36 protein-coding genes and 4 pseudogenes (2 of these 40 running past the window's edge) are annotated in these 57,671 nt (G+C 74.2%); 16 read left to right on the top strand and 24 right to left on the bottom strand.

Going from position 1 to position 57,671, the window contains the following annotated elements:
• From ACEXOX_RS03765 to ACEXOX_RS03730, 8 genes and pseudogenes are all read left to right on the top strand, one after another.
• Positions 1–1,816, top strand: a pseudogene (locus ACEXOX_RS03765) (phosphopantetheine-binding protein) (it extends 3,416 nt beyond the left edge of the window).
• A gap of 116 nt (positions 1,817–1,932) precedes the next feature.
• Positions 1,933–2,826 carry a beta-ketoacyl synthase N-terminal-like domain-containing protein gene (locus tag ACEXOX_RS03760; protein ID WP_406526218.1) on the top strand — a complete coding sequence of 298 codons (894 nt, stop codon included), beginning with the start codon at positions 1,933–1,935 and terminating at the stop codon, positions 2,824–2,826.
• Complete coding sequence (locus ACEXOX_RS03755; RefSeq protein WP_406526217.1) at positions 2,778–6,767, top strand: beta-ketoacyl synthase N-terminal-like domain-containing protein; 3,990 nt, start codon at positions 2,778–2,780, stop codon at positions 6,765–6,767. The genes ACEXOX_RS03760 and ACEXOX_RS03755 overlap by 49 nt, the downstream gene beginning before the upstream one ends.
• Complete coding sequence (locus ACEXOX_RS03750) at positions 6,668–9,448, top strand: SDR family NAD(P)-dependent oxidoreductase (RefSeq protein ID WP_406519081.1); 2,781 nt, start codon at positions 6,668–6,670, stop codon at positions 9,446–9,448. The genes ACEXOX_RS03755 and ACEXOX_RS03750 overlap by 100 nt, the downstream gene beginning before the upstream one ends.
• Before the next feature lie 23 nt (positions 9,449–9,471).
• Positions 9,472–10,863 (top strand): phosphopantetheine-binding protein, encoded by a 1,392-nt coding sequence (locus ACEXOX_RS03745; RefSeq protein WP_406519080.1) that lies wholly within the window; start codon positions 9,472–9,474, stop codon positions 10,861–10,863.
• A gap of 95 nt (positions 10,864–10,958) precedes the next feature.
• Complete coding sequence (locus ACEXOX_RS03740; RefSeq protein ID WP_406519079.1) at positions 10,959–11,645, top strand: non-oxidative hydroxyarylic acid decarboxylases subunit B; 687 nt, start codon at positions 10,959–10,961, stop codon at positions 11,643–11,645.
• Positions 11,646–11,742: 97 nt separating this feature from the next.
• A pseudogene (locus ACEXOX_RS03735) lies at positions 11,743–12,558 on the top strand (UbiD family decarboxylase domain-containing protein); the annotation flags it as partial.
• Positions 12,559–12,652: 94 nt separating this feature from the next.
• Complete coding sequence (locus tag ACEXOX_RS03730; protein WP_406519078.1) at positions 12,653–13,210, top strand: hypothetical protein; 558 nt, start codon at positions 12,653–12,655, stop codon at positions 13,208–13,210.
• A gap of 129 nt (positions 13,211–13,339) precedes the next feature.
• On the opposite strand, the gene ACEXOX_RS03725 is transcribed toward ACEXOX_RS03730, so the two are convergent.
• The 3 genes from ACEXOX_RS03725 to ACEXOX_RS03715 form a co-directional block, all read right to left on the bottom strand.
• Complete coding sequence (locus ACEXOX_RS03725; protein ID WP_406526216.1) at positions 13,340–14,431, bottom strand: thioester reductase domain-containing protein; 1,092 nt, start codon at positions 14,429–14,431, stop codon at positions 13,340–13,342.
• Between the two features lie 11 nt (positions 14,432–14,442).
• Positions 14,443–16,557, bottom strand: a complete 2,115-nt coding sequence (locus ACEXOX_RS03720) for a non-ribosomal peptide synthetase (RefSeq protein ID WP_406519077.1) — start codon at positions 16,555–16,557, stop codon at positions 14,443–14,445.
• Between the two features lie 513 nt (positions 16,558–17,070).
• Positions 17,071–17,694 (bottom strand): RraA family protein, encoded by a 624-nt coding sequence (locus ACEXOX_RS03715; RefSeq protein ID WP_406519076.1) that lies wholly within the window; start codon positions 17,692–17,694, stop codon positions 17,071–17,073.
• A 242-nt stretch (positions 17,695–17,936) separates the two neighbouring features.
• Between ACEXOX_RS03715 and ACEXOX_RS03710 the strand changes: the two genes are divergently transcribed.
• Complete coding sequence (locus ACEXOX_RS03710; protein WP_406519075.1) at positions 17,937–18,896, top strand: D-2-hydroxyacid dehydrogenase family protein; 960 nt, start codon at positions 17,937–17,939, stop codon at positions 18,894–18,896.
• Positions 18,897–19,077: 181 nt separating this feature from the next.
• On the opposite strand, the gene ACEXOX_RS03705 is transcribed toward ACEXOX_RS03710, so the two are convergent.
• The 4 genes from ACEXOX_RS03705 to ACEXOX_RS03690 all read right to left on the bottom strand — a co-directional run bounded on the left by ACEXOX_RS03705 (position 19,078) and on the right by ACEXOX_RS03690 (position 23,465).
• Positions 19,078–19,530: a peptidoglycan-binding protein gene (locus tag ACEXOX_RS03705; protein ID WP_406519074.1), complete on the bottom strand. Its 453-nt coding sequence runs from the start codon at positions 19,528–19,530 to the stop codon at positions 19,078–19,080.
• Between the two features lie 308 nt (positions 19,531–19,838).
• Positions 19,839–21,059, bottom strand: a complete 1,221-nt coding sequence (locus ACEXOX_RS03700) for a thiopeptide maturation pyridine synthase (RefSeq protein ID WP_406519073.1) — start codon at positions 21,057–21,059, stop codon at positions 19,839–19,841.
• A complete protein-coding gene (locus ACEXOX_RS03695) occupies positions 21,056–22,096 on the bottom strand; it encodes a thiopeptide-type bacteriocin biosynthesis protein (protein ID WP_406519072.1) in 1,041 nt (346 codons plus the stop codon). Before ACEXOX_RS03695 ends, ACEXOX_RS03700 begins: the two co-directional genes overlap by 4 nt.
• A gap of 292 nt (positions 22,097–22,388) precedes the next feature.
• Positions 22,389–23,465 (bottom strand): glutamate--cysteine ligase, encoded by a 1,077-nt coding sequence (locus ACEXOX_RS03690; protein ID WP_406519071.1) that lies wholly within the window; start codon positions 23,463–23,465, stop codon positions 22,389–22,391.
• 240 nt (positions 23,466–23,705) lie between these two features.
• Here ACEXOX_RS03690 and ACEXOX_RS03685 point away from each other — a divergent pair, with 240 nt between their 5' ends.
• Entirely contained in the window at positions 23,706–24,518 is an 813-nt protein-coding gene (locus tag ACEXOX_RS03685; protein WP_406519070.1) for an alpha/beta fold hydrolase, read from the top strand.
• An 88-nt stretch (positions 24,519–24,606) separates the two neighbouring features.
• Here ACEXOX_RS03685 and ACEXOX_RS03680 read toward each other — a convergent pair.
• The 8 genes and pseudogenes from ACEXOX_RS03680 to ACEXOX_RS03645 form a co-directional block, all read right to left on the bottom strand.
• Positions 24,607–26,165, bottom strand: a pseudogene (locus ACEXOX_RS03680) (AMP-binding protein).
• A gap of 250 nt (positions 26,166–26,415) precedes the next feature.
• On the bottom strand, positions 26,416–27,111 hold the full coding sequence (locus ACEXOX_RS03675; protein WP_406519069.1) for a DUF305 domain-containing protein: 696 nt from the start codon (positions 27,109–27,111) through the stop codon (positions 26,416–26,418).
• Between the two features lie 232 nt (positions 27,112–27,343).
• Positions 27,344–28,017: pseudogene (locus tag ACEXOX_RS03670) on the bottom strand (CBS domain-containing protein).
• A gap of 178 nt (positions 28,018–28,195) precedes the next feature.
• Positions 28,196–28,642 carry a cyclic nucleotide-binding domain-containing protein gene (locus ACEXOX_RS03665; protein ID WP_406519068.1) on the bottom strand — a complete coding sequence of 149 codons (447 nt, stop codon included), beginning with the start codon at positions 28,640–28,642 and terminating at the stop codon, positions 28,196–28,198.
• Positions 28,643–28,816: 174 nt separating this feature from the next.
• Positions 28,817–30,367 carry an ABC transporter ATP-binding protein gene (locus tag ACEXOX_RS03660; protein ID WP_406519067.1) on the bottom strand — a complete coding sequence of 517 codons (1,551 nt, stop codon included), beginning with the start codon at positions 30,365–30,367 and terminating at the stop codon, positions 28,817–28,819.
• Positions 30,368–30,413: 46 nt separating this feature from the next.
• Positions 30,414–31,271, bottom strand: coding sequence for an ABC transporter permease (locus ACEXOX_RS03655; protein WP_406519066.1), 858 nt, complete (start codon positions 31,269–31,271; stop codon positions 30,414–30,416).
• The gene (locus ACEXOX_RS03650) at positions 31,268–32,158 is read right to left on the bottom strand and encodes an ABC transporter permease (RefSeq protein ID WP_406526215.1); all 891 of its coding nucleotides are present in this window, start codon (positions 32,156–32,158) and stop codon (positions 31,268–31,270) included. The genes ACEXOX_RS03655 and ACEXOX_RS03650 overlap by 4 nt, the downstream gene beginning before the upstream one ends.
• A gap of 116 nt (positions 32,159–32,274) precedes the next feature.
• Complete coding sequence (locus ACEXOX_RS03645; protein WP_406526214.1) at positions 32,275–33,813, bottom strand: ABC transporter substrate-binding protein; 1,539 nt, start codon at positions 33,811–33,813, stop codon at positions 32,275–32,277.
• Between the two features lie 332 nt (positions 33,814–34,145).
• On the opposite strand from ACEXOX_RS03645, the gene ACEXOX_RS03640 reads away from it, so the two are divergent.
• The 5 genes from ACEXOX_RS03640 (at position 34,146) to ACEXOX_RS03620 (ending at position 41,047) form a co-directional block, all read left to right on the top strand.
• Complete coding sequence (locus ACEXOX_RS03640; RefSeq protein ID WP_406519065.1) at positions 34,146–36,356, top strand: hypothetical protein; 2,211 nt, start codon at positions 34,146–34,148, stop codon at positions 36,354–36,356.
• Entirely contained in the window at positions 36,353–37,729 is a 1,377-nt protein-coding gene (locus ACEXOX_RS03635; protein ID WP_406519064.1) for a Y4yA family PLP-dependent enzyme, read from the top strand. The genes ACEXOX_RS03640 and ACEXOX_RS03635 overlap by 4 nt, the downstream gene beginning before the upstream one ends.
• 69 nt (positions 37,730–37,798) lie before the next feature.
• Complete coding sequence (locus tag ACEXOX_RS03630) at positions 37,799–38,827, top strand: cysteine synthase family protein (protein WP_406519062.1); 1,029 nt, start codon at positions 37,799–37,801, stop codon at positions 38,825–38,827.
• 8 nt (positions 38,828–38,835) lie between these two features.
• Positions 38,836–40,248 carry an MATE family efflux transporter gene (locus tag ACEXOX_RS03625; protein WP_406526213.1) on the top strand — a complete coding sequence of 471 codons (1,413 nt, stop codon included), beginning with the start codon at positions 38,836–38,838 and terminating at the stop codon, positions 40,246–40,248.
• Between the two features lie 73 nt (positions 40,249–40,321).
• Positions 40,322–41,047 (top strand): dienelactone hydrolase family protein, encoded by a 726-nt coding sequence (locus ACEXOX_RS03620; protein ID WP_406519061.1) that lies wholly within the window; start codon positions 40,322–40,324, stop codon positions 41,045–41,047.
• A gap of 243 nt (positions 41,048–41,290) precedes the next feature.
• Here ACEXOX_RS03620 and ACEXOX_RS03615 read toward each other — a convergent pair whose 3' ends face one another.
• The 8 genes from ACEXOX_RS03615 to ACEXOX_RS03580 form a co-directional block, all read right to left on the bottom strand.
• Positions 41,291–42,802 (bottom strand): ABC transporter substrate-binding protein, encoded by a 1,512-nt coding sequence (locus tag ACEXOX_RS03615; protein WP_406519059.1) that lies wholly within the window; start codon positions 42,800–42,802, stop codon positions 41,291–41,293.
• Positions 42,803–42,809: 7 nt separating this feature from the next.
• Complete coding sequence (locus ACEXOX_RS03610) at positions 42,810–44,846, bottom strand: ATP-binding protein (RefSeq protein ID WP_406519058.1); 2,037 nt, start codon at positions 44,844–44,846, stop codon at positions 42,810–42,812.
• A 175-nt stretch (positions 44,847–45,021) separates the two neighbouring features.
• On the bottom strand, positions 45,022–46,194 hold the full coding sequence (locus tag ACEXOX_RS03605) for an FAD-dependent monooxygenase (protein ID WP_406519056.1): 1,173 nt from the start codon (positions 46,192–46,194) through the stop codon (positions 45,022–45,024).
• A gap of 9 nt (positions 46,195–46,203) precedes the next feature.
• Entirely contained in the window at positions 46,204–47,553 is a 1,350-nt protein-coding gene (locus tag ACEXOX_RS03600; RefSeq protein WP_406519054.1) for a class I adenylate-forming enzyme family protein, read from the bottom strand.
• A gap of 52 nt (positions 47,554–47,605) precedes the next feature.
• Positions 47,606–49,126, bottom strand: coding sequence for a 3-deoxy-7-phosphoheptulonate synthase (locus ACEXOX_RS03595; RefSeq protein ID WP_406519052.1), 1,521 nt, complete (start codon positions 49,124–49,126; stop codon positions 47,606–47,608).
• Positions 49,014–50,312, bottom strand: a complete 1,299-nt coding sequence (locus ACEXOX_RS03590) for a 3-deoxy-7-phosphoheptulonate synthase (protein WP_406519050.1) — start codon at positions 50,310–50,312, stop codon at positions 49,014–49,016. Before ACEXOX_RS03590 ends, ACEXOX_RS03595 begins: the two co-directional genes overlap by 113 nt.
• A 59-nt stretch (positions 50,313–50,371) precedes the next feature.
• Positions 50,372–52,408, bottom strand: a complete 2,037-nt coding sequence (locus ACEXOX_RS03585; protein ID WP_406519048.1) for a multicopper oxidase domain-containing protein — start codon at positions 52,406–52,408, stop codon at positions 50,372–50,374.
• Between the two features lie 265 nt (positions 52,409–52,673).
• Positions 52,674–55,631 (bottom strand): ATP-binding protein, encoded by a 2,958-nt coding sequence (locus ACEXOX_RS03580; RefSeq protein ID WP_406519046.1) that lies wholly within the window; start codon positions 55,629–55,631, stop codon positions 52,674–52,676.
• 156 nt (positions 55,632–55,787) lie between these two features.
• On the opposite strand from ACEXOX_RS03580, the gene ACEXOX_RS03575 reads away from it, so the two are divergent.
• On the top strand, positions 55,788–56,900 hold the full coding sequence (locus ACEXOX_RS03575; protein WP_406519044.1) for an alpha/beta hydrolase: 1,113 nt from the start codon (positions 55,788–55,790) through the stop codon (positions 56,898–56,900).
• A gap of 29 nt (positions 56,901–56,929) precedes the next feature.
• Here ACEXOX_RS03575 and ACEXOX_RS03570 read toward each other — a convergent pair whose 3' ends face one another.
• Positions 56,930–57,671, bottom strand: partial view of a GMC family oxidoreductase gene (locus ACEXOX_RS03570; protein WP_406519042.1) — the 3' portion only. Its footprint extends 485 nt past the window's final position; 742 of the gene's 1,227 nt are visible here — the last part of the coding sequence; its start codon lies beyond the right edge, outside the window; it ends in the stop codon at positions 56,930–56,932.

The raw sequence follows: 57,671 nt of genomic DNA, 5'->3' as shown, positions 1-57,671 counted from the left end.
ACGGACGGCGAACGGCCGGGCGACGAGACGGCACGCAGTCAGGTACTGGCGCGCTGGATCGGGGGTGCGGCCGTCGACTGGCGCGCGCTGTACGGGCCGCGCGTACCGAAGCGGGCCCATCTGCCCACGTACCCGTTCGCCCGCGGACGTTACTGGATCCCTGGCACGCGCGCCGAGGACGCATCCGAAAGCGCAGCCAACGGCAGCCCCGCGATCGGTACGACACTCCTGACACCGCGGTGGACTCCGCGTCCCGTGCCGCCGAGCGCCATCCCCGGCAGCACCGCCGACCACCGCGTCGTGATCCTGTGCGGCGCGCTCACCTCCGCGCGCGGAGCGGTCGAGCGGAGCGTGCCCGGTGTGCGCTGCCTGACCGTCGAGTCGGCCAAGCAGCGCTTGGACAGCCGCTTCAGGGACGTCTCTCAGCAGGTCTTCGAGAGGGTCCGGGACATCGCCGCCGGCGCGCCCGGCGGCAGTACCACCCTCGTCCAGGTCGTGACACCGGCGGACGGTGACGAGGCGGTCAACCTGGCTCTCGCCGGGTTGCTCCGCACCGCGTCACTCGAATGTGCCTCTTTGGCAGCCCAGTTGATCACCTTCCGGGGTGCCCGTACGGATGACGCCGTGGCGGCCGCCGTCGCGGAGGACGCCCGGGACACGGACGCCGACCTGGTCCGCCACGAGGGCGCCGAGCGCTCCGTACGGACCTGGCACGCGGCGACGCCCCCGGCGGGCGCCGCGGACCTGCCGTGGCGCGCGGGCGGCGGATACCTGATCACGGGCGGCGCGGGCGGTATCGGCGCGGCCGTGGCCCGCCGTATCGCGCGGGACGTCGAACGCCCGGTGCTCGTCCTCGTCGGCAGGTCGCCGCAGGACGCCCGTATCGAGGCGCTCCTGGGCGAACTGCGCGCCGCCGGTGCCGTCGCCCGCTACGAGTGCGCGGACGTCTCGCGCTGGGAAGAGGTACGCCACCTCCTCACCCGGGTCCGGGAACACGCCGGTGAGATCTCCGGCGTCGTGCACGCCGCCGGCGTCCTGCGCGATGCCTCGCTCACCGGCAAGACGGCCGAGGACTGGGAGGAGGTGCTCGCGCCGAAGACCGACGGCCTGGTCCACCTCGACCGGGCCACCCGGCACGACCCGCTCGACTTCTTCCTCACCTTCTCCTCGGGCGCCGCGGTCACCGGCAATCCGGGCCAGGCGGACTACGCCACGGCCAACGCCTTCCTCGACGCCTTCGCCGCGCTCCGCAACGCGCGGGTCGCGGTGGGGGAGCGGGCCGGCCGTACCCTGTCGGTCGCCTGGCCGCTGTGGAAGGACGGCGGGATGTCCGTCGACGCGGGCACGCTCGCCCAGCTGTGGCGCAGCCGCGGCCTGGCGCCCATGGAGACGGCCGACGGGCTCGCGGCGCTCACCGGCGCCTGGCGCCTGGGCGCGGAGCAGGTGTGGGTGTACCACGGTGACGCGGCACGGGTGCCGGAGGCGTCGGGCCGTACCGCCGCACCGGCGCCGGTACGGGCCGGAGCGCCGACGGCCCCGGTGGACGGGCGCCTCGCCCGCGAAACCCTGCGCCTGCTGGTCGCGCTCTTCGCCCGCGTCACCAAACTCCCCGCGCGGGCCGTGGACGCCGACGGGGAACTGGGCGCGATGGGCCTCGACTCGATCCTGATCGTCCAGTTGAACAAGGAGCTGGCCGCCGTGTTCGCGGACATACCGACGACGCTCTTCTACGAGTTCCCGACCCTGCGCGCGATCGCCGGGCACCTGGCGGCCGAGCACCCGGAGACGGCCCGCGCCTGGGCCGGTGAACCGGTGACGGCCGCCCCGGCGCCGTCCGCCGGTACGGTGGCGGGCCGTGGATCCGTGCCGTACGCCGCCCCCGCGCCCGGTTCCCCCGCCCCCGCCGACCGCGAACCCATCGCGATCATCGGTATGAGCGGCCGCTACCCGCAGGCCGCCGACCCCGCCGCGTTCTGGGAGAACCTGAAGGCCGGACGGGACTGCGTCGGCGGGATACCGGCCGACCGCTGGCCGCTGGACGGCTTCTTCGAACCGGACCGCGAGAAGGCCGTCGCCACCGGACGCAGCTACAGCAAGTGGGGCGGCTTCCTGGACGACTTCGCCGCGTTCGACCCGCTGCACTTCCGGATCGCGCCGCGGGACGCCTACGCCATGGACCCGCAGGAGCGGCTGTTCCTCCAGGCGGCGTGGCAGGTGTTCGAGGACGCCGGGTACTCCCGCGAGGAGATCGCCCGCCGGCACGGCAAGCGCGTCGGCGTGTTCGCCGGAGTCACCAAGACCGGCCACGGGCGGCACGGCGCGGGGCGCCTCCCCTCGGGCGAGACCGTCGTCCCCGCGCTGTCCTTCGCCTCGCTCAGCGCCCGTACGTCGTACGTCCTGGACCTGTGCGGGCCGAGCCTGACCATCGACACCATGTGCTCGGCGTCGCTCACCGCGGTCCACGAGGCGTGCGAGCACCTTTACCGGGGCGCCTGCGAGATGGCCGTCGCCGGTGGGGTGAACCTGTACCTCCACCCGCTGGACTACGTCGAACTCTGCCGCTCCACGATGCTGTCCACGGACGCCCGCTGCCGCAGCTTCGGCAGCGGCGGCGACGGATTCGTCCCGGGCGAGGGCGTCGGCTGCGTCCTGCTCAAGCCGCTCTCGCGCGCCCTCGCCGACGGCGACCACATCCGCGCGGTCGTCCGGGGTACCAGCATCAACCACGGCGGACGGTCCAACGGCTACACGGTGCCCAACCCCGGGCCCAGGCGGAGCTGCTGCGCGACGCCCTGGCGCGCGCCGGCGTCGCGGCGCGTGACGTGAGCTACGTCGAGGCGCACGGCACCGGTACGGAACTGGGCGACCCGATCGAGATCAAGGGCCTGACCAGCGCTTTCGAACAGGACACGGCGGACCGGCAGTTCTGCGCGATCGGCTCGGTGAAATCGGCGATCGGTCACCTGGAGGCCGCGGCGGGCATCGCCGGGCTGACCAAGGCCGTGCTCCAGCTCCAGCACCGGCAGCTCGTCCCGAGCCTGCACGCCGAGGAACCCAACCCGAACATCGCCTTCGGGAAGACGCCGTTCTTCGTACAGCGCGAGCTGACACCGTGGGAGACGTCCGGGGGCCCGCGGATCGCGGCGGTCTCCTCGTTCGGCGCGGGCGGCTCGAACGCCCACGTCATCCTGGAGGAGTTCGACGCCGGTCCCGCGCCGAGCACGGCGGCCGGCCGTGACCAGCTCTTCGTGCTGTCGGCCCGTACCCCCGAGCACCTGCGCCGCTCCGCCGAACGCCTGGCGGCCCACCTCGGCAGCGACAGCGGTAAGGACACCGACCCGGCCGCCCTCGCCTTCACCCTCCAGACGGGACGCGAGGCCATGACCGAACGCCTCGCGGTGGTCGCGGCCTCGGCACAGGACCTGCGCAGCGCCCTGCTCGCCCACCTCGACGGCGCGGACGCGGTGCCGGGCGTCCACCGGGGCACCGCCGGGAGCGCACAAGGCGCCTTCGCGGAGCTGGCCACCGACGACGACCTCCAGGAACTGCTGGTCGAACGCTGGGTACGGGCCGGGAAGCTGGACCGGCTGGCCGCGCTCTGGACGGGCGGGGTACCGCTCGACTGGCGCGTACTGCACGGGACGGACACACCCCGGCGGGTCGCGCTGCCGACGTATCCGTTCACGCGGGACCGTTACTGGATCGGGGATCTCGACCCGGTGCGCGAGGAGGCCGCGTGGAACGGCGCGCCGGTCGCGCCGCCGCAGGCCGTCGAGCCGGTGATCGCGGAGGACTCGGAGCCCCTGGAGCCCTTGGACGAGCGGGTCGTCCGCGTGGTGCGGGAGAAGCTGGCGCGAGCCCTCGCCATGGGCGAGGACGAGATCGACGGCGCGCTCGCCTTCGCCGACTACGGGGTCGACTCCATCCTCGGTGTCCGCCTCGTCCACGAACTCAACGAAGCGCTCTCCCTGGACCTGTCGACGAGCGTCATCTACGACCACAGCTCGGCCGACCGCCTCACCGCCCACCTGTTGACCGACCACCGCGACACCATCACGTTCACCGGCACGCCGGAGCAGGCCGCCACCACCCCCGCACCCGCCACCACCCCCGCACCCGCCACCGTCCCCGCACCCGCCACCGGGACGCGCCCCCGGCCCGGCCACGCCACGCCAGCCGACCCCCGGCCCCCCATCGCCGTCGTCGGCATGAGCGGACGCTTCGCGGGCTCCGACACGCTGGACGACCTCTGGGACCACCTGGTCGACGGCGACGAACTCGTCACCGAGGCCACCCGCTGGGACCTGTCCGGCCCCGACCCCGCCGACGCGGCGCGCCGCTGCACCCGGGGCGGCTTCCTCGACCGTATCGACGCCTTCGACCCGCTGTTCTTCAACATCTCGGGCGTCGAGGCCGCCACCATGGACCCGCAGCAGCGGCTCCTGCTGGAGGAGTCGTGGAAGGCCCTGGAGGACGCCGGGTACGCGGGCCGGCAGCTGAGCGAGCGCCGCTGTGGTGTCTACGTCGGCTGCTGGAACGGCGACTACGCCGAACTGATCGGCGCCGACGCCCCCGCCCAGGCGTTCTGGGGCAACACCGCCTCCTTCATCCCCAGCCGGGTCTCGTACTTCCTCAACCTCAAGGGCCCGGCCGTCGCCGTCGACACGTCGTGCTCCAGCTCGCTCGTCGCCCTCGACCTCGCCTGCAAGGACCTCTGGTCCGGTGAGACGGAAATGGCGCTGGCGGGCGGCGTCTTCGTCCAGTCCACACCGCGTCTGTACGAGCTGGCCGGGCGCGCCAACATGCTCTCGCCGACCGGGCGCTGCCACACCTTCGACCACCGCGCGGACGGCTTCGTGCCGGGCGAGGGCGTCGGGGTGCTGGTCCTCAAGCGGCTCGACGACGCGCTCGCCGACGGTGACCACGTGCACGGCGTGATCCGCGGCTGCGGCACCAACCACGACGGCGCGACCAACGGCATCACCGCCCCCAGCTCCGTCTCGCAGGAGAGCCTGCTGCGCGAGGTGTACGACGGTTTCGGCGTCGACGCCGGGCACATCCAGCTCGTCGAGGCGCACGGTACCGGCACCAAGCTCGGCGATCCCATCGAGTTCGGCGCGCTGACCCGGGCGTTCCGGGCGAGCACCGACAAGACCGGTTACTGCGCGCTCGGTTCGCTCAAGACCAATCTCGGGCACACCCAGTTCGCGGCGGGCGTGGCCGGCGTACTGAAGATCCTGCTCGCGCTGCGGCACCGGCAGATCCCCGCCTCGCTGCACTTCGAGAAGGCTAACGAGGCCGTCCCGCTCGACGGCAGCCCCTTCTACCTCAGCACCCGTACCCACACGTGGCAGGCGCTGCCCGGCGTCCCGCGCCTCGGCGCCGTCAGCTCCTTCGGGGCCAGCGGTACCAACGCCCACGTCCTCGTCGAGGAAGCACCGCCGGTACCGCGCTCCCGGCCCCGCCCGCGGACCCCGGGCCACCTCGTCGTGCTGTCCGCGCACTCCCGCGACCAGCTGGCCGAACAGCTGACGCGCCTGGCGGCGCACTGCCGCCGCGAGCCGTCGACGGACTGCGGCGACCTCGCCCACACGCTGGTCGTCGGCCGGGAGCACTTCGCGCACCGCTTCGCCTGCGTCGTACAGGACCGTGACGAACTGCTGCGGGTCCTGGACGAAGGACTCGACGGGCCGCACGCGTTCACGGGAGGACCGGGCGCTTCCGGTGGCGGCGCGGCGAGCCTCAGCAGCACCGAGGGCGCATCGGGCCGTACGGACGCGGAGACCCTGGCCGGGATGAAATCTCTCGCCGAGCGTTACGTACGGGGCCACGACCTCGACCCCAGCGCGCTGTTCGCGCCCGGCGCCTACCTGCGCGTGCCGCTGCCGACGTATCCGTTCGCCAAGGAGAGCCACTGGGCGACGGACACCCCGCCCGCCCGGGCGGAAGCGTTCCGGCCCGCGCCGGCGCGGCCTGCCGCCGCACGGCCCGCCGAGCCCGCACCGGGTTCCCCGACGGCCGGCGCGCCGTCGCCCGTGCCCGGCACCGCCGGTGCGGTGCGCACCGTAACGGTCCTGACCGGCGAGGAAACGATCCTCCGCGACCATCAGGTCGGCGGCCGCCGGGTCCTGCCGGGCGTCGCCCACCTGGAGATGGCCCGCGAGACGGCCCGGCACGTGCTCGGCGCCGACGCCACGACACCGCTGCGCATCCGGGACATCACCTGGGTCCAGCCGCTCGTCGCCGACGGCACGCCCACCGAGGCCGCGGTCCTCGTCACCCCGGTGGACGAGCACACCGTCTCCTTCCGCGTCACCTCCGGGACCACCGACCCCGCCGTCTGCTCCGAAGGACGCGTCAGCCGCTCCGACACACCGCGCCCGCCCCGTACCGACCTCGCGGCGCTCCGCGCGCAGTGCCCGACGCCGGTGACGCCCGAGCGCATCAGCACGGCGCTGGTGGCGATGGGCATCACCCACGGCCCGTCCCTGCGCGCGGTCCGCGCGGCGTACGCGGGTGACGGCGTGGTCCTCGCCGAGCTGCACGTGCCCGACGCCGCCGGCCGGCCCGCCACGCCGTACGTCCTGCACCCGGCGCTGATGGACTCGGCCGTACAGGCGTCGATCGCCCTGCAACTGGCCGGGGAGAGGCGTCCCGCGAAACGGTGGTGCCGTTCGCGCTGGAGCGGCTGGAACTCTTCGCGCCCTGCGCGGACTCCATGTGGGCCGTCGTCCGTGTCGCCGACGACGGCGCGGCGAGTGCCCTGAGCAAGCTCGACATCGATCTGCTCGACACCGACGGGGCGGTGTGCGTCCGGATGACCGGCTACACCTCGCGCCGGGTGAAGGAGCCGCTGCCGTCCCTGTTCGCGCCCGTATGGGAACCGCTGCCGGGCACGGGGACGGACGGCGGCGAAGCGGCGGCCGTCCCGTCCCGCACCGACCGGGTCCTGGTCGTCGGCGGTACGGCCGCCGAGCGCGCCGCGGTCGCCGTCCGGCACCCGCGCGCCACGGCCTGGCCCCTGGCTCCGTCCGCGCCGCTCGACGAGGTCACCTCGTTCCTCGCCGCCGCCGGGCCCGTCGACCACCTCCTGTGGCTCGCCCCCGGGGCCGCGCCCGCACTCACCGACGCGGCCGCCGTCGTGGCCGCACAGGAGGACGGCGTCGTCGCGGCCTTCCGCATGATCAAGGCCCTGATCCGTACCGACCACGACGCCCGCCCGCTCGGCATCACCCTCGTCACCCGGCGCGGCCTGGCCACCCACGCGGCCGAGGACATCCGCCCGGCCCACGCGGGCCTGCACGGCCTCTTCGGCTCGCTCGGCCGCGAGTACACCAACTGGACCGTCCGGCGCGTCGACCTCGACGAACCCGCCGGCACCCTGGAGGAGCCGGACGCCTGGCTCGCCGCCGTCACGGCGCTCCCGGCCCACTCCCAGGGCGACACCTGGGCACGGCGCGCGGGCCAGTGGCTCGTCCGCCGCTGGACCCCGTGCGACACGGGTCCCGTCCCGGCCGTCCCGTACCGCGAAGGCGGCGTGTACGTCGTGATCGGCGGCGCCGGCGGCGTGGGCACCGCGTGGACCCAGCACCTGGTCGAACGGTACGGCGCCCACGTCATCTGGATCGGCCGCAGCCCGCACGACGCGTCGGTGGACGCCAAACTGCGTACCGTCAGCGGCCGTGGCGACGTCCGCTACCTCTCCGCCGACGCCGCCGACCCGGTGGCACTGCGCCGCGCGCACGCCGAGATCAAGGCCCGCCACCCGCACATCCACGGCGTCGTACAGGCAGCCCTCGTCCTGCGCGACCAGAGCTTCGCCAAGATGGACGAGACCGCCCTGCGGACGAGCCTGGCCGCCAAGGTCGGCGTGAGCGCGGCCATGGCCGAGGTGTTCGACGGCGAACCCCTGGACTTCGCGGTGTTCTTCTCCTCGGTCCAGTCCTTCACGACCGCCGCGGGACAGGGCAACTACGCGGCCGGCTGCACCTTCGCCGACGCGTACGCCCACCAGCTGTCCCGGCACTGGACCTGCCCGGTCAAGGTGATGAACTGGGGCTGGTGGGGCAGCCTGGGCAGCGCCTCCTCCGACTACCACCGGCGGCGCATGACCGCCTGGGGCTTCGCCTCGATCGAACCGCCCGAGGCCATGGACGCGCTCGGCACCCTCCTCGGCGGCCCGCAGCCGCAGATCAGCTTCACCAAGCTGACCCGGCCCGACGCCCTGGAGGCCGTCGATCCCGGCACCCGCACCACGGTCTACGGACGGTCCCCGGCGGCCCGCGTGACCCTCGGCGCCGCGGACGACCTCACGGGTGACGCCGCGAACCTGCGCGCGGTGGCCGACTGGCGGCGCACCGCACGCGACCCGCTGCTCGCCCGGATGCTCCGCGGCCACCTCGAAGCGCTCGGCGCCGTCGGCCCGGACACCCCGGCCCCCGGCGAGATCACCCGCGACGACGCGCGCCGGATCGGCCGCCTGGCCGGCCTCCACGACCGCTACACGACCTGGCTCGAACACGCCCTGCGCGTCCTGCCCGACACCGCCCCGCCGCTCGCCACGCTCTTCCGCGAGTGGGACGACCGCCGCGCCGCCTGGTCGGCCGACCCCGACAAGAAAGCCGAACTGGAGCTGGTCGACGCCACCCTGCGGGCCCTGCCCGACATCCTGACCGGCCGGACCCGCCCCACGGACATCCTCTTCCCGCGCGGCTCCGTCGAACTGGTCGAGGGCTGCTACCGCGACAACCGGGTCGCCGACACCTACAACCGCGCACTGGCCGATGCCGCCGTGGACATCGTCGCGCAGCGGCTGCGCCAGGACCCGGGGGCACGCCTGCGCATCCTGGAGATCGGCGCGGGCACCGGCGGTACGAGCGTGGGCCTGTTCGCCGCGCTGCGCCCGTACCGGGACCACATCGAGACGTACACCTACACCGACCTGTCCAAGGCGTTCCTGAACCACGCGCGGACCGCGTACGGACCCGACGCGCCCTACCTCTCCTGCACCCGCTTCGACGCCGAACAGCCCCTGGCCGGCCAGGGCATCGAAGCCGGCAGCTACGACCTGGTCGTCGCCGCCAACGTGCTGCACGCCACCCGCGACACCCGCAACACCCTGCGCAACGCCAAGGCCGCCCTGCGCGACGGCGGCTGGCTCCTGCTGAACGAACTGGTGGCGTTCGACGTCTTCAGCCACCTCACGTTCGGCCTGCTGGAAGGCTGGTGGCTGTTCGAGGACGCACCGCTGCGCATCCCCGGATCGCCCGCGCTGTCGCCCGAGAGCTGGCGCGACGTGCTGCACGGCGAGGGCTTCCCGGAGGTCGTCTTCGTCCTGCCGCAGGCCCGGGAGCTGGGGCAGCAGATCATCGCCGCGGAGAGCGACGGGGTCGCCCGGCAGCGGGTCGTGGGGGAGAGCGCCGGTCGGTGGTGCCGGTGGCTCCGGTGACGCCAGTTGGTCCGGTGACGCCGGTGACAGAGGTGACGGAGGCGGCTCGTACGGCGGACCCGGCAGCGCCCGAGCCCGAGCTTGCCCGTACGGAGCCCGTCCGTACGGAGCCCGTCCGTGGGGAGCCCGTCCGTGGGGAGCATGTCCGTACAGAGTCCGTCCGTACGGAACCGTCCCTCCCCGCCGCACCGGACCCCGCCCCCGCCCCGGCCGACCGCGCCGCGACGCTGACCGCCTACCTCCGCGACAAGGCCGCCGAAACCCTCGGGGTGCCCGCGGAGCGCATCGACGCCACCCAGCCGCTCAGCACGTACGGCATGGACTCGATCCTCGTCCTGCAACTGACCAACGCACTCCGCGCGGACCTGGGCGAGGTCTCCTCCACGCTGCTGTTCGACGCCGAGTCCCTGGACCAGCTGTGTGCCCACTTCCTCACCGCCTCGGCTGACCGCGTGGACGCGCTGGTCGCCGGATTGCGACCGGAAGCGGCGGCGGACGACGTGGAGGACACGGCCACCGCGCCCGTGCCCGCCACGCCCGTGTCCGCCGAACCGGCGCCCGCCGCCCCGGAAGCCGCTTCCGCGGCGCACTCCGTCAGCGCCCTCTTCCAGGCCGCGTCGCGCGACGGCAGCCTCCGGCAGGGCAGTGAACTGCTGACCGCGGCGGCCCGGCTCCGGCCGCGGTTCACCTCCGCCGGGGCCGGCCACGAGCCGGAGATCCTGCGGCTGGCGGACGGCGCGGAGCGGCCCGCGCTGGTCTGCCTGCCGTCCCTCATCGCCCCCACGGGCCCCTACCAGTACGTCAAGTTCGCCGCCGCACTCCGCGGCCGGCGCGAGGTGTGGACCGCCGGGCAGCCCGGCTACGGGACCGGTGACGCGCTGCCGCAGACACCGGCGGACGCGGCGGCGGTACAGGCCGACGCCCTGCTCCGGCGGTTCGCCGGACGGCCGTTCGCCCTCGCGGCGTACTCCTCCGGTGCCTGGCCGGCCCACGAGGTCGTACGGCGCCTGGAGGCGGCGGGTGCCCCGCCGGCCGCACTGGTCCTGCTCGACTCGCCCGGCTCGACCGGCGGAGCGGACCTGACCGGCGAGTCCCTGTGCCACCGGATGGCCGGAATATCACGTCTGCTGCTCGACCGGTTCCCCCAACTGCCGGTGGACGGCGACCAACTCACCGCGATGGCCTGGTACGCGGAGCTCTTCGACGGCTGGCGCCCGGAACCGGTGACGACACCGACCCTCTTCGTGGCCGCCCGGACCCCCGTGGACCAGCTGCTCGGAGACGGCCGCAGGCCCGCCTGGCAGCCGGCGCACGCCCGCGTTGAGGTGACGGGGGACCACTTCTCGATGCTCGACGAGCACGCGGAGACAACCGCGCTCGCCGTCCACCAGTGGCTCACCGAACACCTGCGGTGACACCGCTCGCACGCCGGGACGGCCCCGCCCCTCGGGGCCGTCCCCGGCACCCGCACGACACGGCAGCACCCGTACACGGACGACATGAGGGACACATGGCAGACACCGCGGACAGGACAGACATGATCGGCGGCGGCAGCGCCGCACCGGCGCGGCTCGTGGTCGGCATCACGGGGGCGACGGGCGCCGTGCTCGGCGTACGGCTGCTGGAGCAGCTGCGCGCGCACGGCGGCGTGGAGACCCACCTGGTGATCAGCCGATGGGCGCGCAGCACCATCGAGTGGGAGACCTCGATGAGCGTGCGCGAGGTCGGCGCGCTCGCCGATGTCGTCCACAGCCCGGAGGACCAGGGCGCGGCGATCTCCTCCGGCTCGTTCCGCGTGGACGGCATGGTGATCGCCCCGTGCAGCATGAAGACGCTGGCGGCGATCCGCATGGGCTACGCCGACGGTCTGATCGCCCGCGCCGCCGACGTCACCCTCAAGGAGCGCCGCAAGCTGGTGCTGGTGCCGCGGGAGGCGCCGCTGAGCGAGATCCACCTGGACAACATGCTCACGCTGGCCCGGATGGGCGCGGTGATGCTGCCGCCGGTGCCCGCCTTCTACCAGCACCCGGCCACGGTCGACGACATCGTGGAACACACGGTGACCCGGGTGCTCGACCAGTTCGGCATCGACACGCCCAAGGCGTACCGCTGGAACGGGATGTACGCGGCCCGTCAGCAGGCCCGCGCCGCGGAGGGGCACCGCGCGGCCCCGGCGCCCGCCCCCGGCCGTCCCTGACCACCCCCGTACACCTGACCACTCCCATTCCTGACGCCCCCGCTCCGCCCTGCCCCGTCCCGCCCTGCCCCCACCCGCAAAGGATGAGCAGCCGCCCATGAAGCACCTCACCAGCCTCCGCGACTACCTGGACGCCCTGGCCGAACTCGACGACCTGCGCGTGATCGACGACGAGGTGGACCCCGTCCTGGAGATCGGCGCGATAGCCCGCTACGCCACCGAGCACCGGGCCCCGGCCCAACTCCTCTCCCGCATCCGCGGCTGCCGCCCCGGCTTCCGGGTGCTCGCCGCGCCCGCCGCCCTGAGCAGCCGGCCGGGAGCACCCTACGCGCGGCTCGCGCTGTCCCTGGGCCTGGACCCGGACACGCCGCCGCGGGAGCTGATGGACGGCCTGGTCGCCGCGCAGTCGGCACCGCCCGTACCGCCCGTCGTCCTGGACTCCGGCCCGTGCCAGGAGAACGTCCTGCTCGGCTCCGACATCGACCTGACCCAGCTGCCGTTCCCGCTGCTCCACCAGGGCGACGGAGGCCGGTACGCCAACACCGTCGGCACGTTCGTGCTGCGCAGCCCGGACCGCAAGTGGACCAACTGGGGCATCGCGCGCGCCATGCTGCACGACGCGCGCCGGATCGTCGCCTTCACCGGCTCGCCGCAGCACATCGGCGTCATCGACGACATGTGGCGGGCGCGCGGCGAGCGGACGCCCTTCGCGCTGGTCCTGGGCGCCGAGCCGGCCGTCCCGCTGGTGTCGACCATGTCGCTGCCCGAGCACGTCGACGAAGCGGCCTACCTGGGCGCCTACTTCGGCGAGCCGGTCGAGGTCGTACGGTGCAGGACCGTCGACCTCGAAGTGCCCGCCACTGCCGAGATCGTCGTCGAGGGGTACATCGACCACGACGAACTGCTGCCGGAGGGGCCGATGGGGAGTTCGCCGGCTACGTCCCCGAGGGAGCTGGTCGCTGCCCGCCTACCACGTCACCGCGGTCACCCACCGCGACGACCCCGTCATGCCGGTGGTGTGCGCGGGCAAGCCGGTGGACGAGGACCACACCCTGATCGGCCTGACCCACTCGGCCCGCTGGACCCACTACCTGCGCGAGGCCGGCATCCCGGTGGCCGCCGCCTGGATGATCCCGGAGACCGCCGTGCACGTGCTGGCCGTCACCGTCGACCCGGACTGGCGCGAGCGGACGTCGTTCACGTCGTCGCAGGAGCTGTGCCGGGCGGTCGGCGAGGCCGTCGACGCCTTCCCGCACGGCGGCTGGTGGGTCACCCGGATCATGGTCCTGGACAGCGACATCGACCCGACGGACGTCCGTGACGTGCTGTGGGGTTTCGCCACCCGCTCGCACCCCACCGACGGCATCCACGTCCTGCCCGACACCGCGATCATGCACCTGATGGTCTGCTACCACGAGAAGGAACGGGCCACCGGCACCGGGCCGACCGTCGTCTTCGACTGCGTCCGCGAGGACGAACTGAACAGCACGGCCTTCGCCGACAACTACCCGGCCGACGTGCAGCGCCGCACCTTCGAACTCCTGGCGGGCGCCCGCCCGCTGTGAGCCCCCGGCGGCCACCTGCCGGCCGCCCGCGCCACCGCGCGCCCGGGGCGCCCACGGCTCCCCGGGCGCCGAGCCTCGGCGATCCGTGACGCCGCCCTTTCCACCGTCGCCCGCGCCATCGCCGTCGGCTCACTCGCCGGCGCGGGGGAGCGGCGGGGGCAGGAAACCGCTGGAGCGGAAGAAGGCGAGGTAGCGGTCGAGGAGGGCGGCGTCGGTGGGCGGACAGCGCAGCCCGCTGTCCCGCAGGCCCCGTTCGGTGTTCGCGCGTCCGAGCCGTGGGAAGACGTCATCGAGGTACATCTCCTTCACGCTGATGTCGGACTTGTTGCTGCGGTCCACACAGAGCGAGACGAACGGGGCCGTGGGACTGCCGGGGTTGCGCGCGACATGCCGTACCAGCTCCGCCACCCAGGCGTCATACGGCAGTTCGCGGATGCCGTAACCCGCCGCCCGCATCCGGTCCACCATGTCGCCGAGGCGGGCCGGCCGGGGGTTGGTGAGGTGGTAGGTGCGGCCGTCGGCCGGTTCGCGGGTCGCCAGGTGCACCACGGCGGCGGCCACATGGTCGACCGGCACGAAGTCCAGCGGCAGTGGCACGTCCGGCGCCACGCCCGTCTCCGCGATGACGCGGAACAGTGAGCTGATGGCCGTCTCCGTGTTGCAGATGCCGGTGTGCTCCTCGCCGGTGACCTCGTACGGGCGGTGCACCGCCACCGGCAGCCCCGCCTCCGCCGCCTCCGCGAGCATCCGCTCGGCCACCCACTTGCTCTCCGCGTACCCCATCGACAGGTGGTCGGCGTGGGCCGGCCGGGTGTCCTCGTCCACCTCCCGCACCCCGGCGGTGCCGAAACCCGCCAGCACCGCGACGGTGGACAGGAAGTGCAGCGGGACGCGCCGCCCGGCGGCCAGCCGGACCAGTTCCCGGGTGCCGCCGACGTTGGCAGCGCGCAGCGCGGCGTACGGGTGCAGGAAGCTGACGTGCGCCCCGGCGTGCAGGATCAGGTCGGCGGTCTCGCCCAGCTGCCCGAACCGTGCTTCCGTCAGTCCCAGGCGCGGGACGGTCAGATCGGCCGGGAAGCAGGTCAGCCGCTGCTCGTACGGGGACAGGTCCAGACCGTACCGGGCGGCGTTGGAACACACCCGGCGTCGCGCGTGCGCCGCGTCACGGGCCCGTACGGGGCACAGCAGCTCGGCGCCGGTGACCCGCGCGAGCCGGTCCAGCAGGAACGCGCCTATGTAGCCGGTGGCGCCGGTGACCAGGACGTGCGCCGGGTCGCGTGGGCGGGGGAGGGGCCCTGCACCGGCGGCAACCGCAGCCCGAGACGCGCTTCCCGCAGGAAGTCCGCCTCCGACGCGGGCGCGGGGCCGGTCCGGCGGCCGGCCCGGCTGGCCCGCAGCGCCCGGCCCACCGCCGCCGTGTACGCACCGAGTGTCGGCGACCGCAGCAGACTGCGTACGAGGAAGGTGCCGTGCGCCGCGTCCATGTGCAGCGCGGTCATGGTCCTGGTGGTCACCTCGGCGACGAGCAGCGAGTCGCCGCCGAGGGCGAAGAAGTCGTCGTCGGGAGCGGGCCGGACGCGCAGGACGTGCTCCCAGACGCCGGCGAGCACGGCCGGCAGACCGGAGCCGTCCGCGCCGCTTTCGGCAGCCGCGGCATCCGGCCCCTCCGGGCGCGGTTGCTCGTTTGCGTTCGCGTCGCCGTTCCCGGTCGCATGCGTTTGCCCGGCGGGCACCGCCGACCATGCGAGCAGGGCACGCCGGTCGACCTTTCCGGCCCCGGTGACCGGGAAGCGGTCCAGGACGTGGATGCGCCCCGGCACGGCGGGCGCGGGCAGCCAGGACCCCAGGTAGGCGCGCACCTGATCGGCCGGGACCGCCGCGCCGGGGCGGGCCGGCGTCACGAAGGCCACCGGCTGGGCGCGCGGCCCCTCCCCGTCGATCTCCACCACGGCCTCCGCGACCGCCTCGTGCGCGCGCAGCCGCGCCTCGACCTCGTCCAGTTCCACGCGGAATCCGCGCAGTTTGACCTGCCGGTCGCGGCGCCCCCGGTACTCCAGCGTGCCGTCCGGCCGCCACCGGGCGCGGTCGCCCGTGCGGTACAGGCGCCCGCCGGGACGGGGGCCGAACGGGTCGTCGAGGAAGCGTTCGGCGGTCAGCGCCGGGTCGTTGAGGTACCCGATGGCGATGCCGTCGCCCCCGACGAGCAGTTCACCTTCCTCGCCCGGCCCGGCGGGGGTGCCGTCCTCGCGGAGCACATGGCAGGTCGAGTTGGGAAAGGGACGGCCGATGGGCACGGCGGCCGCGTCGGCGGGCAGCTCCCGTACGACGTACGCGCTGGAGACGACGCTGTTCTCGGTGGGCCCGTAGAAGTTGACCAAGGTGGTCCCGGGGCAGGCGGACAGCACCCGGCGGCACAGCCGCGGGTCGAGCGCCTCGCCGCCCGCCGAGACGAACCGCAGGCTGCGCAGCGCCTCCGGCCGGGTGCGGGCCACGTGATGCAGCACCCCCGCGGTCAGGAACGCCACCGCCACGTCCTCCTCGCGCAGCAGCCGCTCCAGCGCGTCCACGGACAGCAGGTGTTCCCGCTCGGCGACGACGAGGCAGGCACCGGACAGCAGCGCCGTCCAGATCTCGATCGTCGAGGCGTCCGAGGAGCAGCTGTACGCGTGCAGCACCCGCTCGCCGGGCGCCGGAGGTGACAGCCAGGAGCCGGAGGCGGCCAGCCGCACGACGCCGCGGTGCGGGACGGCCACCGGCTTCGGGCGGCCGGTCGAGCCGGAGGTGAACATGACGTAGGCGCAGTCCTCCGGGGCGACGGTCACGCCTGGTGGGGCGGGGGCTCCGGCCGGTGGGTCGGGGGCTCCGGCCGGGGCGTCCGCTTCCGGGTCCGGCGCGGCGAGACCGCCGTCCACACAGGCACGCAGCCTGCGCACCCGGCTCGTGCTGCCCGGCAGCGCGACGGCCACCCGTACGTCCGCCTCCTCGGCCATCGCACGCAACCGGGCGGGCGGGTACGCGTCGTCCAACGGCACGTACGCCGCGCCGCACTTGACGACGGCGAGGAACGCCACCAGTGCCTCGGGGCACCGGCCGCCGAGCACACCGACCGTACTGCCGGGACGGACACCGGCGGACAGCAGCCGCCGGGCGAGGGTGTCGGAGTGCCGGCTCAGCTCGCCGAAGGTCAGGGTGCGGTCGCCGTGCCGGACGGCGGGCGCCTCGGGGGCGGCCAGCGCCCGCTCCTCGAACAGCTCGTGCAGGCAGCGGTCGCGGGGGTACGGCGTGGCCGTGTCGTTCCAGGGTGCGTGCCGGTCCGGCCGGCCGGGCACCTGGGAGGGTCGCAGCATGGTCAATACCTCGGAACGGTCGGAGTACCACGGTCGGAGCGCCCGGACGGCCGGGGCGCGCGGTTCCGGGCGGAATCGGGTGGCCCGGGTCGGCTGAAGGCGGTGGGAGAGGAGACGGAGGCAGCGGTGCGGCACCGCGCGAGCCGCGTCCGGACGGTCCCGCCGGCGATGGACCGGCCGGCCTCGTGGCCGGACCGCGCCGGGGCCGGACGCCCGTCTCGGTGTGCCTTCCATGTCACCCGGAAAAAGCGGGTGCATTAGGCAGTTACCCAGCAATCCGCTGCCGCTGTTCACTCTTGCGGATGATGTGGAACGTTCCGGTCAGCAAAGATGAGCCGTGTCGTGAGCGGTGTACCACCGCCCGTACCGCGATGCGCCCTGCGGCGGGGGAGGTATGACCCGGACGAGGGGTTTGCGAGCGGTCCCGGATGGGAAGAAGGCGTGGCGGGGGGGGGCGACAGCAGCACAGGGTGGGGGCGCCGACACGGTGGGCCGGCGCCCGGCAAGGGTCGCTCAGCCCGTGAAGCCCTGCTCTCGCAGGATTTTGTCGATACGGTCCCGGTGGGCCGCTTCCCAGGCGTCGAGGGTCTCGGCGGCCTCCTTGGCCAGCTTCTTCCCCGCGCCGAGGAGCACCTCGTCCCGGCGGTCCGCGGGAGTGACCACGACGCCCTCCTCGTCGGCCACCACGATGTCGCCGGGCCGTACGGTCACGCCGCCGCAGCTCACCGGGCCGTTGAGCGGCGCGACGGCCGCCTTGGCGCCCGGAACGGGGATGACGCCGCGCGCGTACACGGGGAAGCCCGCCTCCCGTACCTCGGCGAGGTCACGGATCAGTCCGTCGGCCACGATCGCCGCGACACCGCGGCGCTGGGCCACCGCGCACACGTTGCCTCCCGCCAGCGCGTAGTCCATGTCGCCCGACTCGACGACGATGACCGAGCCCGGCTCAGCACGGTGGACGGCCGCGTGCAGCGTGAGGTTGTCACCCGGAGGGCACCGTACGGTGAACGCCGGTCCGGCGATCCGTGGAACCGGGTTCCACAGCGGGCGGATACCGGCGTCCATGACCTGCCCGCGCCCCAAGAGGTCGGCAAGGGTGGTCGAAGGGACGTCGCTGAAACCTGAGATGCCGTTCATGCACTCCTTCTCTCGGTTCCGGAGCCCAGCGGCGTCGGATCCGGCCGGGCCCCACCACACACGGAGGGCGGACCGCGCCGGGCCGACAGGCCACCGGAGCCGTACGGGACCGCCTCGGCTCCCGCGTCCGCCGGCCCGAACGACCGCCGTTCACATGCGCTTCCGCCCGCCGTAATGTGATCATCCTGCCGCGTGCTCCCCGGGGTGCGCCACCACGTACCGCACCTACGGAGACGACTGCCATGCCCCTGCGCTGTGCCGTGCTCGACGACTTCCAGAACATCGCCACGACGGCCGCCGACTGGACCCCCGTCCAGGACCGCGTGGAGGTCGTCTCCTTCACCCGGCACTTCGCCACCGAGGACGAACTGGTCGCGGAGCTGGCCGGTTTCGACATCGTCGTCACCCTGCGCGAACGGGTCCCCTTCCCGGCCCCCCTGTTCGCCCGCCTGCCCCGGCTCCGGCTCCTGGTCGCCTCCGGCCTGCGCAACTCCGTGATCGACTTCGCCGCGGCGGCGGAGCACGGGGTGACCGTGTGCGGCACCCAGAGCGCCTCCACCCCGCCCGTCGAGCTGACCTGGGCGCTGCTCCTGGGCCTCGCCCGCGGTGTGGCGGCCGAGAGCGCCGCGCTGCGCCAGGGCGGCCCGTGGCAGTCCACGGTCGGTACCGACCTGCACGGCCGGCGACTCGGGCTGCTCGGACTGGGCAAGATCGGCAGCCGGGTGGCCCAGGTCGGTACGGCCTTCGGCATGGACGTGGTGGCCTGGAGCCAGAACCTCACCGAGGAGCGGACCGCCGAGGTCGGCGTCGGCCGCGCGGCGAGCAAGGAGGAACTCCTCGCCACCAGCGACTTCGTCTCGGTCCACCTGGCGCTGGGCGACCGTACCCGGGGTCTGCTCGGCGCTCCCGAGCTGGCGCTGCTCAAGCCGACCGCGTACCTGGTGAACACGTCCCGAGCGGCCATCGTCGACCAGGACGCCCTGCTCGCCGCGCTGCACGCGGGCCGGTTCGCCGGCGCGGGCATCGACGTCTTCGACACCGAACCGCTGCCCGCCGACCACCCGGTACGCACCGCGCCCCGGCTGCTGGCCACGCCCCACCTCGGCTACGTGACCTGGGACAACTACCGTACGTACTACGGCCAGGCGATCGAGGACATCCAGGCGTACCTGGCGGGCTCACCGGTCCGGCTGCTCGGCTGACGGCGGACCGGCGGCTTCCTGGACCGGCGGCCCGACTGGACCGGCGGCCCCCTTGGACCGGCGGCCCGACTGGACCGGCGGCGCCCTGGACCAGAGGCCACCGGCCCCGCACGCCCGATCGGGCGGCGCACCTGGCCGGCGCGCCGCCCGACGGCGTCAGTCCACCTCCGGAGCCGGGGCTCTAGAGGGCGTTGGCGAACCGCTTGAACGCGGCCTTGGTCTTCGTCCCGGGGTCCCCGTCGATCTTGCCGGTGTAACCCCAGCTGTCCTTCAGCAGACGTTGCAGCGCCTTCACCGTATTGACGCCGGGCTTCCCGTCGATCTTGCCCTTGTACTTCCAGTGCTTCTTCAGGCAGCGCTGGAACGCCTGCCAGCTCTCGGTGCCCAGCGCCCCGTCGATCTTGCCCTTGTACTGCCAGTGCTTCTTCAGCCAGCCCTGGACCTTCTTGGCCTGCGCGGCGCTCAGTCCGAGGTTGTTCACCGCGAGCGGCGTGACGGCCTCGGCCGTCACCGCGGGCTGTGCGGCCGGCGCGGAAGCGGCGAAGCTCGCGCCCGCCCCCGCCAAGCCGCCGGCGAAGATCCCCACGGCGGCGGTGACACTGACGAGGGTCCTCGTCACAGCATTGGGTCGCATTCCTTTTTCCCCCTTCGAGTCCCGGGGGCACCGCCTGACCCGCCCGACGCGTACGTCGTCGGACGCCTCGGCGCTCCCCCTCATGGCCGTACGGCGCGGCGGCGGCCTTGGTGGTGGTGCTCCCCGTCCGCCTCGGCGCGGTACGGGAAGAAGCTATCCGCCGGAGCGGCGCCCGGCGTCAGCCCACGAGTTGAGACCGGCGCAACCAGAAGCCGACATCCGCACTCCACCGACCGCGGTAACGGCGGCGGATGTACAACCCCCGCGGTACTGCCCATCCGGAACGGGGCGTCCCCCGGAACGGGACGTCACTCCACGGTGCTCGCGCCCTCGGCCCGCCCCTCTGCCCACTCCTTGCTCAGCCGGGACCACTCGGGGGCGGCCGCGGTGGGGGAGGAGGAGACGACATGACGGCGGAAGGCGTCCTCCGCGGTGACGCCGTGCACCGTTTCTACCGTGTTCGCCGCCAGGTGGCACAGCAGACCGCGGTCCACGGGTTTCAGCCCGAGGCGGTTGAGGTGGACGTAGAGGTAGTTGACCACCAGCCGGAAGGAGGCGAACCAGTGGTCGTCGCGGAGGAAGCCGTCGTGGCCGTGGTCGGTCTGCAGGAGCCGGTGGAAGTCGCTGAGCTGCCGGGTCGGCAGCCGGGGAGCCAGGCCGGCGCCGCTGAGCGTCAGCTCGCCGGACTCCAGCAGCGGGTACGCGACACGCTGGCACCGGCGTACGGCCTCGGCCCATTCCCGTACGAACGACACGGTGGCGCCCGCGCCCGCGGCCGCGGGGGAGCCGGGCTCCGCGGACAGGACGGACTCCACCGTACGCAGCCGGGTGGTCAGCGCGTCGGCCTGCCGCCGGTACCGCTCGTCGAAAGCGGCCCGGTAGCCGGCCGGGTCGTGGGTCCGGGACAGGAACGCGTCGGCGTGCGACCGCAGGGACAGGAAGCCGCGGGCGATCGGCGCGCCGCCCTCGTCGAACGGGACGGCAGCCACCGAAGCGGTGGTCCACATCAGGTCCAGCGTCAGTACGGGCAGGGCGCCACCGTCCCGCAGGTGCTCGTACATCGCGAACGCCAGGTCGTTCGTGTCGCTCAGGAAGGCGGCCAGCACCTCGCTGCCCCGCATCGACCCCAGCACCGGCAGCCGGTGGTCGTAGGGCTGTTCGAGCACGGTGTTGTCCGGCACCCAGGGGTGCCGGGGGCCGGCCTCCATCTCCAGTTCCGCCAGCCGCTCGTGCACCGGCGCGAGCGCGGCCTCGTCCAGCCGGGCCGTGGAGGGGTGGTCGCGGACGTACGTCTCCAGTGCGGCGACGACCCGCGGCCGTACTTCCGATGCCCATGCCTCGGGCGTGGTGCGGAAGTTCAGGCGCAGGTGCGGGCCGCGCAGCCAGTGCCGGCCGAACCAGGCGCCCTCGACCGACGCCCGGACGGCTTCGAACGCCGGGCGTACGGCGTCCAGTACGAGCGCGGTCTCGGTGCTCTCGTCGTGGTGGTGGACGTGGATGCTGTGCCACTCGGCGGACGCCCCGCTCATGAGACGGTCAACGCCTCGGGCAGTTCGGCGAGGACCCGGCCGACGAGGAACCGCACCTGGCTCTCCTGCCACAGGGACAGCCCCAGCCGGTTGTTGACCAGGTGACCGCTGCGCAGCAGCACCAGGCTCGTGGCGGGATGCGCGGTCTTTGCCAGTTCGAGCGGACCGACGAGCGGTGAGTCCGTCCACTCGTTGGTGAAGCTGCCCGCGACCTCCAGCTCGTGGAGCGCGTCCCGCAGCCGGCGCAGGGACGCCATCCAGTGCGCGCGGGGGTCCGCGCCCGCGCCGGTGAGCGCCTCCTCGGGCGCGGTCGCCAGCCGCCATACGCGCCGGGCCCGCTCCTGGAGCTGCGCCTGCTGGGCGCGGTACCGCGGCTCGACGTCCTCGGCCTCGGGGCCGCTGCCGAAGGGCAGGGGCGGGCCCCCGTTGCGCGACCACCGGTCGCGGACCTCGTCGAGAAGCGCGAACACCCCGACGACCAGGTCGAACGCCAGCATCGCGCGCTGTTCGACGGTCGCGCCGGTGCCGACGACGGACAGTGCCAGCTCGCTGGACTCGTGGAAGTGCCGCTCCACGGCGGCGATGGCGGTGCGGTACCCGAAGTCGGAGTTCTCCCGCTCGTACGGCCGGAACTCCAGGGAGTTGTTGGGCCGCACCTCCTCGTGCTGATCCTGGCCGGACCGGCCCTCCAGACTGGCCAGCCCCTCGGAGACCTGGGCGAAGCGCGTACGGTCCACGACGTCAGGGGACGGGCTGGTCTCCAGGAACGCGCGGACGTGCTGCCCGGTCAGCCGCTCGATCTCGGCACGGTCGGCGGTACGGGCCGGGAGGAAGCGCAGCCGGACGTGCGGGCCGCCCTCCCAGTACCGCAGGAAGAACCACCGCTGCACGAGACCGCCGGCCGTCAGCCGTGCGACCAGCGGGCGGACGACCTCGGTCAGCAGCGCGTCCTGGCCGGTGTCGTAGAAGATGTGCGCGCCCACCCAGTCCGCGCCCTCCGAGGTACCGGGGTCCAGCCGGTCGCTACCGGTCAGCATCTCGCCTCCGTCGATCGTCGGTTGCCGGCTCCGGCGGGGCAGGAACCGGCCGTCCCGATTGTCGGGCGGCGGCCGGGCGGCGGTCTTCACGGTACGACCACGGGGTGACCGAAGAACGGACCGAAGGGCACCGCCGAGGCACCACAGACCACCGCCGAGGCACCACAGACCATCGAAGAGGCGCCACAGGCCACCGCGGTGCCTCCAAGCCCGACCGAAGCCCGACCGACCCCGAAGCCCGACCGCAGGCCGGGGCCTCGATACGCGGCCTCGATACGCGGCCACGCGGCCGTCACAGCGTCGTACGCCGCACACACTCCTCGACGACCGCCCGCAGGCTGCCCGTACGGCGCAGCCACTCCCGCTGGATGCGCGCCCCGTTGCCGCGGCCCATCAGGGTGTCCAGGCCCTCCTTGGCGAGCCCCAGGTCACCGTCGTCCTCCAGCGCCTCGCCGACGTGGTCGAGCAGGGCGCACACCACCTCCTCGGCGGGGGCCGGGGTCCAGGTGAGCGGATGGATGAGGCGGCCGGACAGCCCGGACCGGCCGGCCCGCCAGGTCGCCAGCCGCAACAGGCCGATCCCGGCCGGGTCCGGCGGCTCGCCCGCGCGCCACGCGCGGGCCGCGGTCTCCACCAGCCCGCGGGTGAGGGCGGCGATCAGCACCGTGTCGTCGGACTGGAGACAGACGTCGGCCACCCTGATCTCGACGGTGGGGTAGTGCCGCGACAGCCGGGCGTCGAAGTAGATCATGCCCTCGTCCAGCAGGGTCGCGGTCGCCAGCATCTCCTGCACCCGCCGGTGGTAGTTCTCCGCGCAGCCGAACGGCTCCACCGGCCCGGACGACGGCCAGCGGCCCCACACCCGGCTCCGGTAGCTGCTGTACCGGGTGTCCTGGCCCTGCCAGAAGGGCGAGTTGGCACTCAGGGCGAGCAGCGTCGGCAGCCACGGGCGGATGCGGTCCAGTACGGCCACGCCCTCGTCGTCCGACTCGACGGACACATGGATGTGGCAGCCGCAGGCGAGCTGTTCCTGCGCGGTGCGGCCGAACTCCTCCGCCAGCCGCTGGTAACGCTCGTCGAAGTTGAGCGACGGTATGACGGGCAGCGGCGAGGTGGCCAGGGCCGCCAGTTCCGTACCGGCCCGGCGGGCCTGGCGCGCCGCCTCGCCGCGCCAGTGGGCGACCTCCGCGGCCAGGTCCTCCATCAGCAGCCGGGGGCGGGTCGCGATCTCCAGCTGCTCGCGCTGCAGTTCCTTGTCGAGGGTGGAATCGTCCGGGGTCGAGGCCAGTACGGTCCCGGAGGCCGCTCGTGGCTTTCCTGAGTGCGGGTCCACCAGGAGAAGCTCTTCTTCCACACCCACACTCCGCATACGACAGCCTCTCTCGACCGGCGACGGTCAGCAGGACGGCTTTTTGGTGTCTGCTGACATGGGAAACGCTCGCGCGGCACGGCACAAGGGGTCGGGCGGCCACGGAGTGGCGCGATGAGGGCGGGCGCGGGCGGGCCGCGCCCACGGGCCGGTGCGCGGTCGGTCGGACATCCGTACAAGCCGGGCCGTACCTGCTCTGATGGAGGGGCACGTGATGCGGCGGACGAAGGGGGCGGGCCCATGCCGGTGGTGCGGACCAACGGGATCAGTCTCGACTACGAGGAGTACGGCGCCGGGGAGCCGGTCGTGATGGTCACCGGGACCGGCGCGCCGGGACGGGTGTGGCGTGCGCACCAGGTGCCCGCCCTGACCGCGGCCGGGTACCGGGTGATCACGTTCGACCACCGGGGCCTCGCGCGGGACGGCGCGGCCGAACAGCCCTTCACCCTCGACGACATGGCGGCCGACCTCGCCGGTCTCCTCACCCACGTCAGCCCCGGACCCTGCCGTGTGGTGGGCTTCTCGCTGGGCTCGGTCGTCGTGCAGGAACTGCTCGTGGCCCGGCCGGAGCTGGTCCGCAGGGCCGTGCTGATGGCGACCATCGGCCGGGCGGACACGCTGGTGCGGGCCATGGCGGCGGCCGAGATCGACCTGTGCGACAGCGGGGTCGCGCTCCCGCCCCGGTACGCGGCGTACGTCCAGGCGTTGCAGTACCTGTCGGGGGAGACGCTCGGCGATCCGGACCGGCTGCGCGGCTGGCTGGACGTGTTCGAGATGACGGCGACGGCGAGTTTCGCCGGAATGCGCGGGCAGCTCGCACTTCAGGTGATCGAGGACCGGCGGGCCGCTTACCGGCACATCCGGTGTCCGTGTCTGGTCGTCGGATTCGCGGACGACCGGGTCGTCAGGCCGCGGCTGGCCGAGGAAGTGGCCGCGTGCATTCCCGGCTGCCGGTACACCGAGATATCCGGGTGCGGCCATTTCGGCTATCTGGAGAAGCCCGGTCCGGTGAATTCCGCGATCATTGATTTCTTCGCGGAACAGGACCGCTGAGGGGACGTCAGCAAAATAGTGGGAACATCCGGTCCCGGCCTTCCGATCGGCGGCGGCCGGGACCGGTGCGGGCCCGTACTCGGCCCGTTCACGCGCCGAGTACGGCCCGGATGCGCTTCTTGTCGGGCTTGCCGACCGGCGTCAGCGGGATCTCGGCGACCAGGTGCAGCCCGGTGGGCGAGTACATCGCGCCCTTGTGGCGGGTGACGAAGTCCCGCAGCCGGTCCAGGTCCAGCGGGTGTTCCGGCGCGGGGACGACCGCGACGTGCACCTCCTCGCCGGCGTCCGCGCGGCGCACGCCGAACGCCGCGCAGTGGGCGACGGCCGGGTGGGTGAGCAGCAGGTCCTCCAGCTCGCTGGTGTAGACATGGCCGCCCACCACGATGATCATGTCCTTGAGCCGGTCGACGAGGTACAGATAACCCTGGTGGTCGAGGTAGCCCAGGTCTCCGGTGTGCACCCACCCGTCCCGCAGCACCTCGGCGGTGAGGCCGGGCTGCTTCCAGTAGCCGGTCATGGCCTGGCCGGAACGGACCCGGATCTCGCCCACCGACCCGACGGGGACGGGCGCGCCCCGCTCGTCGTGGATGACGACCTCGACGCCCGGGATCACCCGGCCCACCGTAGCCTGCCCCTGCGGGGACATGTTCCGGTGCTCGTCCGGGCCGATGACGGTGATGTGGCCCGCCTCGGACTGGCCGTAGCCGCCGAACAGGACCGCGCCGAAGGTCTCGTGCGCCTGCCGCAGCCGTGTCGGTGAGGCGGCGCAGCCGCCGTAGGTGATCCGCTGGATGCTGGACAGGTCGGTGCCGGCCAGGCCGGGGTGGTCGAGCAGGCGGTAGATCAGCGGGGGCAGCAGCCACAGGTGGGTGATGCGCTCACGCTCGACGGCGGCGAGCACCTCGCCGGGGTCGAAGGCGTGCTGGAGCACCACGGAGCCGCCGGCCAGGAAGGTGGCGTCGGCGATGTTGCCGGCCACGTGCGCGAGGGTGGTGCAGGCCAGGAAGCGGGGCGGTTCGCCCGCGCCGAGGGAGCCGAAGGCGAGCATGTCCCGGTAGGGACCGTGCGCCATGCGCACGCCCTTGGGGACGCCGGTGGTGCCGCCGGTGTGGCGTATGCACCAGTCGTCCTCGGGACGCGCCGCACTCCGTACGGGACGGGGTTCGTGCCGTGCGGCACGCGCGAGCAGGTCCTGGCCGTGCGGGCCGGGGCCGAAGGAGAGGACGTACGGGGGCGGGTGCGGGCCAGCAGGCTCTCGGCGGCGTCCGGCAGGTCCGGGTCGATCAGCAGCAGCTCGGTGTCGACGCTCTCCGCGATGTGGGCGAGCGTCTCGGGGGCCATGCCCTGGTACAGGAAGACGGCCCGGGCGCCGAGCAGATTGGCGGCGTACCGCGCGGTGAGGGCCTCCGGCCGGTTCCCGGAGAGCAGTGACACGGTGCTGCCGCGCCCGATGCCCCAGCCGGACAGTTCCCGCGCCATGCGGTACACGCTGTCGCGGAATTCCCCGGCGGTGACCTCCCGGCCGTCCGCCGTGGTGACGACGGGGCGGTCCGGAGTTTCCGCCAGGACGGCGAGGAGGGATTCGACGTAGGAGCGGAAGTCGTTCGTCGGGGAATTCACCTCTGCGGCAACGAATTCGGCGGTCATGAAGTATGTCTCCCTACTGATGTAGGCGATTACTACTTCTCGGTAAGCTAACAACCGGTTGCCGTATGAAGGTGTCCTGCCGATGAACAGCGTGTGATGTCTGAAAAGTGTCTGGCGTGGCGTGCTCGCTCATGCATGGAGGGTCTGGGACGCGGTGCGGCGTGACGCACGCCACACGGCCCGGGCGGTCTCCCCTCGGTGGGACGGCGGGGGAGGCCCGGGCCGTGTGCCGGTGCCGTGGCGGGGCGGGTCAGCGGGACGAGAGCCGGTCGCGGACCGCCTTGAGCTGGGCCACCTGCGCCGACTGGCTCCGTACGACGGAGTCGGCGAGCTGCTTCGCGCCCGTGTCCCGGCCCAGTTTGCGCTCGGTGCGGGCCATCTGGATCGCGCCCTCGTGGTGGCTGATCATCATCTCGGTGAACTTCCGGTCGAAGGCGGCGCCCTCGGCGTTCTTCAGGGCGGTCATGTCCTGGTCGGACACCATCCCGTCCATGTCCGACTCGTCCCGTCCGACCTGCCCGTGGTCCATGCCGTGCGGACTGTGCTCGGCGGAGGGCGACCCCGGATCGCCGGAGCCGGTCGCCGCCGCCTCCGGCTCACCCCAGGACCGCAGCCACCCTCGCATGGTGGCGATCTCCGCGGTCTGCTCCTTCGAGATCGCCGCCGCCAGGCCCTTGACCTCCTGGTCGGAGGCGCGGGCACCGGCCGGTTCCGTCATCTCCACGGCCTGCCGGTGGTGCGGGATCATCCGCTGCATGAACCGTACGTCCGCGTCGTTGTGCGCGGCGTCCGTGCGAGAACCGCTGGGGGACGCCGCGGCGGAGCCGCTCGCCGTCCGCGGCCCGCCGCCGTCGTCGCTCCCGCAGGCCGCAAGGGCCAGCGCCCCGGCGGCGAGGGCACCGGCCAGTGCGGTACGGCGACAGGGAAGTCGCTCGCGTCGATGCATGATTCGCCCACCTCGATCTCTCTGCGCGCGGAGAACACCCCGCGCGCGCGTCGGCCTACGCCCGCATTACCGACACGCGCGGAGATGCGAAGCGCACGGCGGCGCGGCACGCCGCGAAGTGATGAGGTGAGGGGGCGCGTGGTTGACCGGGGTGCGGGGCTGTGGCCGGCCGTCGCGCGGTGTCGAGGAGAAGGAGGGGCGGCCGGTCGTCGCCGCCCGCCCTTCCCGCGTTTCAGGGGCTGCCGTCGCCCCTGAGCCGCATGTCGACGTCGACCACCCCTTCGACGGCCCGGGCGAGACGCGCGGCCACCGGTATGAGCGAGGTGTCGGCGATGGCCCCGGCGAGGGTGACGATGCCCTCGGACACCTCGACACTCACCTCCTGCCGCCGGGAGGCGAAGAGCTGGCCGACGACCGTCCGCCGCACCTCCTCGGCGATGTCCTCGTCCTCGCGCAGGAAGACCTTGAGGAGGTCGCTGCGGCTGACGACTCCTTCGAGCCTGCCGAGGGCGTCCACCACCGGCATCCGTTTGATCCGGTACCAGGCCATGGTGCGGGCCGCCTGCGCGAGGCTGGCGTCCGCGTGCACGGTGACGGCGGGCGCCGTCATCAGCTCGTCGGCGGTGACACCGCCGGACTTGATCAGGGCGTCCAGGACGCGCATCTGCTCGATGCGCGAGGGGGTGTGGTCGCGGAACTCCTCCTTGGGCAGCAGATCGGCCTCGGACACCACACCGACCACCCGTCCCTCCCCCTCGACGACGGGCAGGGCACTGACCTTCCACTGCTCCATCGTGCGGACGATCTCCTTGAAGGGGCGGCACGGCCGATACTGATCACGGTGTGGGTCATCACGTCGCCGACGGTGCGGGGGCTGTTGTTCCCTGGCGTCACGGGCTCCTGCATCACGGACTCCTTCAGCGCGGGCTCCTGCCCCCAGGGTTGTGCATCACGGGCTCATGCACCACACACCCGTCCACCGGCCCGCAGCCGGGGCCGGCGGCGTGAGGAGGATCCGCCGGCCCCGACGGCCGAAACCTGTGCCCGGGCCCCGGGCGCCCGACCAGGGCCCGGACACAGGTGGTCAGCGCGCGCCGCTGCCGTACGGACCGAAGAGGTCGAGCAGCCGGGTCCGCGCGCACCGCAGCCGGTCCCCGATCACCTGGGAGTACCGGAGCACCAGCGCGTGCCCGAGCGCGGGGTCCTCCTCGCACAGCGCCCGTATCTCCCGCGCGTCGAACTCCCAGGCCCGTACCGGGCTCAGCGTCTCCGCGCCCAGGTGCCAGCTGTACGGCGGGAACAGCCAGGACCAGCCGAGCAGGTCGCCCGGGTGCAGCGTCTCGACGACCGCGGCCCGGCGGCCCGGCACCCGGAGGTCGAGCTGGACCGTTCCGGTACGCAGGATCCAGAAGCGGTCGGCCTTCCGGTCCTCCTCGAAGATCCGTGTCCCGGCCGGGAAGGACACCTCCCGCGCCCGCGCCATCAGCCGCTCACGGTGTTCCGCGGGCAGTGCACCGAGCCGTGCGTTCATCGTCCTCACCGCTCCCCCTCCCCTTCCTGCGTGGCACCGGAGCCCGCGGCCGTACCGGGCGGGCCCTCCGGGACCGGCGGTTCCCATGTCCCAAGGATCCGCCGTGGGCGGGCGCTCCGGGACGGGCCGAACAGCCCCTTCGCCGGGCCGAACAGCCCTCCCGGACCGGCTTTTTCAGGCCGAGGCGGCGCCTTCGCGGCGGGCCGCGGGCCGGACGACGCGTCCGGCCCGCAGGAGGTGGACGGTGTCGGTGCAGGCGGCCACGAGGTCGAGTTGGTGGCTGACCAGGACGAGCGTCAGCCGGCGTTCGGCGCGCAGGCGGGTGAGCAGGTCCAGGACCGCGGTGGCGGTCGCCGGGTCGAGGGCGGAGGTGACCTCGTCGCACAGGAGGAGGTCCGGTTCGGTGGCGAGGGCGCGGGCTATGGAGGCGCGTTGGCGCTGTCCGCCGGAGAGTTCGTGGGGGTAGCGGCGGGCGAAGTCGCGGGGGAGGCCGACGGCTTCGAGGAGGCTGCCGACCCGTTCGGGCCGGTCCGGGGCGGCGACGACGCGGTGGAGCCGGAGCGGGCGGGCGAGGGTGGCGCCTATGGTGCGCGAGGGGTTGAGGGCTCCCAGAGGGTTCTGCGGGACGAACTGGATGCGCCGTTGCTGGTCGCGGCCGCGCTTGCGGGCGTCGGCGGGCAGCGGCCGGCCGTTCCAGGTCAGGCTGCCGGTCTGCGGGACCTGGAGGCCGGCGAGCGTCCGCAGGAGGGTCGTCTTGCCGCACCCGGACGGGCCGGTGATGCCGGTGGCGGAGCCGATGGGGATGTGGAGACCGGCGCCCACCAGGGCGTGGTGGGTGTGGCCGCGGTGGGTGAAGGCGACGTGCAGGTTGTCGGCGTACAGGCCGCCGGGGGCGGCGGCTCCCTCGGCCGAAGCAGGAGCCGGAGCCAGAGCTGGCGCAGGAGGAGCAGGAGCAGACGCGGAGGTCGAGGCCGAGGCCGAGGCAGCAGCGGACCGGCCCGGCGGACGGCCCTGCGCGGGCAACGCCGTGGCCACGTATCCGTACGCGACAGCTCCACCCCCGGCGTCCAAGGCGATCACCGAATCGGCACAGGCCTCGACCACCTGCGGATCGTGGCTGGCCATGATGACGGCGAGACCGTGTTCGGCGGCCAGCCGCCGCAGCAGCGCGGTGATGTCGTCGCGCAGGTCCGCGTCGAGTCCGGCGGTGGGCTCGTCCAGCAGCAGCACGTCGGGCCGCCGGGCCAGGGCGCGGGCCAGGGCGAGCCGTCGCTGCTGCCCGCCGGACAGGGCGCCGGGGCGGTGATGGGCGAGCGGAGTGGGCAGACGGCACTCGGCCATGATCCGTTCGACGGCCTCGGGCGAGGGATCGGCGGCCAGTTCGGTGATCAGACGGCGGGCCGTCATCCGGGGGTTGAGGGCCGACCCCGGGTCCTGGCCCACGTAGGCGACGTGTCGGCGGCGCAGGGTGCGCAGCGCCCCGGGCGCGAGCGCCATCACGTCCTGTCCCAGCACATCGATGCCGCCGGACGTGACGCGCGCGCCCTGCGGCAGCTCACCGATCACGGCGCGCAGCAGCGTCGTCTTGCCGGAACCGGACGGTCCGGTGAGGGCGGTGATCCGGCCACCGTGCAGGCGGAGGCTGGTGCGGCGCAGGAGTACGGGTCCGGAGACGAGGCCGATTTCGAGGCCGGTGACGGTGACGGGCGGCGGGGAGTCGGGCACGGCGGAGTCCTGGGGAGCGGGCGCGCGAGCGCGGGGCGGCCGGAGGTCAGCGCAGGGCGGCCCTGCGAGCGGTGGCGGGTGCCAGGGCGTTGGCGGCGAGGTTGACGCTGATGGCGAGCAGGCCGATGGCGAGGCCGGGCGCGACCACCGCCCACGGGTTGAGGAGGATGCCGGGGCCGTTCTCCCGGATCATCAGGGCCCAGTCGGCCTCCGGCGGCCGGGGGCCGAGCTGGAGGAAACCGGCCATGGAGATGACGTACACCGCGTCGACGAAGCGCAGACCGAACAGCGCGAGGACGGTGGCGCGCAGGTTGGGCAGGATCTCCCGCAGCGCCAGGTACCCCGGACGCTCGCCGCTCGCGACGGCGGCCTCGACGAACCCGGTGGCGGCGACCGGCGCCGCGGCTCCCGCGACGATCCGTACCGCGTACGGAACCCCGAGCAGGACGGCGGCCACGGTGATCGCGAGGCGGCCGCCGCCCGGCCAGGCCAGCGCGAGCAGCAGGATGCCCAGCACGGGCGGGAGCAGGATCGCGGTGTCCGCCGCGCGTTCGACCAGCCGCCCCAGCCGCGGGCCGAGGACGGCGAAACAGCCGAGCAGGGTGGCCAGGAAGGTGACCACCACGGCCACCACGAGCGCGCTGCCGATCAGCGCGCTGCCGCCGTTCAGCAGGCGGCTGAGCACGTCCCGGCCGAGCTGGTCCCCGCCCAGCAGCGCGCCGCTCGCGCCCGCCTCCCCGTACGGGGCGGTGACCGGCTTGTCGACCGGGTGCGCCGCGAGCAGCGGACCCGCCAGCGCCACCAGGAGGAGCAGCACGGCGGGGACGACGGGGGCCAGGACACGGGGTTCCAGCCGGCTCGTCCGGCGCGGGCGGGGCCGCGCGGACACCTCGGCGGTGGTCATGAGCGGGCTCCCAGGGTGCGGGCGCGTACCAGGTCGGCCAGCAGCAGGACGACGGTGATCAGCGCGGCCGAGCAGGCGACGACGGCCGCGATGACCGGGGTGTCGCGGTCGGCGACGGCACCGGCCAGCACCGTGCCGATGCCGGGGTAGTTGAAGAGCGTCTCGACGACGACCGTGCCGCCGAGCAGCATGCCGGTGGACGTGGCGACGCCGGTGGCGATGGCGGGCCAGGCGCCCGGCAGAGCGTGCCGGAGGAGCACCTGCCGGGTGGACAGCCCGTCCAGGCGGGCCGCTTCGACGTGCGGGGTGGCGGCCTGGTCGGCGAGGGCACCGCGGACGATACGGGTGTTCCAGCCGGTCTGCGGCACGGTCAGCGCCAGCACCGGCATCACCAGCATGGTCCAGCCGGCCGGGGCGCCGTCGGCGCCGGTGACGGTGGCGGCGGGCAGCCACCCCGTCCAGAGCGACAGGACGAGCAACAGGCCGACGGCGACCACGAATTCGGGCAGCGCGAAGGCGGCGGTGGAGGCGAGGTCCACGGTCCGGTCCACCAGGCCCTTCGGGCGCGCGGCGGCCCAGGTGCCCAGGGTCAGCGCGCCGAGGACGGTCAGCACGAAGGCGGTGCTGCCCAGCAGGACGGTGTTGGGCAGCGGCGCCGCGAGCAGGTCGCCGACCCGTTCGCCGCGGGCCGAGGTGCCCAGGTCGCCGGTGGGCAGCGCGGTGATCCAGTCCCAGAAGCGCTCCCACACCGGCCGGTCCAGGCCGAGCAGCCGACGGCGCACGGCGACGCCCGCAGCCCCTTCGCCCCGCTCCGCCGTGGCCGTGGCCGCGTCGCCCGGCAGCAGTTCGATCGCGGTGAAGACCAGCGCGAGCAGCACCACCAGCATCAGCACGCGCTTGCCCAGGACGGCCGCCACTCGCGCGGCCAGAGCACCCGCACGCCGCGCCGCGGGCTCCGGCACGGGCCGGGCGGCCGCCTCGGCGGGCCGGGTGCCGGTCTCCGTCACGGGGCGAGCCAGACGTTTTCGAGCTGGACGCGCCCGTAACCGGGCAGCTTCGGCAGGCCGCGCACCTTCGGCGCGGCCAGGTCGATACCGTCCGCCATGCCCCACAGCAGATAGCCGGACCGCTCGTGCTCGATGCGCTGGAGGTCGCGCAGGGCGGCGGTGCGGGCCGTGCGGTCGGCGGTGGCCATGACCTTGCGGTAGGCGGTGTCGAACGCCGCGTCGGACCAGTCCGCCTCGTTCTGGCCGGCCCCGGTGGTCAGGGTCTTGGAGGCGAAGAACACCACCGAGTCGTTGGTGCCCCAGTAGTTGGCGTAGAAGTCGCCCTTGAGCCAGGTCTGCTGGTAGAAGGCGCCGGACTCCTGCTTGACGACCTCGATCCTGACGCCCGCCTCGCGCGCCTGGGAGGCGAAGAGGGTGGCCGACTCGGCGAGTCCGGCGACGTCCTCGGTGGTCACGAGCCGGTACGTACGGGAGAAGTCGAAGCCGGCCTCGGTCAGCAGCCGTCGGGCCCCCGGCAGGTCTCGTGTGCGCTGCGGGAGGTCCGTGGCGTACGCGGGGTCGCCGGTGCCGAGGACGTCGTTGGCGACCGTCCCGTACCCGGACAGTACCTGGGCGACCATCGCCTCGCGGTCCACCAGCAGCTTCATCGCCTCGCGTACCTTCGGGTCGGCGAACGGGCCGCTGGAGGTACGCATCACGATGGGCATGGCCATGTCGTCCGGGCGCCGGACGATCCGGATGTCCTGGCGGGCCTTGGCCGTACGGGCGGCGACGGCGCCGACGTTGGACGCCACGTCGATCTGCCCGGACAGCATCGCGTTGGCCATCGCCTGCGGGCTCTGGAACATGGTGACCTCGACGGCGTCGAGGTGGACCGCGCCGCCGTGCCAGTCCGCGTTGCGCAGCAGCCGGGCGTTGCCGTCGCGGTACCAGTCCAGCGTGAAGGGTCCTGTTCCCGGGGCCTTGGGCAGGTCCCGGTCGGCGGTGTCCTTCTTGAGGACGAACGTCGTGAGCCTGGTGAGCAGGGGGAGTTCGGCGTTGGGGTAGTCGGAGACGAGGACGACGGTGCGCTTGCCGTCGGCGGTGATGCGGCCGGCCGTGACGCCGGGCAGCCGGGCCGCCCCGGACGGGGTGGCGCGCAGGCGGCGCAGCGACCAGACCACGTCGTCGGCGGTGACGGGGGTCCCGTCGTGGAAGGCGGCGCCCTCGGCGAGGGTGAAGCGCCAGGTCTTCAGGTCCTTCGAGGGGGTGAAGGCGGAGGCGAGGCGGCCGACGGTGTTGTCCTTGTCGCCCGGCGCGGTCAGCGTGTCGTACACGAGGGCGATGACGAGGTAGTCGCTCTCGTTGCCCTGGGTGCCGTGCGGGTCGCGCGTGATCGCCGAGGGGCGGCCCAGGGCGCCGATGCGCAGGGTGCCGCCCTGCCGCGGGGAGCCGCCGGCGGCGGGTGCCGTGCCGTCACCGCCGCACGCCGAGAGCAGCGCGGCCGCGCCCAAGCCCCCGCCGGCCGCGAGCAGTTGCCTTCTGCTGAAGTCCACGCCGCCTCGCTCTGTTCGTTCGGTCACTTAGGTTTGCCTACCCTAATGTGATCCGAGTGCGCAAGGGCGCTCGCCGCCGAGTGCGCCTATTGGTCGTCGTCAACTGGGCGTTAATGGGCGGGAGTTACTGGAAGGCGGACGGGCGCGACAAATGAAGTGAGGTTTGCCTTACCTAAGTTGGGTCGGTAGCGTCGTTACTGTCCGCTGGACCCCGGACACGGAGCGCCAGTCATGGCGGCCCCCTGCCCGGCCCGTCGAGCGCGCCGCGCCCTGCCCGGGCGGCGTCGCACCGGACCCGATTCCCACCCTCAACGGAAACGGACTGCCTCGACATGACCACGGGAGCCGCCCCCGTCCGCCAGCTCGACCCCGCCGACGCCGAGGAACTGCGCCGCACCGCCGAGGAGATCCTCGCCGCGGCCGGTACCTCCGCCGCCTCCCCGTACCTCCTCGCCCGTGTCGCCGAGTCCGCCGCCGCCCTGCCCGCCACGGTCCGTCACCAACTGCGGCCGGTCGACACCGACGACGGCCTGTTCGTGCTGCGCGGCCTGCACGTCGACGACCCCGAACTCGGCCCCACCCCGGCGGGCTGGGCCGCCGCCGGTGACAGCGGCGCCGTGCACGACATCGTCCTGCTGCTGCTCGCCACCGTCATGGGCAACCCCATCGCCTGGGAGGGCCAGCAGGGCGGCCGCTTCGTGCACAACATCGTCCCCGCCCCGGGCCGCGAGACCGAGCAGACCGGCGCCGGCAGCACCGTGCTGCTCAGCCCGCACACCGAGGACGCCTTCCACCCCGGCCGCGCCCACCTGCTCATGCTCAGCTGCATGCGCAACCGCGACCGCATCGCCACTACGGCAGCCAGCATCCGCAACGTACGGCTCGACGCGGCCGACATCGAGCTGCTGAGCCGCCCGCTGCTGCCGATCCTGCCCGACGACGCGTACACCGAGGCCCGGAACTTCGACGGCGGCCCGCCGCCCGCGGTCCCCACCCTCCACCGGACGGACGACGGCCTGACCCTGCGCTTCGACCCCGCCTACACCCCCTGGACGACGCGCCCCACGCCCAACGGGCCGCCTACGGACGCCTGGAGCGCGAACTCGCCCGCGTCTCGGGCGCCGTGCGCCTGGAACCGGGCGAGGTGCTCGTCGTGGACAACGACCTGGTCGTACATGGCCGGGTGCCCTTCCGGGCCCGTTACGACGGCACCGACCGCTGGCTCAAGCGTGCCTCCGTCCGTGTCCCCGCGCGCCGTACACGCCCCCTGGCCGAGGCGTCGGAGCGCGGTTACGGTCAGGCCGCCGTCGAAGCCCACACCGGATGACAGTCCACATCGGATGACAGCCCGCAGCTCCCCGAGGACGGACATGACCGACAGCACCGCGGCCGCCGGCCCCCGCTCCACATCCGCCGGCCCCCGCTCCGTACCCACCGGCCCAGGCCCCTTGTCCGGCGACCCCCGCTCCATACCCGCCGGCCCAGACTCTCCGTCCGCCGGCTCCCGCTCCATACCCGCCGGCCCAGGCTTCCCGTCCGCCGATCCTCGCTCCATACCCGCCGACCACCGCACCCTGCGCATCCTGACCACCAGCGACCTGGCCGGCCTCGGCATCACCCACGCCGACGTCGTGGCCACCGTCGAAGGGGCCTACCGCACCCTCGCCGCGGGCGGCTCCGACAACCCGCGCAAACTCACCGTCCAGCCCGCCGACGGGCACTCCGTCGCCTACGCGATGCTCGGCCGGGACGGTTCCCGCGACGTCGTCGCCGTCAAGACCTCGTACAAGCACGGCCTGGACAAGGACCGCGGGAGCCAGCACTACTACACGACGCTGACGCTCTACGACGACGTCACCGGCCTGCCCGTCGCGATGATGGACTGCGGCCGCATCGGCTCGCTGCGCACCCCGGCCGCCTCCGCCCTGCTGGCTCGTGAATGCGCCCCGCCCGGCGCCCGCAGCGCCCTGGTCATCGGCACCGGCACGCAAGGACGCCTGGCCCTCCCGTTCCTGCTGACGACGCTGCCGGGCCTGGAGCGCCTGATGCTGTACGGCAGCCACCCCGACGGCATCGCGGCGGTACGCGAAGAGCTGCGCGCCCACTTCCCGGACCGGGACGTGGAGCTCGTCACCGGACTGCGGGCCGCGGCGGCCGACGCCGACGTCGTCGTGGCGACCGCGGGCGGCCACACCACGGCGGCCGTCGAAGCCGGCTGGCTCCGGCCCGGCGCGCTGTCCGTCCTCGTCGGGCACGGCCTGGCGCCGTCCACCCTGCACCGCGCCGACCGGGTCGTGGCGACCAGCGAGGCGCAGATGAAGGTCACCGGCACCGACATGGCCGACGCGGCCGGCCGGTTCCCCGCCGTGGACGCCGAGTTCCCGGCCGTCCTGGCCGGTACCGCCACCGGCCGCGGCACGGCGCGGGAACGCGTCTTCGCCTACAACAGCGGACTGGTCGTCACCGACATCGCCCTCGGCCACCGCTTCGCCCAACTCGCCCTCGACCAGGGGCTGGGGACGCGGGTGGCGCTGTGGCAGTGACCGTACCGCGGCCCGCCGGCGTACCGACGCTGCCCGCCCACCCCGACCCCGGCACCGACCGGATCATGGACAGCGGCCTGCTGCACGAACTGTCCTACGCCTTCGACGGCCCCTTCCACTTCCTGCTCCCGGACCGCTTCGACGCCCACCTCACCGCCTTCCGCGCCGCCCTCGTCGACGCCGGGGTGGCAGGGCGCGTGTACTACGCGAAGAAGGCCAACAAGGCCGCCGTGTGGGCGGAACGCTGCGCCGTCCACGGGGCGGGCGTGGACGTGGCGAGCGTCCCGGAACTGCGCGAAGCCCTCGGCCACGGCGTACGCGGCGAGAACATCGTCGTCACCGGACCGGCCAAGAGCGACACCCTGCTGCGCCTGGCCGCACTCCAGGGCTGCCTGGTCGCCGTCGACGCGCTCGACGAACTGGACCTGCTCATCACACTCGCCCTGACCGGCACCGTACGCCCCGCCCGCCTGCTGCTGCGCCGCCTGCCGCCCGCGCAGCCGCACAGCCGCTTCGGGATGACGGCCGCCGAGCTGGACACCGCACTCGACCGGTGCGTACGCGCCGGGGACGCCGTACGGATGGAAGGTTTCAGCTTCCACCTGTCCGGCTACGCCGTCCGGCCGCGCGCCGACCTCGCCGGGCAACTCCTCGACCACTGCCTGCGTGCGCGGGAACTGGGCCTGCGGGCCGACCGGATCAGCATCGGCGGCGGCTTCGCCGTCGACTACAGCGACGCCCGCCACTGGCAGGCGTTCCTCGCCGCGCAGCGCCCCGAGCACTACCACGCGCACAAGACGTTCGAGGCCGACGGCTTCTATCCGTACCACTCGCCGGTCGCCGGGGCCGACGCCCTGCGCGCCGTCCTCGACACCGTCCCCGCAGGCGGCCGTACCCGCCTGGCCGACCGGCTCCAGCAGACCGGCACACTGCTGATGGCGGAGCCCGGCCGGGCCCTGCTCGACGGCGCCGGCGCGTCGGTCTTCCGCGTCCAGGGCGTCAAGGAACGCGACGGCTACCGCGTCCTCACGGTCGACGGCACCAGCCTCAGCCTCTCCGAGCAGTGGTTCAACAGCGAGTACCTGCCCGACCCGTACCTCGTCACGCCGGACGGACGGGCCCGCGGTGACGCGGCGCACCCCGCGTGCGTCGGCGGCGCCACCTGCCTGGAGTCGGACCTGCTCACCTGGCGCAAGGTCCCGTTCCCCGCCCGGCCGCGCGTCGGCGACCTGCTGGTCTACCCGAACACCGCCGGATACCAGATGGATTCGAACGAGTCCCCGTTCCACGACTCGCCGCTGCCGCCCAAGGTCGTCGTGGACCGCCTGGGCGCCCGACCGCGCTGGCGTCTCGACCGGCGTCCTGCCCGCTGAGGAACGCGCCCCGGCCCGTCGTCGCGCCACCCCTTCATGACCAGCCCTTCCCCGCTCAGGAGCCGCCCAGTGAAAGAGGCCCTCGTGCGCCCCGCCGTGGTCTCCCGCATCTCCGATCTCATCGGCCGCACCCCGCTGTACGAGCTGTGCCGTACCGAGTCGGGCAGCCGCCTGCTGCTCAAACTGGAGATGTTCAACCCGACCGGCACCGCCAAGATCCGGATGGCCCGCCAGATGGTCCTCGACGCCGAGGCGCGCGGCGAACTGCGGCCCGGAGGCCGCATCATCGAATCCACCTCCGGCAACACCGGCCTCGGCCTCGCGGTCATCGCCGCCGAGCGCGGCTACACCTTCACCGCCGTCGTCGACCACCACGCCTGCGCCGACAAACTGCGCGCCATGCGGGCCCTGGGCGCCGAACTCGTCTACGCCGCCGACGGTGGCACCGACGAGCTGGCCACCGCCGCCCGCGAGGAACTGGCCGCGGAGCTGGCCCGCGACCAGTGCAACACCGTCTTCACCGAACAGCACAACAACCCCAGCAACGGCGTCGGTTACTTCCCCGTCGCCCATGAGCTGCACCAAGCCCTGGACGGGAGGATCGACGTCCTGATCGGCGCGGTGGGCACCGGCGGCGGGCTCTGCGGCACCGCCCGCGCACTGCGCGCCCTCGTCCCCGGCTGTACGACGGTCGGCGTCGAGCCCAAGGGCTCCATCGCCTTCGGCGGCCCGGCCCACGACTACTACCAGTCCGGCACCGGCACGCCCGAAGGCGCCGAGATCGGCGCGCTGGTCGACTTCGACCTGATCGGCGAGGGCGTGAAGGTCGGCGACGTGGAAGCCTTCGCCACCGCCCGCGCCGTCGCCCGCGCCACCGGGCTCCTCATCGGCGGCTCGGCGGGCGGCGTCGTCCACGAGGCCCTGGCCAGGCTCCCTGCCCTGGCCCCGGGTTCCACTATGGTCGCGCTGGTCAACGACGGCGGTGAGAAGTACCTGGACACCGTCTTCGACGACGACTGGATGCACGCCCGCGACCTCGTCGACCGTGGCCTGGAACGGGAGATCGACGAGACGCTTACCAAGCTCCGCAGGAGGTGAGCCACGCCATGCCGCCCGCCGTGCTCCTCCGCGACAGCCGCGCCCTGGCCGCCCTCGCCGTACCCCTCGTCCTGACCCAGCTCGCCCAGGTCGCCCTGACGACCACCGACACCGTGATGATGGGGATGCTCGGCACGGCCGACCTGGCGGCGGGCGGGCTCGCCATCGTCATCTTCAACCAGCTGCGCACCATGGGCGTCGGACTCGTCACCTCCATCGGCAACCGCACGGCCGCCGCGTCCGCACGGGCGGAGGGGACGGGCGCCGACGCGCGCGAGGGCAGCGAAGAGGTCCGTACGACCGTCCGCGCCGGGCTGGCCGTGGCGACCCTCGCCGGGCTGGCGGGCGCCGTCCTCATGCTGCTCATCGGCCAGGCGCTGACCTGGCTCGGCCAGGAGGCGGACGTCGTCGGCCGGGCGCGGACGATGCTGCTCGTCCTCGCGCCGGGCCTGTTGCCGTGCCTGTGGTTCCAGGCCGTCCGCCAGTTCACCGTGGGCATGCGGCGGCCGCAGGCGCTGCTGCGCATCACCGTCGTCTCCGTCGCCGTCAACGCCGCGCTCAACTGGGGGCTGATCCACGGCACCTGGGGGCTGCCCGAGCTGGGCCTGCGCGGTGTGGGCGTGGCCACCACGCTGGTGTACTTCCTCTCCTTCCTGGCGCTGTACGCCGCCGCGAAGCGCGACCCGGTGCTCGGCCCCCATCTGAGCCTGAACATCGCCAGGGCGGACCGCGCCGCGGCCGTCCGCATCGTCCGGCTCGGTGTGCCGATCGCCGCGGCCTACGGGTCGGAAGCCGGGTTCTTCTCCGTCACGGCCCTGATGGCCGGCTCCTTCGGCAGCGCCGCGCTGGCCGCGCACACCGCCGTCAACCAGCTCGTCTACATCGTCTTCCAGGTCGCCGTCGGCCTCTCCCACGCCGCGTCCGTCAACGTCAGCCGCGAACTCGCCCTCGGCCGTACCGACACCGCGCTGCGCATCAAGAACACCGCACTGGCCTGCGCGGGCGCCGTCATGACCGTCGTCGCGGCCGTCTACGCCACGCTGCCCGGACTCGTCCTCGCCCCGTTCTTCGACACCGACGGCGCCCGGGACACCGAAGCCGTCTCGATCGCCACCCACCTGCTGCTCGTCGTCATGGTCCTGCAATTCTTCGACTGCGCCCAGAACATCGGCGTCGGTCTCCTGCGCGGGCTGGACGACACCAGGAGTGGCTTCCGCATCACCCTCATCGGCTACTGGGCCGTGGGCCTGCCCGCGGCCTGGCTCCTGGCTTTCGCCGCAGGTCTGCACACCCTCGGCATCTGGCTCGGCCTCCTCACCGGTCTCGCCACCACCGCCGTCCTGCTTCTGCGCCGCTACGGCACGAGTGTGCGCGCCAAGGCGGGCCTCGGGGAACATCGGTACAGCGGTCGGGTGTCGTAGTCGGGACGGACGGCTGTCTGCCATCGGTGAACACCACCCCGAGCGGGCGCGACAGTCCTTACCGTCCGGTCCCATGACGACGATCACCACCCGTACGGTCGAATACCCGGCCGACAACCTGACGATGACCGGCTACCTCGCGCTCCCGGCCGGTGCCGAGCGCCGGCCCGCGGTACTGCTCGGACCCGAGGGCACGGGGCTCAGCGACGTCGAGTGCCGCCGGGCCGACGCTCTGGCCGAGCTGGGTTACGTTGCGCTGGCCTTCGACCTCCACGGCGGGCGCTACCTGGGCGCCCCCGAGGAGATGCTGGCCCGTTGCATGCCGCTGCTCGCCGACCCCGACCGGATGCGGGGCATCGGCCATGCCGCGCTCGACGTGTTGCGCGCCGAACCACGGACCGACCCCGACCGGATCGCCGCCGTCGGCTACGGCACCGGGGGCGCTGTCGCACTGGAACTCGGGCGCGACGGCGCGAACCTGCGCGCGATCGGGACAGTCAACGCCCTCACCACGGGCCGGCCGGGCGAGGCGGCACGCATTCGCTGCCCGGTGTGGGCCGGGGTCGGGTCGGAGGACCCGATCATGCCGCCCGCCCAACGGGAGGCGTTCACCGCGGAGATGGAGGCCGCGGGCGTCGACCGGCGCCTCGTGGTCTACGGGGGAGCCCTGCACGCCTTCCACCACCCACCGGTCGACCACACCGTGCGTCCCGGCGTCGGCCACCACCCACGGCACGCACAGCGAGCCTGGCGTGACATCATCGCCCTGCTCGCCGAGTGCCTGCCCGTCACGGATTGATCCGGGAACGCCGCCCCCAGCGGGGTCGGGCGCCCCTCGCGTCCGAACATCGTGCGAACGGCAACGGCGCACCGTAACCACCTCCGGCACCCGCCCGGCGATCTTCCCGCGAACCCCGGCGGAGCCCCCGACCGGTGTGCCGGCCGACCATGCTCGATCTCGGCGCCAACCGCTGTACCGACGGTCCCCGAGGCCGAAGGCGGGCGCAGCACAGGCCGTACCGACCGCCTGAACGGCCCGGTCCTACGGCCACACCACCTTGCGGAAGGCGTACGAGCCGTCCGGCTTCAGCTCCACCAGCGCGAGCGGCTTGCCCACCGGGTCGCCGTGGTCGTCGAAGCGGATCGGCCCGCTCACGCCGTACACCGGCTTGCTGCCGCTGATCTGGAGCAGCATCTGGCGGGTGCTGCCGGTGGTGACCGGGTTGTTGCCCTGCCCGCCGGCGCCGTCGCGGATCGCCACACCCAGGGTGAGCAGGGCGTCGTGGCCCATCATCGCCTGGCCGTCGGCCAGTTCGGTGTCCAGCCGGCGGATCTCCTGCCGGTAGGCGTCGCGGAACTGCGGCAGCGGGTTGACGGAGCCGGGGTACGTGTCCGTCCACTGGTCGGGGTGGGCCAGCACGGTGTGGTGCACGGTGACCCGGCTGCGCTCCCACACCTCGCGGAACGCCTGGCGCGAGGCGTGGCTCTCCGGCACGTCGAAGACGCCCACCACGTCGTCCGCGGTGACCACCGTGGTCGGGCAGCGCCGGCCGGCGGCGGCCATCGCCTCGATGAAGACGCGCAGCGCGCGCCCCCGGCCCGCGAAGTACACGGCGTCCGGCGGGTCGGCACACACCCGGTCGGCGAGCGAGGAGAAGGCGTTGGCGGTGGCGGGATCGGCCGAACTGTAGGCCAGCCCCATGTCGGTGACCTTCAGGTGGTGGCGCGCGGCGGCCGCGGTGAAACTCCGGGACAGGGAAGTGCTGTAGGTGTCCTGTTCGCTGCGGTCCTTGATGGTCGTCACGCGGTACGGGCGCTGCTGCCCAGGGCGGTTCTGCAGGGTCCGCAGGTAGCGCACCGCGGCCGACGCCTGGTCGGAGTTGGTCGCCGCCACCCGCCAGAAGCCGGTCTGCCCCGGCCGGTTCATGGCGTCGGCGGTCACGGTGGAGCCCATCATGGGGATCCTGGCCTCCCGCAGGGCGTCTATTGCCTGCTGGGTGGTCCGGCGGCTCTGCCCGAGGCCCGCCACGGCGACCAGGTGCTGGTCCCCGTCCTTCATCTCCTTGAGCTGCTCCACCAGCGGCTCCCACTGCGCGGACCCGGCCCCGCTGTTCGCCAGCAGCAGCTTGATCTGCGGGGAGTCGCCGCGCCCGCCGCGCCGCGGGTCGTTCAGCTCGCGCTGCGCCAGGTAGGCGCCCTCCAGCTCCCGGCGTATGCTGTCGCGCCCCCGGTCCCCGGGGCCCGTCGTCATCGGCTGGAGGTAGGCCACCGACACCCAGGCTTTGCCGGACGCCGCCACCCGCCGGTTCTCGGCGAGGATCTGCCGGGAGATGTCCCGCAGCGCGGCGTCGAACTCGTACGAGCCGTCGGTGACACCCACGCACTCGTCGCGCGGCCCCTGCTCCCGCACCCCGTCCGCACAGCGCTCGAACACCCGGTCGTACACCCAGTACCCGCCCACACCCAGGGCGCCCGCGACGGCCACGGCGACGGCGGCGCGCAGCCACCTGCGGGGCTGCGGCCGCGGGGCCGTGAGCTGGTCCTCGCCACTCATCCGACGGTCACCAGGGCTTCCTCTCGTAGGCGGCCGCCCGCTGCCACAGCACGTCGTGGTCCGTCTCGTCGCCCAGCCGGCCGCTCAGGGTCTGCAGTGCTTCGGAAATCTTCGGGTACAGCTCGGCCACCGGGTCGCCCAACGGGTCGGACCACAGCGACGCGCAGGGGTCGGACGCCGGGTGGGTGGTGATCCACCCGGCGACCAGCAGACGGGTGACCGTCAGCTGGTCGGGCGGGCTCTGCGCCCGCGCGAGCCGGTGCTGGAACTCCGCACCCGCGGAGCGTTCCAGCGCCTCCGCCTCCCAGCGGCGCGGCGCGCGCTGGATGAAGGACAGCTCCGCGCACCACGCCTGCGCCGAACCACCGCCCCCGCACACGTCGAGGAAGCGCTCGTGCAGGTACGCCGCGGCACCCTGGACGTCACCGGCCGCCAGCCGGTGGTAGGCCCCGGTGCGCCCCGACTCGGCCGCGTCCCGCAGGATCTCGTGCGTACGGATCCACGGCGCGCGGGCGTCGGCGGGCGCCGTGGCCAGCGCCAGCCGGCCCAGCAGCAGGGTGCGGACCATGGCCGGGAGCACGCTGTGCGGCTGGCCGTCGAAGACGATCCGTTCGGCGTACCGGTCGTCGTGGGCCAGTCCGCGCAGGAGCCGCGGCGGGGAGTCCGCCTGCCGCCACAGGTCGGCGGCGCTCGCCGCCTGCCCGAGGGTGACGGCGGCGGCCGCATGGGGCAGCGCGCCGTCGGCCAGCTCCCGCGGCAGGTCCTGGAGGAGCAGTTCCAGCAGCTCGTCCGCGACGGAGTGCGGCCCTTCGGGCGCCAGCACCCCGCGCAGCCGCTGCCCGCAGGGCACGTCCGGTGCGAAGTCCTCCAGCGCGGCCAGCACCGTAGCTGTCGCAGCCGGGTGGCCACGCGTCAGCTCGTGGACCGTACGGCCCAGCCAGGCCACCGGATGCGTGATGCCCGCCAGCGCCGCCTGCGGCATCCGCTTCACGTACGGGCCGGCCTGCTCCTGCACCTCGCTCCGGTCCAGCCGGCGCAACTGCGCCACCTCCAGCCGGGCACCACCGCCGGGCCGGGCCACGGTCCGCGGCACGAACGACTCCGGTCCGTCCACCTGCTCCGGCGGCTGCCAGCACGACAGGTAGCTGCCGAGCGGCCGGGGCCCTTGCTCCAGCTGCCGCAGCACGTCCGGGACGCGGCGCGCGCTCGCCACGACCACCAGCGGGTCCTGGTGCTCCGGACCTGCGGCGGCCCGCGCCTCGACCAGGGCCTGGAGGAACGCGTCGCCCAGCTCGCTGTCGGCGTTGTCCAGCAGCACCAGGCAGCGCAGCGTACGGGCACGGTCGCCGCCGTGCCGCGTGTACGCGCCCTGGAGATCGGCGAGGAACGCCTGGAGCAGCACCGACTCGGCGCGCTCCCGCTGGGCCGCCGTACCGTGCCGGAAGTGCTGGTTCAGCTCGACGAGGGCGTCCGCCGGGACCTGCGGCCGGGAGCCGCCGCGCGGTGTCCGGCCCACCCGCCGGTGCACGCCCCACCACACCCGGGCCCGCTGCCACCCCTGTATCAGCGGCACGACCGCCGCCGACCAGCCGGGCAGCCCCATCGGCACGCCGACCGACGTCACCAGATCCCGCAGCACCGCCAGCGAATGGTCCTCCGCACGGCCCGTGCGCAGCGCCTCGCGCATCTGGCCGAGCGCGGCGTCCCGGCTCTCCGGGTCGGCCTCGGCGGACAGCGCCATCAGCAGGACGGCGAAGGAGGGCAGGGCCAGCGGCGGGAAGTCCGGCCGGCGGGCGTTGAGCTGGAAGGCGATACGGGCCAGGACGTCGACGGGATGGTGGACCCCGTCGTCGAGCGCGGAGAGGTCCAGGGCGGCCATCGGCGCCCGGCCGCCCCAGGTCTCCAGCCGGCCCGTCAGCGCGGTCTTGCCGCTGCCGCGGGGCCCGAGCAGCAGCAGGGCCGGGTACCGGGTGTGCTCACCGCGTGCCCGGACGAGCCGCTGACCGACGAACTCCCGGATCATCAGATCACGTCGGGACTGCACCGCGCCCCCTCGTGGCCACCGTCGTGAGTGACCAGGATGCAGCAATCGGGGGCCTGCGCAAGGTGGTTCGGGAGCAGAGGTGACCAGGGGAGACCACTGAGCCGTATGAGGTCGGTGATGCTTGACGGTACGGGCCGCTCGCGCCGCACGGGAGAGAAGCGTGCGACGCGGGCACTCAGTAGCGACTCCCGGGGATACCGGCGTCGCGCGGGCCGTACGGGGCGGAGTCCAGCCAGCGTCCGGCACGGCCGCACCGGGGCGCCGCGGCGGCCGCCAGACGCTGGGCGGCGCGCTGCCGGAAACCCGGCGCGGTGAGGTGGCCCAGGGCGCGTCCGGCCGCCTGCCGGTTGAGCAGGGCGGCCCGGTGGCGGGCGGCCGCGAAGCCGGTCACGTCACCGGTGGCGATCGCGTCGGCGGCCGCCGCCGCGTCGGCGATGCCCGAGTTCAGGCCCCGCGCCCCGAAGGGGGCGAAGAGGTGCCCGGCCTCCCCGGCGAGCAGCACCCGGCCGTGCATGTCGGTGAGGTCGTCGGCGACGACCTGCTGGAAGCGGTAGTGCGAGGCCCAGGTGACCGCGCAGGCGTGCCCGTCCGGCAGCAGGCCGGGCAGCCAGTCCGCCGCGGCCCCGGCCAGCGCCTCCGGATCGTCGTCCGGACGGCACTGGACGTCCACGCGCAGCCCGCCGCGGAACGGCACGGTCAGCACCTGGCGCCCGGCCATCCGCGGATCGCGGTAGTGGAACGCCCGCTCGCACGGCAGTGGACGCGCGGGGTCGTCGGCGACGTCGACCACCAGGAACGCGTGCGGGGAGCGGGGCCCGCGCAACCGTACGCCGACGGCCCGGCGCACGGCCGACCTGGCCCCGTCGCAGCCGACCGCGTACGGGACACGGTGCTCGGACTCCGGCGTGCGCACCACCACGCCGTCGGGCGAGGAGGTGAGGCCGGTGACCGGGCTCTCCCAGCGGATGCCGGCACCGGCGCGCCGGCAGGCCGCGCGCAGCAGTTCCTCCATGACCGGCTGCGGCAGACTGGAGAACGGCGCGCGGTCCGCCGGAGGCGGGGTGTACGTACGGCGATGGACCTCCCGGCCGTCGAAGGTCGTGCGTCTCGCGCCCCAGACCAGCCCGTTGCCGACCAGCGCGGTGCCGAGCGCCGGGTCGGCGGCGGCGAGCGTGGCCAGTGACTGCCGGTGCAGGAAGATCGCCCGGCTGCCGGGCCGCGGCGCGTGCTCCGCCGCCGCCTCCAGGACGGTGACGGGCAGTCCGCGGACCCGCAGCAGCAGGGCCGTGGCCAGCCCGACCGGGCCCGCGCCCACGACGAGGACGTGCGGTGTGGCGGTGGTGTCCATGACGGCCTCCTAGCGGGGCAGCCGGCCGCGCGCGACCTTGCCGCCCGCGGTGGTGGGGAGTTCGGGCAGGAACGTCGTACGGCGGGGGATCTTGTACGGGGCCAGGTGGGCCCGGCAGTGCGCGAGAATCGCGGCCTCGTCGGCGGCTCCCCCGTCGGCGGTCGCGATCCAGGCCTGCGGGGCCTCGCCGCGCACCGCGTCCGGCATGGCGGTGACGGCGACCGCGGCCACCGACGGATGGGTGGAGATCACCCGTTCCACCTCGGCCGGGTAGACGGTGTAACCGCCGCACAGAATCACGTCCTTGAGGCGGTCCAGGACGGTCACCCCGCCGTCGTCCGTCACCCGTCCGACGTCCCCGGTGCGCAGTTCGCCGCCGGGCGTCAGGACCTGCGCGGTGGCCTCGGGGGAGCCGAGATAGCCGGGAGTGACGAACGGCCCGCGTACCAGCAGTTCACCGTCCTCACCCGTACGGACCCCGGCACCCGGCACGGGCGGGCCCGCGGTGCCCGGGTGGCCGGGGTCGTCGGCGGGGGTGAGCGAGGCCAGGCCGGCCAGTTCGGTCATGCCCCAGCCCTCGGCGAAGACCGCACCGGACCGCTCCTGCCAGGCGCGGGCGAGCTGTTCGCCGGCGGGCTGGCCCGCGGAGAGCGAACAGCGCACCGACTCCAGCGGCAGCCCCGCGTGGGCCAGCAGCCGCCGGTACATCGTCGGCACCCCGGCCAGCACGGAAGGACGGTGACGGCGCAGCGCCTCGGCCACCGCCTCCTCGGTGAAACGGGCGAGGAGGACGAGGGTGGCCCCGGCGGACAGGGCGGCGTTCAGGACGTTGGTGCCGTACGTGTGCGCGAGCGGCAGCGGACTGAGCACCGTGTCGCCGGGCCCCAGCGCCAGCCGCCGGGCGATGTTCTCCCCGCCGAGCCGCACCGCGCGCCGGGTCTGGAGCGCTCCTTTGGGGCGTCCCGTGGTACCGGAGGTGTAGGCGATGGTCGCGATACCGGTGAGGTCGGTGACAGGGGAGCGGGGCGGGGGTCCGGAGCCGGGCGGGGAGAGAGGCGGGCCGGGCCCTTCGGCGGTCAGGACGAGCACGGCACCGCTGTCGGTGGCCGCGTGCCGCAGCTCGTCCGGCGCCGAAGCGGCGTTCAGCGGCACGCCCACGGCGCCCAGTTCGGCCAGCGCGAGGTGGTCCGTGACCCAACGGCGGCCGTTGGGGCGGCAGAGCACCGCCCGGTCGCCGGGGCGCAGCCCCAGCGCGGCCAGCTCGGCGGCCCGTTCCGTGACCGCGGCGCGCAGCGTGCGGCGGGGCAGGGGGCCCTGTTCGTCGATGAGAGCGATGTCGGTGTGGCGTCGGCAGGACATGAGGGGCTCGCTTTCCTCGCAGGTGGGAGGGGAGAGGTACGGGCCGGACCGGTCAGGGCACCGGCTGCCAGGCGGCAGCGGCGGCGTGCACCGTCCGCAGCACCTCGGCCGGCGTACGGCCGTTCTCGTCGAGCAGCAGACCGCCGGGCCGGCTGCCCACCGAGTAGTGGATGTCGAAGAACGTGTCGACCTCGGCCGCCGCCGTGGCCCCGCCGGGGCGGGGCGCGCAGACCCACGTCACCGGGGTGCCGGTGGTGGCCACGGCCTCGATCAGCGCGGGCAGTTCGGCCATGATCCGGTCCGGCGCGAGGCGCACCGCCAGCAGCAGTCGCCCGGGCACCCGGCCCGGATTGAGCGCCGCGCACCGCGCGGCGACCGCACGGGGATGACAGCCCGGCCGGGGGCACAGGCCGGCCACCGCGCCGGGCGGCGGCACCCGGTCACCGTCGGCCGTCCACCGGACCTGCCCGGCGATGGCCGGCGGACAGGCGTCCAGGAACGACATCAGCTGCGGGAAGTCGCTCAGCCAAGGGTGCGAACGGGCCGCCGCGCGGTACTCCTCGGCAACCCACCGCGCCTCGCGCGGCAGCACACCCGGGGGCGGGTGCCCGCCGGTGACGACGGTGACGGGCACACCGGCCACGTAGTGGGCCAGCCCGGAGGCCACCGTCGTCAGCGCTCCGGTCGCATGGCGCCCGAGGTGCAGCAGGAACGCCTCGCCGCCCGCCGTCGGGGCCAGCGCCGGATGCGGGTCAGGTACGGCGGGCCCGGCGCGCCCGATCTCCTCGGTGAGCGGCCGGGGACGGCCCGCCAGACGCTGCCGCGCCGGCGGCGACGGGACGACGACCGGCTGCGGCCGGACCGGTGCCGGACCGCTGCCCGGTGCCGGACCGCTGCCCGGTGCCGGACCGCTGCCTGGCGCCGGACCGCTGCCTGGCGCCGGACCCCCGTGCCCGTCGTACTCCGTCCCGGCGGGCACCAGCCGCGGGTTGAACAGCTCGCGGATGAACAGCCAGGGCCGGTCGCCGTCGAGCACCACGTACGCCTTGAACACGGCGGGCCGGACCCGGCCGTCCTGTTCCCACCCGGCCACGCCGACCTCCACCAGCCGCCGGGTGCGCATCGCGCCGGCGGCCCGCAGGCCGTAACCGATCGGCGTACGGCCGCTGGTCAGGCACGCGGCCAGCGCCGGGTCACCGGGGACCAGCCCGACGACGGTGTTGAGCGAGACGGGCGTCAGCGCGGCGTCGGCCAGCGCCGAGCGGCGGACCAGGACCTGTTCGTCCCGGCCCAGGCTCAGGCAGCGGCGGGCCAGCGCGTCCTGCGCGACGGCGGGCGCGGTGCCCTGGTGCAGCACGCGCAGCCGCAGGGGCGTGGCGAGCGCGGACTCCAGCAGGGTGGTGGTCAGTCCGTCGCTGGCGAGCAGCATCCGGGTCAGCGGGCTGCTGAAGCGGGCGATGTCACCGAGGTCGAAGGGCCGCGGGGCCGGCCGGCCGGGGGACCGGTCGCCGGTGCCGGCACCGCCCTCCGGCAGGTGGCGGTCGGTACTGGGGTAACGGAGTGGGGTGAACACGGTCAGGTCCTCTCCATGAGGGGGTGGTGCCGAGGACGGCGGGCCCGGGGTCCGCCGCCGCCCGGCGGGGGCGGGGGCAGGAGGCGCGGCGCGCGCGTGCGGCGCCGGCCAGTTCCCGCAGCAGCTGGGCGGTGCCGCTCCAGCCGATGCACGCGTCGGTGACGCTCTGTCCGAAGACCAGCTGCCGGCCGGCACCGGCGTCCTGGCGGCCGGGGACGAGGAAGCTCTCCAGCAGCAGGCCGCGCACGGTGGTGTCACCGTCGGCGATCCGCACCGCGAGGTCCTCGGCGACCGCGTGCTGCCGTTCGTGCTGCTTGCCGCTGTTGCCGTGACTGGCGTCCACGAGGACGCGGGCGGGCAGTCCGGCAGCGGCGAGCAGTTCCGCCGCCTGGCGGACGTGCGCCGCACCGTAGTTGGGGCCGTCCGCGCCGCCGCGCAGGACGACGTGGCAGTCCGGGTTGCCGCTGGTGCGCAGTACGGACACCGGCCCGGCACCGGACGCGCCGAGGAAGGTGTGCGGTGCGGCCGCGGCCCGTACGGCGTCGACCGCGACCTGCACCGAGCCGTCCGTGCCGTTCTTGACGCCGACCGGCATCGGCAGGCCGCTGGCCAGGTCGCGGTGCACCTGGCTCGCCGCCGTACGGGCCCCTACGGAGCCCCAGGCGACGACGTCGGTCAGGTACGCCGGGGTGGCCGGGTTGACCCATTCGCAGCCCACCGGCAGGCCGGACTCGGCGATGTCGAGCATCAGCGACCGGGCCTCGGCCAGGCCGCGGCCGAGGTCGGCGCCGCCGTCCAGGCCGGGGTCGCCGACCAGGCCGGGCCAGCCGAGGCAGGTGCGCGGCTTCTCGACGTAGACCCGCATCACGACGAGCAGGTCGTCCGCCAGTGCGGCCGCCGCTTCCCGCAGTCGGGACGCGTAGTCCAGGGCGGCCGCCCGGTCGTGCACCGAGCATGGCCCGGCGATGACGAGCAGCCGGTCGTCCCGGCCGTCGAGGATCCGTACGGCGTCGTGCCGGGCCGTCATGACGGTGTGCGCCGCGTGGTAGGTGAGCGGCAGCCGTTCGCACAGCTGCGCCGGGGTTTCCACCGGCAGGACGCGGGTCTGGCCGCCGGTGGGGCGGATCCGGCGTCCGTCGCGGTGCCGGAGGTGCGGGGTGGCGGGGGTGTCTGTCGAGGTGGTCATGGTGGTTCGCTCCTTCGGGGTGGCGCGGGCGGTGTTCTGTGGGGTGGGAAGCGGATACGTCATGACGTGTGACCTCCGTGGCCCCCCGAGCCCCCGTGGCCTCCTGAGCCTCCGTGGCCGCCGCCTCCGTGCATGCCGGGGTGCATGTCCATCACCGGACCGGGCATCACCGTGAACGGCCGCATCATCGACTCGTCCTCGTGTTCGAGGATGTGGCAGTGGTACATGTAGCGCCCCGAGCCGCCGTCGAACCGGCCCAGTACGGACACCAGCTGGCCGGACCCGGCGGGCGCCGGCCTGGTGTCGCCGACCCGCACGGTGTCCTTCCAGCCGAGGCCGGCGCCCTCGACGGGCAGGTCCCCGGTGAAGGTGACGGGGGTGACGGTGCCGTGACCGCGCACCGTGCCGTCGCCGTCGACCAGCCGCTGGAAGCCGCGGCCGTCGTAGTTCTGCCGCCGGGTCTCCTGGAAGCGGATCAGGTGGATGTGGAAGGGGTGGACGGGGCCGCCCAGGTTCAGCACGTTCCACTGCTCCCAGCCGCCCTCGCGCGCCATGATGGTGGTGGCGTCGTTGAACATCTCGGCGACCCGGCGCAGCGTCAGCAGCGGCTGTCCCGGCCGCTGCACCTGCACGATGCCGTCGCTGGGGATCTCCACCGACGAGGCGTCCTCGACGGTCTCCATCTCCCACATCATCGGCATCCCGGTGGCGGCCGGCGGGGTCAGCACGATCCACCGGTGCTCGTGGTCGGGGGCCGTGGCGTGGCTCAGCCGTACGTAGGACGGGCTGACGCGGCCCGGCAGCGTGAACGGGTCGTCCACCGCCTCGTCCGCGACCCGGAACTGCACCACCTCGGGCGAGGGCGCCGGGCCGGGCGGGTTGGTGGCGGTGTCGGTCCAGTGGACGCGCATCCCCCGCAGGACGGAGAAGTCGGCCAGGACGTCGGCGCGCTCACCGGGTGCCAGGGTCAGGCCCTGTTCCGGCAGCGGCTCCGGCTCGGGCAGCAGCCCGCTGTCCGTACCGATCTGGTGGAAGGCGCGGGCGACCAGCTCCGGGTCGACCGGCGTGCCGTCCTCGTGGCACAGGCGCAGGGTGAAGAACCGCGCGTTGGAGCCGTTGACCATCCGGAAGCGGTACCAGCGCGCGGCCACCTCCAGGTGGGGCTGGACGACGCCGTTGACGACGTTGTAGGGGCCGAAGAACGGGCGCGGCACGTCCTGGGCGTCCCGCAGGACCTTGTGCATCAGCACACCGGTCGGGCGGCCCTTCCAGTCGGTGTCGACGTTGCGGTCGCACAGTACGAGCGGGATCTCGTGGGCGCCGTCCGGCAGGCCGAGCGCCGTCTCCTCCTCGTCCCTGATCCAGTACATGCCGGCCAGGCCCGTCATCACGTTCAGCGCGGTGATGTTCATGGCGTGGTCGTGGTACCAGAGGGTGCAGGACGCCTGGTCGTTGACGTACTCGGACAGCTGGGTCTCGCCCGGCGGCACGGCGTTGTCGGTCCAGCCGTCGTTGACGCCGCTGGTCCGGGCGCCGTGCAGATGCACCACGGTCCAGGGCGGCAGCGCGGCCACCTTGCGGTCGAAGGTGTCGGCCGCCGGGTCGTAACCGGGGCGCACGGCGTTCGCCGGCACCCGCGTCTCGACCTTGATCAGGGGGTACGGGCCGCTCAGCCCGTTGGCCCAGGACACCCGCAGCCGGGTGCCGCGCCGCACCTCGACGGTCGGCCCGGGGACCTGTCCCTCGTAGGCCCACATCAGCGACGGGGGAAGTTGCGAGTGCAACTGAATGCGGACGGGGCGGGTCGTGACGGTCAGCTCGGCGCGGCCGGTCTCCGGGTCCGCCTCCGGCCGCAGGACCGGCGGGATCCGCAACGGGTCCAGGAACGGTTCCAGCGGCGGGACCTCGGGAGCGGCCGGGGTCTGCGGGACCTCCGGGGCCTCGGGGACCGGAGCGGTATCCGGGGCCACCGGGATCTCCGGGGCTGTCGTGACCGGCGGGGCCGTCGGGGAGGCGGCGGCCGGGGGAACCGGTTCGGTGAGGACGGCCGGCTCGGTGGCGGCCGCCGGGGTGGGGGTTTCGATCAGCTCAGGCATTGCGGGGACTCGCTTCCGAACGGTGGAAAGGTTGACTCCCTCACCGTGCGCCCCGGCAGACCCTCCCCACATCGGGGAAAACACGTGCCCGACTACTGAACCGGTACGGAGCCGGGGAAGCCCGCTACTGAGCCCGATGGCCCCGCCCCTGCCCTCCAGGGGCCTGAGGCCCCTGCCTCTCAGGCCCCTGCCTCTCAGGGCCCTCAGGCCCCAGACCTCCAGGCCCCGGCCCCACAGTCCTCCGGTCCCACCCGCCCCCGCCCCCTCAGCCCTCCGGCCCCCGCACCCCCGCCAGCTTCCCCGCCACCGCCGCCCGCGACGAGACCCCGAGCTTCGCGAAGACATGGGCCACGTGCGTCTCGACCGTCCGGGGGCTCAGGAACAACCGCTCCGCGATCCGCTGGTTGCTGAACCCCTGCCGGACCAGCTCGGCCACCTCCGCCTCCCGCCGCGACAGCCGCCCGTCGGTCCGGTCCGCCGCCCGCCCGGCCCGTACGCCCAGCCGCCGCTGCTCCCGTACGGTCCTGGCGTGCAGCCCGAGCGCTCCGCACGCGCCGAACACCTCCGCCGCCCGCGCCAGCTCCGTACGCGCCGCGGCCTTCTCCCCGCAGCCGGCGTGCGCGGTGCCGGCCCGCAGCCAGGCCCGCGCCGCGGACAGCCGCTCGCCCGTCGCCTCGAACAGCTCCGCCGCCCGTACCGCGCCGCGGGCCGCCGCGGCCGGGTCGCCCTCCTGCTCCGCGTGGGCCCGCGCCAGTACCGCGTGCCCCGACCCCGTACCGCCGCCCGGCACCGCCGCGGCGCGGTCCGCCCAGCCCGCCGCCGCGCCGGGCCGGCCGCGCTCGGCCTCCGCGTCGGCCATCGCCTCGCAGCACACCAGCAGGCAGCTGCGCTCCAGCAGCGGGGTGACGAACTCGTCGCACGCGGCCAGCACCTGCGCCGCGCCCGCGTCCACCTCCTGGAGTCCCACCAGCGCCAGGCCGCGGCCGACGACACCGAGCCGCGCCCACCACTCCCGGCGGCCGTCCGCGTGCCGGATCGCCTCGTCGGCGAGGGCCAGCGCGGCGGCGGCGTCGCCCGTCCAGCGGACCATGAGGGACTTCACGGCCAGCGCCAGGGCCACGCACTCGTCGGAACCGAGCAGCCGCGCGGCGTCCACCGCGTCCTCGGCCCGGTCGACGGCCTCCGCGAGGCGCCCCGTCCGGCCGTAAGTGAACGCCTGCGCGGTCAGGATCCACGGCGAGAGGTAGCTCTGCCCGGTGGCGTTGGCGATGGCCAGGCTCCGTTCGACCGTGCGGGCGGCCTGCGGCAGCCGGCCCATCATCGCGTCGATCCAGCACAGGAAGGCCAGCGACTCCAGCCAGGGGGCCAGCTCGGCGTCGGTGGCGTCCGCCGTCAGCCGTTCGGCCCGGGCGGCGAGGTCGTGCGCGGCGTCCAGGTCGCCCGCGCCGTAGGCGCAGCCGAGCCGGAGCGTCACCAGCGGCATCCAGTCGTCGGGCGGGTCACCGGCCGTCTCGGCGCCGCCGGGCCGGGACAGTACGGCGGTCAGCCGGTCCAACTGCTCGGCGGCGCCCGTGAAGTCGGCGCGGATGAGGCTGTCGCCGATCAGCTGGAGGTGCAGGGGGACGGCGTCCACCGCGTGCTCCGGAGGCACCCGGCCCAGCTCGGAGCGGAGCAGGGCGCGGCCCTCCGCCTGCCGGTTGAGCAGCCGTTCCAGGATGGCGCAGAACCGGGCGGCGCCGGCCCGCTGCGCCCAGGCGTCCGGCGGCAGCAGCCGCAGTACCTCCAGCGCGGTGTCGCGGCCCTGGACGAGCCGCCCGCCGACGCCCTGGAGCCGGGCCAGTTCGACGAGCAGCGAGAGCCGGTCGGGCGCGGGTCCGGCCGCCGTACCGCCGGGTTTCTCGGGGAGCAGGTCCAGGGCGGTCCGCAGCCACTGGGCGGCGGTCGCGGGGGACTGGTACGCGGTCGCGCGGGCCGCCTCGACGAGCACGCCGACGGACAGCAGGTCCCCGAAGCGCGCCGAGCGGGCGATGTGGCGGGCGCGGGTGACGGTGGGCGCGTCGCGCTCGTCCAGGGCGGCGGCGACGCGCGCGTGGGCGGCGACCCGCCAGCCCGCGCCGGAGGAGGCGTAGGCGAGGTGCCGGACGACGGGGTGGCGGAAGCGGAAGCGCCCCGGGGCGGGCGCGCAGCGGACCACGTCCCGCTCGGCCAGCTCGTCGAGGGCCGCCAGGGCCTCCGCCTCGGTGGTCGGCGCGGCGACGGCCACCATGCCGGGCTCGAACTCGTCGCCGAGTGTGGCGGCGGCCTGGGCGGCCAGCCGCACGTCGTCGGGGAGGGCGGCCAGTTCGGCGGCCAGCGCTTCGCGTACCGCGTTCGGCAGCAGTCCGTCGTCGTCCGGGGCGGCGTTCTCGACACCGCCGCCCGCGGGGGCGGCGGTGGCCGGTGCGGAGCGGGCCAGCGCCTCCAGGTACAGCGGATTGCCGCCGCTGGCCTCGTAGAGCGCGCGGCGGCGCCGGGCTCCCACGGAAGGGCCGAGGAATTCACCGGCCTCCCGGAGGGTGAGCGGCGCGACCTCGATCCGGGTGCGCAGCCCCGGCGCGGCGTCGGCGAGGGCGGCGGTGAGCCGGGGCCCCGCCTGACGGGTGCGGTAGGTGACGGCGAGCAGGAGGGGGCCGCGCGGCGGGTGCCGGGCGAGGTGGGAGAGCAGTTCCACCGAGCCTTCGTCGGCCCAGTGCACGTCGTCCAGCAGGACCGCGAGGCCGCCGGGGGCCGCCAGGGCTTCCAGCAGGAGGCGTACGGCGCGGTGCACGCGGTAGCGGTTGAGGCCGGTGCTCGGGGCCGCCGCGGGGTCCGGGACCGGCCGGTCCGCCGACAGGGCGGGGAAGACGTCGGCGAGCAGCCGCGCGCTCTCCGGGTCCAGGGCCGCCCGTACCTGGTCGGCCCGGGACTCCACCTCGTCGTCCAGGGCGTCCACGGCCAACGAGAGGGGGACGTCGTTCTCGTACTCGGTGCCGCGGCCGCGCAGCACGGTCAGCCCCTGCCGGAGCGCGGCGCCTGCGGTCTCGCCGAGGAGTCTGGTCTTGCCCGCCCCCGGGTCCCCGGTCAGTTCGACGAGCCGGAACTCGCCCGCGGCGGCGCGTTCCGCTTCGGTGCCGAGGAGCCGTACGACCTCCGTGCGGCCGACGAGTGCGCGGTTGCCGTGGAGCGGTGCGGGACTGTCGGGCATCGGGCGGGCCGGTTTCGTTCGGGTGTCGTGCGGGTGGGTGGACGGGTGCACGGCGGAGATCGCCCCAATGGAATATTTTGGTCCATAGGGGCCAACCGGGCAATTCGTGCGGGTGTCGGGGGCTGAGCGACGGGGGCAGAGGAGGGACAGAGCCGTATGCAGCGCCGCATCCCCCTGTTCACCAGTGAAGGCGTACGGGACGCCGAGGTCACCGTCCACCCGTTCGCCGCGGGCGACGGGCTCGGCCTGACCCTGACCCGCTACCGCCGCCCGCAAGCCGCCGGTACCGCACCGGCCGACGCGGTGCTGCTCGTGCACGGCCTCACCACGTCGAGCGACATGTTCGTCATGCCCGAGCACGAGGACCTCACCACCTACCTGCTCGACCACGGCTATCCGGACGTCTGGGCCCTCGACCACCGGATGAGCAACCGCTTCCCGTACGACCTGGCCGCGCACCGCTTCACCCTCGACGACGTCGCCCTGCACGACTTCCCCGCCGCGTTCGCCGAGATCCGGGCGCACATCGGCCCGGTGGCCCGGCTGCACGTGATCGCGCACTGCCTGGGCGGGGTGACCTTCGCGATGAGCCTGGCGGCCGGCCTCGTCACCGGCGTGACCAGCGCGGTCGTCAACAGCTCCGCCCTCGTCCTGCGGCCGCCCCGGTGGTCCCGCTGCAAGCTCCTGGTCGTTCCCGGCCTGACCGAGTACGTGCTCGGCCTGCCCTACCTCAACCCCGCCTGGCCGCAGGACGCCCGGTTCACCCGCGGCCGGATGATCTCCCGCCTGGTGTCGCTCTTCCACCCCGAATGCCGGGAGCCCGCCTGCCACATGGTGAGCGCGATGTGGGGCTCCGGGCGGCCCGCGCTGTACGACCACGCCCGGATGTCACCGGTCACCCACGAGCGCGTCGCGGACCTGTTCGGCGCCACGGGGGTGCACTACTACCGGCACATCCGGGCGATCGTCCGGGCCGGCCGGGCCGTCAAGTACCGGCCCGGCGACCCGGCGTACCGCGAACTGCCCGACGACTACCTGGAGGCGGCCGCCGGTCTGACCACCCCGCTCCTGCTGACCACCGGCGAGAACAACCGCGTCATGGCCGACTCCAACCCCGCCTGCCAGCGCGAACTCGCCGCCCGCGCCCCCGGCGTGTCCCGGCTGCACGTCTTCCCGGGCTACGGCCACCAGGACGTGTTCATGGGCAAAGACAGCGCACGCGACATCTTCCCGTACCTGACCGCCTTCCTGGACGCGCACGCGCGGTGACCCGCACGCGGCAGACACCCCGGCGCTGGTCACCGCCCCGGCCCGTACACCCCCCACAGCTCCCCGGCGAAGAACTCCCCGAACCGGGCGAGCGCGGCGAGCGGCGCGGGCCCCGTCGCGCGCATGGAGGCCAGCTGCCGGACGAAGTCCAGCCGGCCCACGCGCACCACACCGGAACAGAGCGGCGGCTGTCCGGTCTCCTCGCCCGGTGCGTGCCGCCCGTGACGGATCTCGAACGCCAGGGTGGTCGTGTCCGCCCACAGGTCGGGCCCGGGGTCGTCGCCCACCTCCTTGCGGCCGGTGAGGGTCAGCGGGCGGCCCTGCGGCCCGTCCAGGTGGAGGTGGTAGAGCATCCGCCGGCGCCCCGGAGGCCCGCCCGGTACGAGCAGGTTGAACCAGCCCTCCCGTACCGGCAGCCGGCCGCCCAGCGGATCGCAGTCGACCGCGCCGCGCACGGCGGCCCGGTGGTCCGGCGAGTCGATGAAGGCATCCACGTCGTCGACGGTGACGGTCAGACGCAGGACGAGCCCCGGCCCGTCGGCCAGCGCGCCGCGCATGACCTCGGCGAACGTCAGGGCCGTGGCCGGTGCGGTGGGCGGGCGGTGCGCCCGCCGGGGCGGCCGGTCCTCCAGCAGCCGGGTGCTCATCCGGTCCGCCAGCGCCGCGATGGTCAGCGACGGGTTCACCCCGACCGGCCCCGGCAGCGCCGCGGCGTCCGCCACGTACAGGCGCGGGTGCCCGAACACCTCGCCGTACGGGTCGCAGACGGCC

This window comes from Streptomyces sp. Ac-502 (assembly GCF_045222935.1).
In the GTDB taxonomy this organism is placed as follows: Bacteria; Actinomycetota; Actinomycetes; order Streptomycetales; family Streptomycetaceae; genus Streptomyces; species Streptomyces monomycini.
Note: the sequence above shows the minus strand (reverse complement) of the source record. Positions and strands in the feature narration are given on the sequence as shown.

Bases quoted from the DNA above. Each gene is read 5' to 3' on its own strand.
- ACEXOX_RS03760 (WP_406526218.1), top strand. From the start codon at position 1,933: ATGAGCGGCCGCTACCCGCAGGCCGCCGACCCCGCCGCGTTCTGGGAG.
- ACEXOX_RS03740 (WP_406519079.1), top strand. From the start codon at position 10,959: ATGGCAGACACCGCGGACAGGACAGACATGATCGGCGGCGGCAGCGCC.
- ACEXOX_RS03730 (WP_406519078.1), top strand. From the start codon at position 12,653: ATGCCGGTGGTGTGCGCGGGCAAGCCGGTGGACGAGGACCACACCCTG.
- ACEXOX_RS03720 (WP_406519077.1), bottom strand. From the start codon at position 16,557: ATGCTGCGACCCTCCCAGGTGCCCGGCCGGCCGGACCGGCACGCACCC.
- ACEXOX_RS03715 (WP_406519076.1), bottom strand. From the start codon at position 17,694: ATGAACGGCATCTCAGGTTTCAGCGACGTCCCTTCGACCACCCTTGCC.
- ACEXOX_RS03710 (WP_406519075.1), top strand. From the start codon at position 17,937: ATGCCCCTGCGCTGTGCCGTGCTCGACGACTTCCAGAACATCGCCACG.
- ACEXOX_RS03705 (WP_406519074.1), bottom strand. From the start codon at position 19,530: ATGCGACCCAATGCTGTGACGAGGACCCTCGTCAGTGTCACCGCCGCC.
- ACEXOX_RS03700 (WP_406519073.1), bottom strand. From the start codon at position 21,059: ATGAGCGGGGCGTCCGCCGAGTGGCACAGCATCCACGTCCACCACCAC.
- ACEXOX_RS03695 (WP_406519072.1), bottom strand. From the start codon at position 22,096: ATGCTGACCGGTAGCGACCGGCTGGACCCCGGTACCTCGGAGGGCGCG.
- ACEXOX_RS03690 (WP_406519071.1), bottom strand. From the start codon at position 23,465: ATGCGGAGTGTGGGTGTGGAAGAAGAGCTTCTCCTGGTGGACCCGCAC.
- ACEXOX_RS03685 (WP_406519070.1), top strand. From the start codon at position 23,706: ATGCCGGTGGTGCGGACCAACGGGATCAGTCTCGACTACGAGGAGTAC.
- ACEXOX_RS03675 (WP_406519069.1), bottom strand. From the start codon at position 27,111: ATGCATCGACGCGAGCGACTTCCCTGTCGCCGTACCGCACTGGCCGGT.
- ACEXOX_RS03665 (WP_406519068.1), bottom strand. From the start codon at position 28,642: ATGAACGCACGGCTCGGTGCACTGCCCGCGGAACACCGTGAGCGGCTG.
- ACEXOX_RS03655 (WP_406519066.1), bottom strand. From the start codon at position 31,271: ATGACCACCGCCGAGGTGTCCGCGCGGCCCCGCCCGCGCCGGACGAGC.
- ACEXOX_RS03650 (WP_406526215.1), bottom strand. From the start codon at position 32,158: ATGCTGGTGGTGCTGCTCGCGCTGGTCTTCACCGCGATCGAACTGCTG.
- ACEXOX_RS03640 (WP_406519065.1), top strand. From the start codon at position 34,146: ATGACCACGGGAGCCGCCCCCGTCCGCCAGCTCGACCCCGCCGACGCC.
- ACEXOX_RS03625 (WP_406526213.1), top strand. From the start codon at position 38,836: ATGCCGCCCGCCGTGCTCCTCCGCGACAGCCGCGCCCTGGCCGCCCTC.
- ACEXOX_RS03620 (WP_406519061.1), top strand. From the start codon at position 40,322: ATGACGACGATCACCACCCGTACGGTCGAATACCCGGCCGACAACCTG.
- ACEXOX_RS03615 (WP_406519059.1), bottom strand. From the start codon at position 42,802: ATGAGTGGCGAGGACCAGCTCACGGCCCCGCGGCCGCAGCCCCGCAGG.
- ACEXOX_RS03605 (WP_406519056.1), bottom strand. From the start codon at position 46,194: ATGGACACCACCGCCACACCGCACGTCCTCGTCGTGGGCGCGGGCCCG.
- ACEXOX_RS03600 (WP_406519054.1), bottom strand. From the start codon at position 47,553: ATGTCCTGCCGACGCCACACCGACATCGCTCTCATCGACGAACAGGGC.
- ACEXOX_RS03590 (WP_406519050.1), bottom strand. From the start codon at position 50,312: ATGACCACCTCGACAGACACCCCCGCCACCCCGCACCTCCGGCACCGC.
- ACEXOX_RS03585 (WP_406519048.1), bottom strand. From the start codon at position 52,408: ATGCCTGAGCTGATCGAAACCCCCACCCCGGCGGCCGCCACCGAGCCG.
- ACEXOX_RS03580 (WP_406519046.1), bottom strand. From the start codon at position 55,631: ATGCCCGACAGTCCCGCACCGCTCCACGGCAACCGCGCACTCGTCGGC.
- ACEXOX_RS03575 (WP_406519044.1), top strand. From the start codon at position 55,788: ATGCAGCGCCGCATCCCCCTGTTCACCAGTGAAGGCGTACGGGACGCC.